General features: G+C 42.7%; 61 protein-coding genes and 1 other annotated feature (1 of these 62 running past the window's edge). Of the genes, 9 read left to right on the top strand and 52 right to left on the bottom strand.

Features of this window, described 5'->3' with window-relative positions; all coding sequences use genetic code 11:
- From rpsQ to rpsJ, 11 genes are all read right to left on the bottom strand, one after another.
- A protein-coding gene (gene rpsQ, locus M72_RS15220; protein ID WP_022046399.1) for a 30S ribosomal protein S17 crosses the window boundary here: on the bottom strand, positions 1-132 show its 5' portion. Its footprint begins 126 nt before the window's first position; only the first 132 of its 258 coding nucleotides appear in the window; it begins with the start codon at positions 130-132; its stop codon lies off the left edge, out of view.
- Between the two features lie 29 nt (positions 133-161).
- Entirely contained in the window at positions 162-371 is a 210-nt protein-coding gene (gene rpmC / locus M72_RS15215) for a 50S ribosomal protein L29 (protein WP_022046400.1), read from the bottom strand.
- The gene (gene rplP / locus M72_RS15210) at positions 361-798 is read right to left on the bottom strand and encodes a 50S ribosomal protein L16 (protein WP_022046401.1); all 438 of its coding nucleotides are present in this window, start codon (positions 796-798) and stop codon (positions 361-363) included. Before rplP ends, rpmC begins: the two co-directional genes overlap by 11 nt.
- Before the next feature lie 2 nt (positions 799-800).
- Complete coding sequence (rpsC, locus tag M72_RS15205; protein ID WP_055068826.1) at positions 801-1,457, bottom strand: 30S ribosomal protein S3; 657 nt, start codon at positions 1,455-1,457, stop codon at positions 801-803.
- Between the two features lie 9 nt (positions 1,458-1,466).
- Complete coding sequence (gene rplV / locus M72_RS15200) at positions 1,467-1,853, bottom strand: 50S ribosomal protein L22 (protein ID WP_055068825.1); 387 nt, start codon at positions 1,851-1,853, stop codon at positions 1,467-1,469.
- A 30-nt stretch (positions 1,854-1,883) separates the two neighbouring features.
- Positions 1,884-2,165, bottom strand: a complete 282-nt coding sequence (rpsS, locus tag M72_RS15195) for a 30S ribosomal protein S19 (RefSeq protein WP_012741331.1) — start codon at positions 2,163-2,165, stop codon at positions 1,884-1,886.
- Between the two features lie 16 nt (positions 2,166-2,181).
- Positions 2,182-3,024: a 50S ribosomal protein L2 gene (rplB, locus tag M72_RS15190; protein ID WP_055068824.1), complete on the bottom strand. Its 843-nt coding sequence runs from the start codon at positions 3,022-3,024 to the stop codon at positions 2,182-2,184.
- 125 nt (positions 3,025-3,149) lie between these two features.
- The gene (gene rplW, locus M72_RS15185; protein ID WP_055068823.1) at positions 3,150-3,449 is read right to left on the bottom strand and encodes a 50S ribosomal protein L23; all 300 of its coding nucleotides are present in this window, start codon (positions 3,447-3,449) and stop codon (positions 3,150-3,152) included.
- Positions 3,449-4,069, bottom strand: a complete 621-nt coding sequence (gene rplD, locus M72_RS15180) for a 50S ribosomal protein L4 (RefSeq protein WP_055068822.1) — start codon at positions 4,067-4,069, stop codon at positions 3,449-3,451. Before rplD ends, rplW begins: the two co-directional genes overlap by 1 nt.
- Positions 4,070-4,097: 28 nt before the next feature.
- Positions 4,098-4,781 (bottom strand): 50S ribosomal protein L3, encoded by a 684-nt coding sequence (gene rplC / locus M72_RS15175; RefSeq protein WP_022045827.1) that lies wholly within the window; start codon positions 4,779-4,781, stop codon positions 4,098-4,100.
- 145 nt (positions 4,782-4,926) lie between these two features.
- The gene (gene rpsJ / locus M72_RS15170; RefSeq protein ID WP_022045826.1) at positions 4,927-5,244 is read right to left on the bottom strand and encodes a 30S ribosomal protein S10; all 318 of its coding nucleotides are present in this window, start codon (positions 5,242-5,244) and stop codon (positions 4,927-4,929) included.
- 419 nt (positions 5,245-5,663) lie between these two features.
- Here rpsJ and M72_RS15165 point away from each other — a divergent pair, with 419 nt between their 5' ends.
- Complete coding sequence (locus M72_RS15165; RefSeq protein ID WP_055068821.1) at positions 5,664-6,554, top strand: class I SAM-dependent methyltransferase; 891 nt, start codon at positions 5,664-5,666, stop codon at positions 6,552-6,554.
- Here the strand turns inward: M72_RS15165 and M72_RS15160 are convergent.
- Positions 6,541-7,866, bottom strand: a complete 1,326-nt coding sequence (locus tag M72_RS15160) for an MATE family efflux transporter (protein WP_055068820.1) — start codon at positions 7,864-7,866, stop codon at positions 6,541-6,543. The two genes, M72_RS15165 and M72_RS15160, sit on opposite strands and share 14 nt — an antisense overlap.
- Positions 7,867-7,998: 132 nt before the next feature.
- On the opposite strand from M72_RS15160, the gene M72_RS15155 reads away from it, so the two are divergent.
- Positions 7,999-8,877: an AraC family transcriptional regulator gene (locus tag M72_RS15155; RefSeq protein ID WP_055068819.1), complete on the top strand. Its 879-nt coding sequence runs from the start codon at positions 7,999-8,001 to the stop codon at positions 8,875-8,877.
- Here M72_RS15155 and M72_RS15150 read toward each other — a convergent pair.
- Genes M72_RS15150 through trpS form a run of 6 tightly spaced genes read right to left on the bottom strand, consistent with a single transcriptional unit; the run spans position 8,874 to position 15,167 of the window.
- Complete coding sequence (locus M72_RS15150; RefSeq protein ID WP_055068818.1) at positions 8,874-9,815, bottom strand: magnesium transporter CorA family protein; 942 nt, start codon at positions 9,813-9,815, stop codon at positions 8,874-8,876. The two genes, M72_RS15155 and M72_RS15150, sit on opposite strands and share 4 nt — an antisense overlap.
- Before the next feature lie 51 nt (positions 9,816-9,866).
- Positions 9,867-10,964 carry a DHHW family protein gene (locus tag M72_RS15145; protein WP_055068817.1) on the bottom strand — a complete coding sequence of 366 codons (1,098 nt, stop codon included), beginning with the start codon at positions 10,962-10,964 and terminating at the stop codon, positions 9,867-9,869.
- 21 nt (positions 10,965-10,985) lie between these two features.
- The gene (locus M72_RS15140) at positions 10,986-12,149 is read right to left on the bottom strand and encodes a DHHW family protein (RefSeq protein ID WP_055068816.1); all 1,164 of its coding nucleotides are present in this window, start codon (positions 12,147-12,149) and stop codon (positions 10,986-10,988) included.
- Positions 12,150-12,162: 13 nt separating this feature from the next.
- Positions 12,163-13,596, bottom strand: a complete 1,434-nt coding sequence (locus M72_RS15135; protein WP_022045027.1) for an MBOAT family O-acyltransferase — start codon at positions 13,594-13,596, stop codon at positions 12,163-12,165.
- A gap of 1 nt (position 13,597) precedes the next feature.
- On the bottom strand, positions 13,598-14,059 hold the full coding sequence (locus M72_RS15130; protein ID WP_141652767.1) for a DUF4358 domain-containing protein: 462 nt from the start codon (positions 14,057-14,059) through the stop codon (positions 13,598-13,600).
- A gap of 19 nt (positions 14,060-14,078) precedes the next feature.
- A complete protein-coding gene (trpS, locus tag M72_RS15125; protein WP_022045029.1) occupies positions 14,079-15,167 on the bottom strand; it encodes a tryptophan--tRNA ligase in 1,089 nt (362 codons plus the stop codon).
- Between the two features lie 171 nt (positions 15,168-15,338).
- On the opposite strand from trpS, the gene M72_RS17260 reads away from it, so the two are divergent.
- A complete protein-coding gene (locus M72_RS17260) occupies positions 15,339-15,491 on the top strand; it encodes a hypothetical protein (protein WP_022045030.1) in 153 nt (50 codons plus the stop codon).
- A gap of 148 nt (positions 15,492-15,639) precedes the next feature.
- Positions 15,640-16,605 carry a biotin synthase BioB gene (gene bioB / locus M72_RS15115; protein WP_022045031.1) on the top strand — a complete coding sequence of 322 codons (966 nt, stop codon included), beginning with the start codon at positions 15,640-15,642 and terminating at the stop codon, positions 16,603-16,605.
- Positions 16,606-16,610: 5 nt separating this feature from the next.
- Here bioB and M72_RS15110 read toward each other — a convergent pair whose 3' ends face one another.
- From M72_RS15110 to M72_RS15080, 7 genes are all read right to left on the bottom strand, one after another.
- Positions 16,611-17,489 carry a YitT family protein gene (locus M72_RS15110; protein WP_055068814.1) on the bottom strand — a complete coding sequence of 293 codons (879 nt, stop codon included), beginning with the start codon at positions 17,487-17,489 and terminating at the stop codon, positions 16,611-16,613.
- Between the two features lie 63 nt (positions 17,490-17,552).
- Entirely contained in the window at positions 17,553-18,128 is a 576-nt protein-coding gene (locus tag M72_RS15105; protein WP_055068813.1) for a C40 family peptidase, read from the bottom strand.
- A gap of 81 nt (positions 18,129-18,209) precedes the next feature.
- A complete protein-coding gene (locus tag M72_RS15100; RefSeq protein ID WP_055068812.1) occupies positions 18,210-21,557 on the bottom strand; it encodes an SbcC/MukB-like Walker B domain-containing protein in 3,348 nt (1,115 codons plus the stop codon).
- A gap of 1 nt (position 21,558) precedes the next feature.
- Positions 21,559-22,233: a DUF4194 domain-containing protein gene (locus M72_RS15095; RefSeq protein ID WP_022045035.1), complete on the bottom strand. Its 675-nt coding sequence runs from the start codon at positions 22,231-22,233 to the stop codon at positions 21,559-21,561.
- Positions 22,234-23,652, bottom strand: coding sequence for a Wadjet anti-phage system protein JetA family protein (locus M72_RS15090; protein WP_055068811.1), 1,419 nt, complete (start codon positions 23,650-23,652; stop codon positions 22,234-22,236). It abuts the gene before it with no gap.
- 22 nt (positions 23,653-23,674) lie between these two features.
- Entirely contained in the window at positions 23,675-24,880 is a 1,206-nt protein-coding gene (locus M72_RS15085) for a Wadjet anti-phage system protein JetD domain-containing protein (protein WP_055068810.1), read from the bottom strand.
- A 301-nt stretch (positions 24,881-25,181) separates the two neighbouring features.
- A complete protein-coding gene (locus tag M72_RS15080) occupies positions 25,182-26,666 on the bottom strand; it encodes a flotillin family protein (RefSeq protein ID WP_261291850.1) in 1,485 nt (494 codons plus the stop codon).
- 225 nt (positions 26,667-26,891) lie between these two features.
- Between M72_RS15080 and M72_RS15075 the strand changes: the two genes are divergently transcribed.
- Together M72_RS15075 and M72_RS15070 are read left to right on the top strand one after the other, a co-directional pair.
- A complete protein-coding gene (locus tag M72_RS15075) occupies positions 26,892-27,320 on the top strand; it encodes an RNA polymerase sigma factor (RefSeq protein WP_242853342.1) in 429 nt (142 codons plus the stop codon).
- Complete coding sequence (locus tag M72_RS15070) at positions 27,310-28,290, top strand: zf-HC2 domain-containing protein (RefSeq protein ID WP_055068808.1); 981 nt, start codon at positions 27,310-27,312, stop codon at positions 28,288-28,290. The genes M72_RS15075 and M72_RS15070 overlap by 11 nt, the downstream gene beginning before the upstream one ends.
- 67 nt (positions 28,291-28,357) lie before the next feature.
- Here M72_RS15070 and M72_RS17405 read toward each other — a convergent pair whose 3' ends face one another.
- The 3 genes from M72_RS17405 to dcm form a co-directional block, all read right to left on the bottom strand.
- Positions 28,358-28,513, bottom strand: coding sequence for a hypothetical protein (locus M72_RS17405; protein ID WP_206541841.1), 156 nt, complete (start codon positions 28,511-28,513; stop codon positions 28,358-28,360).
- Positions 28,514-28,601: 88 nt separating this feature from the next.
- The gene (locus tag M72_RS15065) at positions 28,602-29,480 is read right to left on the bottom strand and encodes an Eco47II family restriction endonuclease (protein WP_009461554.1); all 879 of its coding nucleotides are present in this window, start codon (positions 29,478-29,480) and stop codon (positions 28,602-28,604) included.
- Entirely contained in the window at positions 29,481-30,713 is a 1,233-nt protein-coding gene (gene dcm, locus M72_RS15060) for a DNA cytosine methyltransferase (protein ID WP_055068807.1), read from the bottom strand.
- 181 nt (positions 30,714-30,894) lie between these two features.
- Here dcm and M72_RS15055 point away from each other — a divergent pair, with 181 nt between their 5' ends.
- Positions 30,895-31,353, top strand: coding sequence for a very short patch repair endonuclease (locus tag M72_RS15055; protein ID WP_022045044.1), 459 nt, complete (start codon positions 30,895-30,897; stop codon positions 31,351-31,353).
- 100 nt (positions 31,354-31,453) lie between these two features.
- Here M72_RS15055 and M72_RS15050 read toward each other — a convergent pair whose 3' ends face one another.
- From M72_RS15050 to rpmG, 14 genes are all read right to left on the bottom strand, one after another.
- Positions 31,454-31,675 (bottom strand): hypothetical protein, encoded by a 222-nt coding sequence (locus M72_RS15050; protein ID WP_055068806.1) that lies wholly within the window; start codon positions 31,673-31,675, stop codon positions 31,454-31,456.
- A 152-nt stretch (positions 31,676-31,827) separates the two neighbouring features.
- On the bottom strand, positions 31,828-33,015 hold the full coding sequence (tuf, locus tag M72_RS15045; RefSeq protein ID WP_055068805.1) for an elongation factor Tu: 1,188 nt from the start codon (positions 33,013-33,015) through the stop codon (positions 31,828-31,830).
- 117 nt (positions 33,016-33,132) lie between these two features.
- The gene (fusA, locus tag M72_RS15040) at positions 33,133-35,250 is read right to left on the bottom strand and encodes an elongation factor G (protein ID WP_055068804.1); all 2,118 of its coding nucleotides are present in this window, start codon (positions 35,248-35,250) and stop codon (positions 33,133-33,135) included.
- Between the two features lie 27 nt (positions 35,251-35,277).
- Positions 35,278-35,748 carry a 30S ribosomal protein S7 gene (rpsG, locus tag M72_RS15035; RefSeq protein WP_055068803.1) on the bottom strand — a complete coding sequence of 157 codons (471 nt, stop codon included), beginning with the start codon at positions 35,746-35,748 and terminating at the stop codon, positions 35,278-35,280.
- A 179-nt stretch (positions 35,749-35,927) separates the two neighbouring features.
- Positions 35,928-36,347 (bottom strand): 30S ribosomal protein S12, encoded by a 420-nt coding sequence (gene rpsL, locus M72_RS15030; protein WP_022046801.1) that lies wholly within the window; start codon positions 36,345-36,347, stop codon positions 35,928-35,930.
- A 173-nt stretch (positions 36,348-36,520) separates the two neighbouring features.
- Complete coding sequence (gene rpoC / locus M72_RS15025; protein ID WP_055068802.1) at positions 36,521-40,396, bottom strand: DNA-directed RNA polymerase subunit beta'; 3,876 nt, start codon at positions 40,394-40,396, stop codon at positions 36,521-36,523.
- Between the two features lie 19 nt (positions 40,397-40,415).
- Positions 40,416-44,354 (bottom strand): DNA-directed RNA polymerase subunit beta, encoded by a 3,939-nt coding sequence (rpoB, locus tag M72_RS15020; protein ID WP_055068801.1) that lies wholly within the window; start codon positions 44,352-44,354, stop codon positions 40,416-40,418.
- A 237-nt stretch (positions 44,355-44,591) separates the two neighbouring features.
- Entirely contained in the window at positions 44,592-44,966 is a 375-nt protein-coding gene (gene rplL / locus M72_RS15015) for a 50S ribosomal protein L7/L12 (protein ID WP_022044847.1), read from the bottom strand.
- A 35-nt stretch (positions 44,967-45,001) separates the two neighbouring features.
- Positions 45,002-45,541, bottom strand: coding sequence for a 50S ribosomal protein L10 (gene rplJ, locus M72_RS15010; RefSeq protein WP_022044848.1), 540 nt, complete (start codon positions 45,539-45,541; stop codon positions 45,002-45,004).
- Between the two features lie 39 nt (positions 45,542-45,580).
- Positions 45,581-45,733, bottom strand: a sequence feature (ribosomal protein L10 leader region).
- A 116-nt stretch (positions 45,734-45,849) separates the two neighbouring features.
- Positions 45,850-46,545, bottom strand: coding sequence for a 50S ribosomal protein L1 (gene rplA, locus M72_RS15005; protein ID WP_022044849.1), 696 nt, complete (start codon positions 46,543-46,545; stop codon positions 45,850-45,852).
- Positions 46,546-46,618: 73 nt separating this feature from the next.
- Entirely contained in the window at positions 46,619-47,044 is a 426-nt protein-coding gene (gene rplK, locus M72_RS15000) for a 50S ribosomal protein L11 (protein WP_055068800.1), read from the bottom strand.
- Positions 47,045-47,057: 13 nt separating this feature from the next.
- Complete coding sequence (gene nusG / locus M72_RS14995; RefSeq protein ID WP_022044851.1) at positions 47,058-47,576, bottom strand: transcription termination/antitermination protein NusG; 519 nt, start codon at positions 47,574-47,576, stop codon at positions 47,058-47,060.
- Between the two features lie 17 nt (positions 47,577-47,593).
- Positions 47,594-47,809 (bottom strand): preprotein translocase subunit SecE, encoded by a 216-nt coding sequence (gene secE / locus M72_RS14990; protein WP_022044852.1) that lies wholly within the window; start codon positions 47,807-47,809, stop codon positions 47,594-47,596.
- Positions 47,810-47,835: 26 nt separating this feature from the next.
- Positions 47,836-47,985 carry a 50S ribosomal protein L33 gene (gene rpmG, locus M72_RS14985; protein WP_055068799.1) on the bottom strand — a complete coding sequence of 50 codons (150 nt, stop codon included), beginning with the start codon at positions 47,983-47,985 and terminating at the stop codon, positions 47,836-47,838.
- Between the two features lie 337 nt (positions 47,986-48,322).
- On the opposite strand from rpmG, the gene fliD reads away from it, so the two are divergent.
- A complete protein-coding gene (gene fliD / locus M72_RS14980) occupies positions 48,323-49,621 on the top strand; it encodes a flagellar filament capping protein FliD (protein WP_055068798.1) in 1,299 nt (432 codons plus the stop codon).
- 62 nt (positions 49,622-49,683) lie between these two features.
- On the opposite strand, the gene glf is transcribed toward fliD, so the two are convergent.
- The gene (gene glf, locus M72_RS14975) at positions 49,684-50,802 is read right to left on the bottom strand and encodes a UDP-galactopyranose mutase (RefSeq protein ID WP_055068797.1); all 1,119 of its coding nucleotides are present in this window, start codon (positions 50,800-50,802) and stop codon (positions 49,684-49,686) included.
- A complete protein-coding gene (locus M72_RS14970; protein WP_176694798.1) occupies positions 50,799-51,302 on the bottom strand; it encodes a VanZ family protein in 504 nt (167 codons plus the stop codon). The genes glf and M72_RS14970 overlap by 4 nt, the downstream gene beginning before the upstream one ends.
- A 153-nt stretch (positions 51,303-51,455) precedes the next feature.
- Here M72_RS14970 and M72_RS14965 point away from each other — a divergent pair, with 153 nt between their 5' ends.
- Positions 51,456-52,502, top strand: a complete 1,047-nt coding sequence (locus M72_RS14965) for a glycosyltransferase family 2 protein (protein ID WP_055068795.1) — start codon at positions 51,456-51,458, stop codon at positions 52,500-52,502.
- Between the two features lie 59 nt (positions 52,503-52,561).
- Here M72_RS14965 and M72_RS14960 read toward each other — a convergent pair whose 3' ends face one another.
- From M72_RS14960 to M72_RS14925, 8 genes are all read right to left on the bottom strand, one after another.
- A complete protein-coding gene (locus M72_RS14960) occupies positions 52,562-52,819 on the bottom strand; it encodes a hypothetical protein (protein ID WP_055068794.1) in 258 nt (85 codons plus the stop codon).
- A gap of 1 nt (position 52,820) precedes the next feature.
- Positions 52,821-53,864, bottom strand: coding sequence for a M56 family metallopeptidase (locus M72_RS14955; RefSeq protein WP_206541840.1), 1,044 nt, complete (start codon positions 53,862-53,864; stop codon positions 52,821-52,823).
- A gap of 110 nt (positions 53,865-53,974) precedes the next feature.
- Positions 53,975-54,382 (bottom strand): BlaI/MecI/CopY family transcriptional regulator, encoded by a 408-nt coding sequence (locus M72_RS14950; RefSeq protein WP_022045724.1) that lies wholly within the window; start codon positions 54,380-54,382, stop codon positions 53,975-53,977.
- A gap of 359 nt (positions 54,383-54,741) precedes the next feature.
- Positions 54,742-55,560 (bottom strand): DUF6612 family protein, encoded by an 819-nt coding sequence (locus tag M72_RS14945; RefSeq protein ID WP_055068792.1) that lies wholly within the window; start codon positions 55,558-55,560, stop codon positions 54,742-54,744.
- Positions 55,561-55,623: 63 nt separating this feature from the next.
- Positions 55,624-55,884 (bottom strand): hypothetical protein, encoded by a 261-nt coding sequence (locus M72_RS14940; RefSeq protein ID WP_055068791.1) that lies wholly within the window; start codon positions 55,882-55,884, stop codon positions 55,624-55,626.
- Between the two features lie 55 nt (positions 55,885-55,939).
- Positions 55,940-56,377, bottom strand: a complete 438-nt coding sequence (locus tag M72_RS14935) for a DUF4869 domain-containing protein (protein ID WP_055068790.1) — start codon at positions 56,375-56,377, stop codon at positions 55,940-55,942.
- Positions 56,378-56,540: 163 nt separating this feature from the next.
- Complete coding sequence (locus M72_RS14930; RefSeq protein ID WP_206541839.1) at positions 56,541-56,888, bottom strand: hypothetical protein; 348 nt, start codon at positions 56,886-56,888, stop codon at positions 56,541-56,543.
- Between the two features lie 377 nt (positions 56,889-57,265).
- Positions 57,266-57,565 carry a nucleotidyltransferase family protein gene (locus M72_RS14925; RefSeq protein WP_055068789.1) on the bottom strand — a complete coding sequence of 100 codons (300 nt, stop codon included), beginning with the start codon at positions 57,563-57,565 and terminating at the stop codon, positions 57,266-57,268.
- Positions 57,566-57,671: the final 106 nt, after the last annotated feature.

Here is a 57,671-nt window from a genome sequence, read left to right as displayed (position 1 = left end):
ATAAGTCTTTTTAACGATCTTGTTGTACAGTGGATGTCTCTCGTTGTTCTTTACAGCTACAACGATTGTCTTATCCATCTTATCGCTTACAACAACACCTACACGTGTTTTTCTAAGATTTCTTTCTTCCACGACCGAAGTCTCCTTTCTGAGAATTGGATTTATTCAGCAACGCTAGCTTTCTCGGTGATAACAGTCTGAATTCTAGCAATATTCTTGCGAACTTCTTTAATTCTGGCTGTATTATCTAACTGATTGGTTGCATTCTGGAATCTCAAATTGAAAAGTTCCTTTTTTGCATCAACTAACTGTGACTGTAAATCTGCAACAGTAAGTGACTTTAATTCTTCTAAATATGCACTAGTTTTCATTTGACTCACCGCCTTCTAAATCTGCACGTGAAACTACTTTACATTTGCAAGGTAATTTATGTGTAGCAAGACGTAAAGCTTCTTTCGCTACGTCTTCCGGAACACCGGAGATTTCAAATAATACTCTACCTGGTTTAACTACAGCTACCCAATACTCAAGGGCACCCTTTCCTTTACCCATTCGAACACCCATAGGCTTATGAGTTACAGGCTTCTCTGGGAAGATCTTGATCCAGACTTTACCACCACGCTTGATATATCTTGTCATAGCAACACGGGCTGCCTCGATCTGATTTGCCTTAATCCAGCAAGGCTCTAATGATACGATACCATACTCACCGTATGTGATCTTGTTTCCTCTGGTTGCTTTACCAGCCATGGAACCACGGAACTGTTTACGATGTTTTACTCTCTTTGGCATTAACATAATTACTGAGCTCCTCCTTCCTTATTAGCCTTTGTAGGAAGCACTTCGCCACGGTAGATCCAAACCTTAACGCCTACTTTACCGTAAGTGGTATCTGCCTCTGCGAATCCATAATCGATATCTGCACGAAGTGTCTGAAGCGGAATCGTTCCTTCAGAGTAGAACTCTGTACGGGCCATATCAGCTCCACCAAGACGTCCTGAGCAGGAAGTCTTAATTCCCTTTGCACCGGTCTTCATTGCACGACCCATGCAGGACTTCATTGCTCTACGGAAAGAAACACGGTTCTCAAGCTGTAAAGCGATGTTCTCAGCTACTAACTGAGCGTCACGATCTGGTCTCTTTACTTCTTTGATATCTACAACTAACTTCTTATCTGTAAGTTTCTGAACTTCTGCCTTGATCTTTTCGATCTCAGCGCCGCCCTTACCAATTACAACACCTGGCTTAGCTGTGTAAATGATAACCTTCACACGATCTGATGCTCTTTCGATCTCAATCTTAGAAACACCAGCTGCGTATAATTTTTTCTTCAGAAATGTTCTGATATTGTAATCTTCTACTAAGTAATCAGCGAAATCTCCATCTGCATACCATTTAGAATCCCAATCTTTGATAACGCCGACTCTTAATCCATGAGGATTAACCTTCTGTCCCATGATTGCCTCCTATCTTTCATCGAGCACGATTGTAATGTGGCTCATTCTCTTTTCGATTCTATAAGCTCTACCCTGTGCACGAGGATGAATTCTCTTCATTGTTGGTCCCTTATTTGCGTAGCACTCTGCTACATAAAGGTTTTCTGCCTTCATTCCGTTATTGTTCTCAGCGTTAGCGATTGCTGACTTTAATAACTTCTCTACAACGCTTGAAGCGTATCTTGGGTTGTAGGATACGATTGCAAGTGCAGTCGCAACATCCTTACCACGAATTGCATCTAATACGAAGCAAGCCTTCTGTACTGACACTCTAGCATAAGATAACTTAGCTGAAGGTCTTGTGTCCTTTACTTCGTTTCTCTCTCTCTTGATCTGGGATCTATGTCCTTTTGCCATGGATGAAACCTCCTTCCACTAAATATTATTTTATCTCACGCCTGATTTCTTTTCGTCTTTTCCATGTCCTCTGTAAGTTCTTGTTGCAACGAACTCACCGAGCTTATGTCCAACCATGTCCTCTGTAACATATACCGGAACATGCTTTCTTCCGTCATGAACAGCGATTGTGTGTCCAACGAAAGATGGGAAAATAGTAGAACGACGGGACCAGGTCTTAATTACGGACTTGTCTCCGGAAGCGTTCATAGCATCTACTTTTTTGAGTAAGCTCTCATCAGCAAATGGTCCTTTTTTAAGTGAACGTGCCATTTCATAAACCTCCTAATTATTTGATAGCTCTACCGTCTCTTCTTCTTACGATAAGCTTGTTAGACTGCTTGTTCTTCTTTCTGGTCTTTAAACCAAGTGCAGGCTTGCCCCATGGAGTACATGGTCCTGGACGACCTACCGGAGCCTTACCTTCACCACCACCGTGTGGATGGTCATTAGGGTTCATAACAGAACCACGAACTGTTGGGCGGATACCCATGTGACGCTTACGTCCAGCCTTACCAATATTTACGAGGTTGTGGTCACCGTTTCCGATAACACCGATTGTTGCTCTACACTGAATTGGAACCATTCTCATCTCGCCTGAAGGAAGACGAAGTGTTGCATACTTTCCTTCCTTAGCCATCAGCTGTGCGCTGAGTCCGGCAGAACGTACTAACTGTCCGCCCTTACCTGGCAGTAACTCGATGTTATGGATCTGTGTACCAACCGGAATATTCTCAAGTGGTAAACAGTTTCCAACTCTTACCTCTGCTTCTGGTCCGTTCATAACCTTCATACCGTCGGTTAATCCTGCAGGAGCAAGGATATATGCTTTCTCACCATCTGCATAGCAGATCAGTGCGATATTTGCTGTTCTGTTCGGATCGTATTCAACACCGATTACGGTTGCCGGAATACCATCTTTTCTTCTCTTAAAGTCGATGATTCTGTATTTTCTTCTGTTTCCACCACCCTGGTGTCTAACTGTGATTTTACCCTGATTGTTACGACCAGCGTTCTTCTTTAAAGAAGTTGTAAGGGATTTCTCAGGAGTTGTCTTAGTGATCTCAGAGAAATCAGAACCAGTCATATTTCTTCTGGAAGGTGTATATGGGTTATATGTCTTAATTCCCATTGTTTTTCTCCTTTCGATGTTTTCATTATCGTGTCATCGCTGACACATAGTTCGTGGTGCATCTCTGATGCATCACCTACGCACTTGCTTGCGAAGCAACTCTTATGCAAGTGCTCCTTGTGGAATTATAATCCAGCGAAGATCTCGATATCCTTGCTGTCCTCTGTTAACTGAACGATTGCTTTCTTTGTCTTAGCAGTCTTTCCTGTTACCATTCCACGTCTTCTGTTCTTGCCTTCACAATTCATTGTGTTGACCTTGGCAACCTTTGTTCCCTCGAACATTCTCTCTACGGCTTCCTTGATCATAGTTTTATTTGCATCCGGATGAACAAGAAATGTATATTTCTTCTCAGCCATTGCATTCATACTCTTCTCAGTTACTACTGGTTTGAGGATTACATCATAATACTGTACGTTTGCCATTATGCATACACCTCCTCGATTGTTGCAAGAGCAGCCTTTGTAACAACTACCTTGTCATACTTTAATGCATCAAATACATTCAGCTCGTTTGTCTGAGCAGTCTTAACAGTTGGAATATTTGCTGCAGATGCGATCACGTTTGTGTCCATGTCGTTTAATACAACAAGTGCCTTCTCAACTTTCAGATTGTCCATAACCTGTACGAACTTCTTTGTCTTAATTTCATCTAATTTCAGCTCATCAACAACTACGAACTTGTTCTCTGCTACCTTAGAAGTCAGAACAGACTTTAATGCAGCTCTCTTCTCTTTCTTGTTGAGCTTGAATGAGTAATCTCTTGGTACCGGAGCGAATACAACTCCGCCGCCTGTCCACTGTGGAGAACGTGTAGATCCCTGTCTTGCATGACCGGTTCCCTTCTGTCTCCATGGTTTTCTTCCGCCACCGCGAACTTCAGAACGTGTCTTAGCCTTCTGTGTTCCCTGACGATTATTTGCAAGCTGCTGAAGCACAGCCATATGAACTAAATGCTCATTAATTTCTACGCCGAAAATGGAATCGTTTAATTCGATAGAATCAACTTCTTTACCTTCCATATTATAAACAGCTACTTTAGCCATCGTAAAGTTCCTCCTTTCTTACTTTGCACTATTTACCAGACTTTGTGGTCTCTTTTACTGTGATGAGAGCTTTCTTTGCTCCTGGGACAGCACCCTTGATCAGCAGTAAGTTGTTCTCTGCGTCAACTCTTACAACTTCAAGATTCTGAGTTGTAACTTTTACGCTACCCATGTGTCCAGGCATTCCTTTTCCCTTGAATACACGGCTCGGAGAAGAACATGCACCGTTAGAACCCTGATGACGATGGAACTTAGAACCATGAGCCATCGGTCCTCTGTGCTGACCTAATCTCTTAATAGCACCCTGGAAACCTTTACCTTTTGAAATAGCAGTAACATCAACCTTGTCACCTTCTGCGAAGATGTCAGCTTTGATTTCATCTGCTAACTTATACTCGTCTGCGTTCTCAAACTTGAACTCGCGAACGAATCTCTTACCAGATACACCAGCTTTAGCGAAGTGACCCATCTGAGCCTTGTTTACGCCATGTCTGTTGCGAATTTCTTTCTTTCCGTTGGCATCTTTGTTAACAGTCTTTTCTTTCTTGTCAACAAATCCAACCTGAACTGCACTGTATCCATCGTTGTCTACTGTCTTAATCTGAGTAACAACACAAGGACCAGCCTGTAATACAGTAACCGGCACTAATACGCCGTCTGCATTGAAGATCTGTGTCATTCCGACTTTTGTTGCTAAAATCGCTTTCTTCATTGTTTAACCTCCTGTTTTCTACAGCGGAACGCCTCTTGCCCACCTGCTGATCTGCAGTGGAGTAGCGGAACCGTTCATCCTAGAGCAGCCATATCTATATGAAATAACTAATCAGGACTTACGAAATAATTTGTCGAAACAGTTATTATTTCTGTTTCATTTTAATATCGATGTAAACACCTGCTGGCATCTCAAGACGTGATAAAGCATCAACAGTCTTCTGAGTTGGTGTAACGATATCAATCAGTCTCTTATGAGTTCTCTGCTCGAACTGTTCACGGGAATCTTTGTACTTGTGAGTAGCTCTAAGAATTGTAACTACTTCCTTCTTAGTAGGAAGAGGTACCGGTCCGCTCACCTGTGATCCGTTCTTCTTTACAGTCTCGATGATTTTCTTTGCTGATGAATCAACTAATTCGTGATCATAAGCCTTGAGAGTGATTCTCATTACTTGACTTGCCATAAAAAAAGTCGCCTCCTTTTCGCACTTTGTAAATAGTACGACAAGCGGTGACTGTACACTTCTCCGTGTGTGTCCTGCGGTACATCTTTGATGTATCGCCCCATTGTCAGGCGATTCGCATTTTTTCACACGTTGTTTCTATCTTTGATAGACCATATTGTTTGTACAGTGACTTGTCGTCAGTTTCCTAACTTGACATTCGCTCCACGGAAAACCTGCCACATAGGCAGCAACCTCACGTTTCACAGCTATCATGCCACAGCAATTGATATTATACATGGTCTTTTCCAAAAAAGCAAGAACTTTTTTTATTTTTTCTTTTACGTTTTTTCGCCCCAAAATTTAATGATTGATTATTTTTTCTATTTTTCATATAATGTTACTGTTTTATACAGATGGAAATCAGGAGGATATGATATATGTGGTTAGCAGATCAATGGAATGACTATGAAGTGATCGATTGTTCAAAAGGTGAAAAGCTCGAACGCTGGGGAGATTATCTTCTCGTCCGCCCAGATCCCCAGGTAATCTGGGATACTCCGAAAAAAGAAAAAGGATGGCGCAAAATGAACGGCCACTACCACCGCAGTTCCAAAGGAGGTGGAGAATGGGAATTTTTCCAGCTTCCAAAAGAATGGACCATTCAATATTCCCTGCCTATTAATAAGAAGTTAACGTTTCATTTAAAACCTTTCAGTTTTAAACATACTGGATTATTTCCGGAACAGGCTGCCAACTGGAACTGGTTTTCCCAGCTCATTGCAGACGCCGTTTCCAAAGGACGCCAGGTTAAGGTTCTTAATCTTTTCGCCTATACCGGTGGGGCAACACTTGCGGCCGCTGCGGCAGGTGCAAGCGTAACCCATGTAGATGCATCCAAAGGCATGGTCACCTGGGCAAAAGAAAATGCAATTTCTTCCGGTCTGAAAGATGCCCCGATCCGGTGGCTGGTCGATGACTGTGTCAAATTTGTAGAGCGGGAAATCCGTCGTGGGAACCATTATGATGCCATTATCATGGACCCGCCGTCTTACGGTCGCGGACCAAAAGGGGAAATCTGGAAAATAGAAGAGAGCGTTTATCCGCTCATCCAGCTCTGCAGCCAGATTTTAACGGACAATCCGCTCTTCTTCCTGATTAACTCATATACCACCGGTCTGCAGCCGGCAGTTCTTTCCTATATGATAAGCACGGTGCTTGGCACCGCCAATGGTACAGTCACCGCCAGCGAGATCGGTCTTCCGGTTTCCTCCAACGGACTGGTTCTTCCATGTGGTGCCAGTGGGCGCTACGAAGCTACCGGGATTTAACCAATCCCTTTTCTTTCCACTTTCCGCTCTTCCAGCGAAGGTACATGCCAACGGCACGGACGCATTCATCACCAGTCATACCGATGTATGCGCCCACGGCCAGAAGGCCCAGACGGATTCCAAACAGATACGTTCCCCCAACTGAACACAAAATCATAAAGCAGGCACCCATCACTACCGGGAATACGGCATCCCCACTTGTCTTTAATGCCTGTCCGTACACCAGATTGGTTACACGGCCTATCTCAAGTACGATGTCAATTGCCAGAAGTTTACCGACAAGCGACACCATCTGCGGATCTTTGGAAAACAGCTGCATAATCCAGCCGGAACAAAGCGTAAACACCGTCTCCAGAATAACTGCAACAATCACTCCGATCACCGCTGCTTTTTTCGTTCCACGGTCACACGCATCATACTCTTTCGCACCGATATGCCATCCCGTCATAATTGCATTTGCCTGTGCAAGTGCCGCACCTACACAATAGGAAAAATTTGTGATCTGCATTGTGTAGGAACGCGCTGTCACATTAAGCCCCTGTGCATCCATCTGATTCAGGAAACGGATCACCAGCGTCATGGAAACGTTATAGATCGCCGTCTCGCATGCGGACGGAAGCCCGATACGGATGATCTGTCCCATCACTGCCCGGTTGCTCTCTCTCTCCGGATGCTGTTTTGCTTTCACCAAAACAGCACCAAGCAGTACAACAATCACCAGATTGATGATGCGTGAGATCACCGTGGCGGTAGCAACACCCGCTACCCCTTTGTGCAGTACAAACAGGAAAAATGCATTCAGGCAAAAATTAATAACATTACCGATAATGGATGCATACAACGGTTCCTTCGAAAAACCAAATGCCCGAAGATAACTCGAGCAGATGGGAATCAGTGCATTTAAAATACAAAATCCGCCCACGATCTGCAGATAAGTTTTCGCCGGCTGCATCAGCGCATCTGCCACACCGACCCCAGAGAGAATGGTCCCTGCACCGAGTGATAAGAACAGAGACATTATTACGCCAAGCGCTGCATTAAATACCAGTCCAAGCTGTCTGGCCTGATATGCCACCCCCGGCCTGCCCGCCCCGATATTCTGCGTCATGACGGCCACCATTCCGGAGGAAATCACAGAAAACATAATAATAAAAATCCCTATATATGTATTCGCAGTTCCCACCGCCCCTACCGCCTGATCATTTACAGACGAAAGCATCAGGGTATCAACCATTCCCGAAAGCATATACAAAAGTGTTTCCAGACAAATGGGAATAAAAAGCTGCGTTAAATTTTTTCTCCTCTGTTCCATTTATGGTATCTCCTTTCTTTCGTATTCATTTTATGCCCTTTTTTCAAAAAATGCTTGCATTTTATCGCCTTATAATTGCATTATTTCTACTTTTCCATTATAATTTAGGAAACTGACAGAAGGAGGGACTTCATGTATCCGGAACTCAAGGAAAACCGTCCGCACGGCACAGACAATTACCCCTATACACAATATCACATGCACAATATTTTCCATGCTTTTCAGATTCCCGTACACTGGCACGATGAGCTTGAAGTTATTTACACGAAAAAAGGACCTTTAAACCTCCTGATTGACGGGAAAGAATATACTGCTGAGGACGGTTCGGTCTATTTTGTTGCTCCGGGGCAGCTTCATCTGATGGGATCGGCAGCCGGGGATGTCGACTACTACACCCTCCTGTTTCCTCTCGAATTTATTTCGTTTCAGTCGGATGATTCTTTGGAACGGGAACTTTTCTTTCCCCTGCGGAACCACACTCTCTCCTTTCCCTGTAAACTTCCAGAGGATCACGACACAGCAGCAAAGGCATCCGTTCTGCTTGATCAGATCATCAACGCCAACTCTGACCGTATTGCTGCGAACCAAAAAAACGGATACCAAAACCAGCTTGGCACCCGCATTCTTCTCCTGAAACTTGTGCTTCTTATGGCAGAACAGGATCTGTTTTATCCCAGCCATACCAAAAGCACCAGCAGTCTCCAGAAAGAGTTGTTATCTTATATTCAGCAAAATTACTGTTTTCGCATTTCTCTGCACGATCTCGCCGGACATTTCCATATGTCCGAAAAATATATCTCCCGGTATTTCCGGGAACATTTCCAGCTTACGCTCTCGCAGTATATCACGTACCTGCGGTTATCCCACGCAAAGCATCTGCTGGAAACCACAAGTCTCTCCATCACAGAGACAGCACTGCAGAGCGGCTTTCCAAACGTAAGCTATTTTATCCGGACATTTAAAAATACTTTTCATGTCCCACCGCTGCAATACCGCAATTCAATCCGCTAGAGGATACGCTTCTTTCGCAGAAGAAGCAGGATAATCACACAAATGATCACCATAATTCCGATGATAATAGCAAATCCGTGCGCAGTATTGGCAAACGGGACCCAGTGCTCGTTGACATTCATACCGTAAATTCCGGAAATAACCGTAGGAATCGCCATAACCAGCGTGATGACTGTCAGCGATTTCATGATGGAATTCATCCGATTATCGATGACCGATGACAGCAATTCCCTGGTACCGTTTATGATGTCACGGTAAATACTTGTCATCTCAATTGCCTGCTGGTTCTCTACGATTACATCCCCGAGCAGTTCCTTATCCTCCGGATACTGCTCCAGCCGCTTGTATCTTGTCAGCCGGTCAAGCACTACTCCGTTGGCACGAAGGGATGTCGCAAAGTAGACCAGTGTCGATTCCAGTTCATGCAGCGCAATCAGATCCACTTCCTCCGTATCATCCCCGACACGTTCCTCGATCTCCGTACGCATCTTGTCGATGATACGAAGATCACTCTGATAAAGCACCGCAATCCGGTACAGGATCTGATAGACAAAACGAAGCTTTTTTTTCGTGCTGAATTCCCGGACACGGTTATTCAAAAACGCCTGAAGAACCGGTGTATCCTCCGTACAGACTGTAACGATCTCACCCGATGTAATCAGAATACCAAGCGGTATGGTCGTATACGATTCTTTTTCATGACGGATCTCGATCGACGGGATATCGACCAGAATGAGAGTATAACCATCCTGTAGTTCGATACGGGAACTCTCCTCTTCATCGAGTGCGGCCAGCACATCTTCAACATCCATATCCAGAGCATCCGCGACCATCTGTCCCTCCGCGACACTGGGGTTTACCATCTGCACCCATACGCCATCCTGAATTGTCGGTTCTTCATGAATCTTTCGGTCATCTGTTCTGTAATATTTAACCACCGGATTCCCCTCCTTTCGTATCGTCTGTACGGAATTATTTACTGTAATGTATTATAGCACTCTGTATAACTTTCCTACCAGACTTTTATTGCGAATCATGGAAAGATTATTCAAAAACAGCACATCATTCACTTTCTTGTCCTGTGCAAGTTTACTGATACTTCCTGTCCAATAACGGTAATCCACGACATACACCGTCTGATAATGATCAACCAGAAATGGAATAAATGCATTTCCGAACGATTCTTTTACAACAATGCAGGAACTTCCATCCGACAGATCCTTGTTCTCAATTTCCGTGTATGGATTATCACTTGCAATAAACGTACTGTATTTCAGTCCCGCATTGTAATTCGAAACATCATAAATTACCGGCCAGTCATATTTTTTGCCATCCGATGCCGTCACATGGCATATGCTCTCAGCATTTGGGTAATATGCTGTCACAGTATCCGGATTCGCCTTCAGCTTTGCATCCGAAGTATCATTATAAAAAGATCCCAGAAATCCGTCAAAATCCTGTTTTTTACTATATGCATCCAGCGATTCCGGCGTAATCCCTTTTGCTTTACAGAATTCCGTATATGCGTAATAAGCACCAAGTGTCGTCCAATGATGATCCGTCCGAAAATATTCATACTCCGTCCGATGCTGCATAAGCACGTCATATACGTCCACGTTTTTTACATGTTTATCCATTTTTGCCTGGATCTTCTGCATGGCGTCATGCTGATCGGAAGACGAGATTTTGTCTTTCAGATTATCCGGAAATGTAATTCCCGAACTGAGGGGAATGACAAGATCATACACATCCGATTTTCCGGCCAGAGTATCCGCTACCTTATTTACACTTTTTGCATAATTGTCTGCTACTTTGTCCAGATATGTGTATAACTCATATGCTGTATCATCCACTGTCACAACGCTTTTGTAATCTTTTATTTTTCCATCCGAAGTGATGGACGGATATTTTGTTTCCTCTTCCACTTCCTGCGTGACATCCTGTGTGGAATCCTGTGTGCTTTTCTGTGTTGTGGTCTCTGTTTCTGTCTTATCTATTCCTTCTTCCTGCCTATTCCCGCAACCCGAAAACACCGTTACGGCAAGTATGGCAGCAAAGATTATTTTACTTACTCTCTTATAAACCATTTATCTTACCTCTTTTCCATTTTAAATTCTTCCGACCAGTTTATACAGATTCCGGTCTGAAATAAAATTTGTAATATTATAGAGAACGAGTACATCTGTAATCTTATGTTCTTTCATATATTCCTCTACATTTCCATTATAATACCGTAAGTCAATCATGGTAATCTGTCCATAGTTTTCTGTTGCAAACGGCACAAAGGTGTTTGCAAACGAATCCTTGATGACGAGCAGATTGCGATCCTGATGTCTGGCATGGTCTGATACAATCTGTACCGTTCCGTAATTATCTCCGAAAAAGTATTTATATTTATCCTTTTGACTCAGCTGCGCTGTATCGTAACAGCTGTCCGTCTGTTTCTTTTCATCAATTGTCAGACTGCAGTCACTTCCGTATGCCTTCTGCTTCGTATCTCCATACGTCCAGATACTGTCATATGCCGAATCCGCATCCAGTATTTTGGAATACAGGCTTCCACGGAATTTTTTGGTCGCAACCTGTTTTTTCAGATCAGCCAGCGGCGTGCTCTCCATCCCGGTACTGTCACACCATGTTTCATAGGCAAGGTAAGCGCCCTCACTCGTCCAGTGATGATCCGTTTTGTAATAGATATAATCCTCATTATGGGAAAGTAGTTTTTCCCTCACATCTGTCACACGACAGTCCTTCATCTGTTTTTCAATTTGGTCAATACACTTTGCCTGATCAAACAGCCGTGCATGTGCCGGAAGTTTATCGGCCATTACCAGCCCGGATGACGGGACAAGCAGAAAAGATATCCGGTCCTTTTCTACATTTTCAGAAGCTTTTGCGAAAAAATTCTGCACCGCTTTCACATTGCGGGCAATCTGTTTTTCATCCACATCTTCCGGTGTGATTTTTTCAAAATCATAGCCGTCTTTTCCCACATAAGCCCCTCCGATATCTGTGTCTTTGCAGGCTTTCTGAATTCCGGTTTTTACCGTGATCCATCCATCGCGGAAACAGATCTGATCCCTGAGATAATTTTCAAGACTATCCTGAAATTTTCCACTCAATATATTGTCAACCGTCAGTCTGGGCGGTTCTGCCAGATATCTGTTTTCATTCGGTGAGAACTCACGATCTTTCATCAGCAGGCTTTCACCGGATACCAGCGCAAGAAACGCAACAAAAATGACAATCATTGTCACTCTGATTTTTTTCAATGATCTATGCCTCCTAAAAACGGAAATATAAAAACGGATTGTAACTGTCCCCTACCAGAAACGCAAAGGACACCAGCAAAAACACAACCATGAGAACCGGCTTTGCTATAGTCCATCCCTTCGACGTTGCAATCGCATCGTAAACGGTAGCATCCTTTCCCTGCTTTAATCTGCGCATCCAGACACGGTAATCAATAGATGCCGCGATCAATGCCACCAGAAGTACCGCATTACTTCCAAGGAAATATAAGAAATCAGAATCCGCAACTGCCACATGTCCGATTCCAAACATTGTCTTTAAATATTCTCCCAGCTGGTGAATATCCGTCTGTGCAAAAATTGTCCATCCAATAACCACGAGAAACATGCTGTAGATATGCCCGATCCAATTTGGAAGTTTATCCAGCCATTTAAGCAGGAACAACTTTTCAATCATCAGAAGCACACCATAATACACACCCCAGAGTACAAAATTCCAGTTTGCCCCGTGCCACAGACCGGTCAGCATCCATACAACCATAATATTAAACAGCTGCCGTACCAGACCCTTACGGTTTCCCCCAAGCGGAATGTATACATACTCGCGGAACCAGGAACTCAGGGAAATATGCCAGCGTCTCCAGAATTCCGTAATTGTCTTTGACATATACGGGAAATTGAAGTTTTCCAGAAAATAAAATCCAAACATTCTGCCCAGTCCGATCGCCATATCCGAATACCCCGAAAAATCAAAATAAATCTGAAAACTGTATGCAATTGCACCAAGCCATGCCGTAGCCACCGACATGTGATTCAGCTGTGAAATGGAATTCCACAGACTTCCGATCTGATTTGCCAGAAGCACTTTCTTTGCCAGACCCACGGAAAAACGAAATGCTCCTTCGGAAAAATCTTCCAGCGTGACTTTTCTGTGCATGAGTTCTTTTTCCACCGTTTTATACTGCACAATCGGTCCTGCAATCAGCTGCGGAAACAGGGTTACATAGGTTGCAAATGTAAGGATGTTTTTCTGTGCTGCAACCTCCCCGCGATAAACATCAATCGTATAGGACATTGTCTGAAAGGTATAAAAAGAAATTCCAATCGGAAGTGCTATATGCAGCAGCGACAACCCTGCCCCTGTAATGGAATTGATACTCCCGATAACAAAATCCGTGTACTTAAAAAACCCGAGGATGGCAAGGTTTCCGCACAGATCAACGATCAGTGCGGCTTTTGCTTTCCCCGGACAGTTTTTGTTTTTAAAGTGCTCGATCAACCGCCCATTCGCATAATCAAATACAATTGAAAACAGCATGATTAATACATAGACCGGCTCTCCCCACGCATAAAAGACCAGACTGAAAACCAATAAAACAAGGTTTCTAAGCCTTGCCGGACAGAGATAGTACAGCAATAATACGATCGGTAAAAACGCAAGTAAAAATACAAAACTACTAAAAACCATTTTATTTAAACGCCTTTTCTATAATTTCTTTTGCCTGATCCGAATCCCCGGACACACACAGAACCACATACTGATTTTTCTGCTCCAGCACCGCATTTCCAATCCGTTTTGTCTCTTCCGGCACATAATCCTGGAAAGAATCCGCCTGATCATCAAGATATTTCTGGACATCTTCCATGGTTTCTTTTGCCTGATTTGAATCTTTTGCGGTAAAAACACCTACCTCTTCTGCCGTAGAACCGCTTCCGGCATACATAACAGAATCAACATCTTCCGGTAAATCTACAAGCATTGAAATTTCATCCGCTGTCAGTTCCTTTAATGTATCATCATATTTAATCTCTGTTGCAAGCGATTTTGCAAGAGCCTGCGCATCAATTGTCTTTGCTTCCCCACCGCACCCTGCAAATAAAAGTACTCCTGCTGTCAGTACTGCCAGCAGTCCTGTCTTTTTCATCATCATATTTTCCGATCCTTTCTTTTTATACACCCTGATATTTCTCACTCTGTACACGAATCAGTTCTTCATCATCAAAATAATTGATTTTCATCGCCTGTTTTACTTCAGAAAGTGTCTGTGCTGCAACTTCACGCGCTGCATCACTTCCTTTTTTCAGAATTTCATATACTGCCGGAATGTCTTTCTCAAATTCTGCCCTTCGCGCACGAATCGGAGCCAGCTCTTCCTGAATGACGTTGTTCAGGAATTTTTTGATTTTTACATCTCCAAGACCGCCTCTGGTATAGTGTTCCTTTAATTCATCCAGATTATGATATTCCGGGAGATATTCTTCAAAATGCTCCGGTTTGCTGAAGGCATCCAGATAGGTAAATACACAGTTTCCTTCCAGATGTCCCGGATCAGAGATCTGAATATGTGTCGGATCCGTGTACATACTCATAATCTTTTTTTTGACATCACTTTCCGTATCTGAAAGATAAATACAGTTCCCCAGGGATTTGCTCATCTTCTGTTTTCCATCAATTCCCGGCAGACGCATACATGCCTCATTCTCCGGAAGCAGCACATCCGGCTCCACCAGCACCTCATCATAAATGGAATTGAATTTACGGACAATCTCCCTTGTCTGCTCAATCATTGGAAGCTGATCTTCTCCCGCTGGTACAACCGTTGCCTTAAAAGCAGTAATATCTGCTGCCTGACTGATCGGATATGTAAAAAATCCGACCGGAATACTGGTCTCAAAATTGCGCATTTTAATTTCTGACTTAACAGTCGGATTCCGCTGCAGCCTGGAAACAGTTACCAGATTGGCATAGAAAAAAGTAAGCTCTGTCAATTCGGAAATCTGTGACTGGACAAACAATGTGGATTTTGCGGGATCCAGCCCCGCGGACAAATAATCCAATGCCACCTCAATGATATTCTGACGCACCTTCTCCGGATTATCAAAATTGTCGGTCAGCGCCTGTGCATCCGCAATCATAATAAAAATCTTATCAAACTCTCCCGAATTCTGTAATTCCACTCTTCTTCGCAGAGATCCTACATAGTGTCCCACATGCAGTCTTCCTGTCGGGCGATCTCCGGTTAATATAATTTTTGCCATCTCTATGCCTCCTGATTTTTCTCAGTTACTATATATTTTCGTGTTATTTTTCTAATTTCATTCATACACTGTCAACTGTAGCAAATCCACGTTGCAATGTCAACGGATGTTGTGTTAAAATAAGAATGAATTAAGATATTAAACTTCGTCAATTTAAGGAGGTTTGTTTTTATGAACGAGAAAATATATAAAGCAATGGGATCATCAGCCGTATCAAGCCTCGTGATCGGAATCTGTGTACTTGCCACAGGAATCGCCGCAGGGGTTCTTCTTATTATAAACGGGTCCCGCTTACTAAAGCATAAATCAAAAATTTTATTATAATACTTCAAATCCGGAGAATTTTTTCATTCTCCGGGTTTTTTACTCTTTATTGTCAACCCGTTCACTCATCATCGTTGACATTTCATTTTTTCCATGCTAAAGTGAATGCATATTGTTAATAATTACACACAAGGAAGGTATTTAGCAAATGCATACAACAAAAGAAAACGATCCGGTTCTCTCCCGTGAGGAGGCTCTTTCTATTTTAAACACTCCGGACGATCAGCTGGATGATCTGATCGCCCGTGCTGAAAAACTCCGGAGAAAATATAAAGGAAATCACGTCAGCATCCATATTCTGACCAATGCCCGCAGCGGCAACTGTTCCCAGGACTGCGCATACTGTGCACAATCCTGCCGTTCCACCGCAGATATTGAAAAATACAAATGGGTTTCCGATGAGAAACTGTACAAGGATAACGATTTTGTCAATGAACACCATTTAAGCCGCCACTGTATCGGCTTAAGCGGAATGAAATTTACAGATGAGGAAATTGAAGAACTTGCCGAACGCATCCGCGCCATGAAGAAAACCGGCACACATCTGTGCTGTTCCATTGGATTTTTAACGGAAAAACAGGCACGCATGCTCTACGATGCCGGTCTTGACCGTATCAACCACAACTTAAACAGCAGCCGCGCCTATTACAGCCATATCTGCTCCACCCACACCTTTGACCAGCGTGTTGAAAATATTCATATGCTGCAGAAGATTGGATTTGAAATCTGCAGTGGCGGAATCATCGGTATGGGCGAGAGCAAAGAAGATGTGGTAGATATGCTGATGGAACTGCGTGAGATCCAGCCGGAAGCACTGCCGATCAATTTTCTGCTTCCGATCAAGGGAACTCCGTTAGGCGATAAAGATATTTCCGGTCTGACCACAGAATACTGCATGAAAGTCCTCTGCCTTGCAAGACTGATGGTTCCACAGTCAGATATCCGCTGTGCCGCCGGCCGTGAGGTATATTTCAAAGGAGAAGAAAAAAAGCTTTTAAGTGTCGTCGATTCCATCTTCGCCTCCGGTTATCTGACCGCCGGTGGACAGGGCATCCAGGATACCATCAAAACCATCGAGGATGCCGGCTTTACTTATGAGATTGAATCTGCATAAAGCTTTTAATCATGCGGAATATCATGAAAACGCCCCGCAAGTTCTTCTGTCCGCACAACATTGATAAAAGCATGGGGATCAATCTGACGGATAAGCGGAAGCAGCTCCCTTTTTGCCTCGGAATTAATGACGGAATAAATCAGGGTCTTTTGCTTTTCCTCATAACACCCGATTCCCTGGAATAACGTTGCATCATGGTTGGTCCGTTCCCGGATGGCACGATAGATTTCATTGGATTTATCAGAAATAATAAACATCGTTTCCTTCTGGTAACGCTTGTACAGTGCCTGAATGATCTGCGTGCTGCAGAACTGGTAAATAATCGAGTACAACGCAATCGACCAGCCGAACAAAGCACCTGCAACTACAAGCATGAGCACATTTCCTGCCAGAATATAATTCCATGCATCAATACCCTTCTGCTGTGATAAAAAGATGCTGATAAAGTCGGTGCCACCCGTGGTGGTGCCGACATTTAAACACAGACTGATGGCAAATCCATTGATCAGTCCACCAAACACACTGATCAGCAGCACATCCTTTGTAAACACATACGCCGGAAGCATATCTGTAAAAATACTCGTCAGTACAATAACAATAATAGAATACAGAGTAAATTTTTTCCCGATAAATTTATATGCAATGTAAGTAGGAACCAGATTCAGTCCGATGTTAAACACCGAAAACGGTATACTGACATGGATAAAATCTAACCCGATCTGCTGCAGTAAAAGTGACAATCCGGAAAATCCTCCCGGAAACAGGCCTGCCGTTTTGGCAAAACAGCGCAGATTCCACGCATACAAAAGTGAAGCAAAAAACACAATAAACAGGCGGAATACCTGATAAAATTTCGGGTGTTTATATTCAAGTGACTGAAACATCCTTTTCTCCCTCTTTCTCATTTTTTTGCATTGTAACATATTCCGACAAAAAAAGACAGACCTTTACGGCCTGCCTACCATCTGCCCCATTGGGTAATATTTTTCATCTCCAGTTGCCCACTGAATTCCAAGTTCTGCCTTTCCATTCCCATCAAATCCATAGAATATATAACCAGTAATCATTTCTACATGATAGATTCCCTTATATCTTCCATTTTTCTGTCCGGTTTCAAACATCACATCTCCCGGATTCAATTTCATATTTTGTATATTTGCCTGACTCAGACCTCCGCTGACAAGTTTCTTATACTGTACGCACCATTTTCCCATATCCGCTGCAACCGGTGCATAATATGCCATTCCAAAATTTACACCATTCTTATGATAAGATTTCCATACCAGGGAACTGCAGTCGTAAAATTTTTCCTGCATACGCTTTGGCTGGCTGGTTTTATCAATTGTTACATTAGACAAATCCAGAACCATATCCGTTGGACTATCATCACTGTCGTACCAATCATCATTATCATAGGAATCAATATTATAACCATCTTCTGCTTTCACTTCTGCCACCGGTACGCAGATACAGGCACCTGCCATAAGTACTGCTGCAAGCAGACAATAAAACCTTTTTTTCATAAAACCATGCTCCTCTTTTGTATGTAATCTTCAATAAAATTATCGTACCACTACAGAGGTAATAAAATCAACTATCCAATTTTATCCTTCCATCATTTCCAGATACTGCCCCTTATCAATATGCATCATGGAAATCCGGTTTTTAAACCGACGGAATCCATATACACAGTCCACATTCCGGATCAGAGACTGCAAACGCTCATCCGGCACACAGACAATCAGCTGCAGATCCATCTTTCTGGCATATTTCAGACAGACTGCGCTTCGCTCCTGATCCATTTTGGAAAACGCCTCATCCAGCAGTACCAGCTTAATTTTGGAATCCCGCTTACTCTGCTGCATATACAGCATGGCAAATCCAGCAAGCAGTGCTACATACTTTGGATTTTGTCCCTCACCACCGGAATCCCTGCCCGCCATATCATCGACAAAGTTTTCCCGGATCACATTTCCATGTTCATCGGTTACCTGTTCAAACATGCTGAATGACAGATAATTCCTGTAGTCTGCGTACTGTTCCATTTCTTTGCGCTTCTGTGCCCGCAAATGCTCATCCTCATCTTTCGGCGGCATAAACTTGTCGGTCAGAAGTTTGATCTTCTGCTCATATTTCTGATAAAATGCATCTTCTCCGAAACTGATCTGACCGTCAATTCCGGCATTGTCCAGATTCTTGCTGTCGAGTTCCTCTGCCATAAGCATATCAAAGAACTGTCCGTTTTCATTTTTGGCCGGTTCAATTTTAATCTGGTACGTGCTGTCTGAGAAATTGGTTTCCCGCAGCAGGCGGTTGATCTCATATGCGTGCCGTTTGGCTGCTTTGATATCTCCGTGAATTGTTGCAATGACATTCTCCCGGAGACTCTTATAGATGGATGCACACTTTTTTTCAAATTCTTCTTCGTATGCCGGCTCAAAATCCGTCCTGTACCGTTCAAGCAGTTTTTCATATGCTTCATTGGATTTCTCAGCTCCGCTGAATTCACTGGCCGGATATGCAAGAATATATTTATTTCGCGCCATCTGCAGACGTTCTGCCTGTTCCTGCTCCTTATCTGCCAGATCTGCAATCTCTGCCTTCTTCCTGTTAATCACGGACTGCCCGGATTGCTTTTTTAACAATTCCCACACTTCCTGTTCGAGTTCTTCATTGGCAATATATCCCTGCAGCTTTTCCTCCAGCTGCTGTCTTCTGGACTCATTTTCTCCGGAAAGCTGCCCATACCGGCTGGTTAGCTTTGCCAGCTCTGTCTGCACTTCATCGATCTCAGTCTGGATGTCCCGCACCTGCTTCTTTAAAGCCTGTTCCTTCTCTTCGAGTTCTTTGTATGCCCCCTCCCGCAAAAAGCGGATCACTTCTTCGAGTTCTTTCTTGGTTTTATTTACCTTTGCAAGCTCAGCACCCGCCTTGGAGAGTTTCACGTAATGAGATGGCTCATCTTTCAGACACTCAAATTCTCTTGCAGCTTTTAATCTGCGCAGCAGATGATCCAATTCCGTCTCCTGTCTGCTTAAATCTTCCACATCGTTTTCATATTCTGTAAGCCGCGCCTTGGAAACACGGCGTCCAATACACGCTCTGGTCGTATAGTCTTTTTTCTTAAGATGCCGGAAAATAAAATTGCTGTACGAATAACAATCCGGTGTCACACCATCCCTTACCTGCTCCAGTTCCTCCACAGACCTGCATTTCATAATATGTCCCAGATACCGTTTCAGACATACATCCACATAAGCCTCTTGCGTTTTTACCGCTTCATACAATGACCCTTCCATACAATCCGGCTTACTGTCTGCAATCGCTTTGGAATTAATCAAATCAACATTTTCATATTGCTTCATATTGCGAAACAGGACTGCTGCCTCATGTGCATACTGCGGCTCTGTAATCAGAGAATGTTTCAGCCTTCCCATGCGACCTTCAATCGCATTCTTCCATTCTTCCTCCTGCACATCGAAAAGATCTGCAAAAATCTGTACTTTCACCGTTTGCCCATAGCGGTCACTTAATTGCTGGGATAGTGCACTTCTTGCTGACCGCAAATTCTCATCATATGGTTTGCGGTCATGTTTCATATCATCTACCAGCCGCTTTTTTTCTTTTAGCTGTTTTCCGATCTCACGTCTCTGATCTCTGTAATCCTCCACTTCATCCTCGATATTTTGCTTGGCCGATTCAATTTTCAGATGCAGATTCTGGCACAGTTCTTCTGTCACCCTTCCCTGGTTTAATTCAGCAATCATGTTGAGTACCGGATTGCTGATATAATCCGTGATCACATCGTCTTCTTCCCAGTTTTTCATTCCCTGAAGGATCTTTTGCCACTGTCTGGTATTATCTGCCAGCATCCTGCTGCGCTCATCTAATTCCTCGTACTGCTGCTGTTTTCCCCCTAAATCGCTGGCTTTTAAATCGGCACTGACCTGTATCAATTTCTGCTGTGCTTCCTCCCGCGAGGCAGAAAGTTCCTGCACTTTTTTCTTGCATTGTTCCTGTTTTTCTGCAAGATTCCTTTTGTCGTCTTCTGCTGCCTGAATCCTTGCCCGCAAATCTTCAATACCGATGCAGCGTATCATGGCTTCTGCCCGGACGATATCCGTCTGCAGACGCACCAGTTCCTTTCCTGATGCCTGAATTTCAGATAACAGCTCAATCCGCTTCCGCAGATCTTCTATTTTTTCTTTGATCTGGCGGTAAGAATCCAGCTGTTCACTAATCGTGGCAATGGTATTGGAAGTGTTCTTTGGAAACATATAATCACGAATAAACTGTCCCGTTCCATTGGTCATTTTCAGGGCAATTGCACTTTTTTCCATCGTGATAAAACGGTTCTGATCAATATACCCGAGAATCACATCATACAGAGTTCCCAGATATGCCTCTTTGGAACCATAAATGCGGTTGACTTCTCCCTTTCCGCGGTTGTCATCGGATTTTGTTCTGGCACTGACCAGCTTTTTGATCTCCTGATTGGAATAGCAGACGCCCTGTTCCGTCAGATATTCAGACTCCGGCATTTTCCCGGAGTGACTGAAATACACAAATTTTTTAATCTCAGAATCTGATTTTCTTACTTCAAACGCAATTCCAATACAGGTTATAATATGGGTTCCGGTATCTTCAATTTCCAGAGCAATTACGGAACAGAAATCACAGTCTTTACGATTGGCAGATCCGTCTTTTTGTTCTCCGCGCAGATAACTTAACACACTTCTGCGATTTTTTGCATCATCCGCTGCTTTATTCAGAAAACTCGGTGAGAAACTTCCATACAAAATGACCTGGATGGCATCCATCACTGTCGATTTTCCAGATCCGCTTTTTCCACTGAACAAATTCACATATTCATGAAACTCCAGTACCTTATGATCAATGCCTCCCCAGTTGTTAAGGCACATCCTTGTAAAAACTTTTTTTGCCTGACTCAATTTATTCACTCCTCATTTCGTCTTGTGTTTCCCACTGATCCTGCGTCTTTTCCGAATACTCTGCTTCCTTTTGTTCTTCCGTTTCCCCGGTTTCTCCTTTGAACATTTCAACCAGCTCATTGATATCTGCCGCTGAACAGAAAATATTAATGGTACTGTAAATATAAATCGGGGAATCGTCTTCGAGATTTCCAATGGCACTTGGCAGTTCGATCATCTGGTGTGTTTTCATCAGAATCAATGCCTCCTGCCACTCCTGAGCGGTCAGTCTGCGCGTAATCAGGTTTGTTTCCTTTCCATATCTTCGGATCTCCGCAAGACTGGTTGTCGTGGCATGTAGTCCTTCTCCCATAATTTTATCCCGATAAATCAATTTCATAAGGATCACCAGTTTCGTTGTTAAAAGTGTCATACGCTCCGTCAGCACGCCATCTCCTGTAATCCGGAAAATATGTTCCTGCGGATCATGAACCAGTTCACAGTCAAGCACCTGCAGATAATCTGCAATAAATTCCCGATTTCTCGCACATACCTGATAGTGAGGATTATCCTTCTGGATCAGAGTAACCGGATCACACTTTGTCTGCAAAATACAGGTCTGGCGAAACAGATCCTGTATGGTTTTTCTAATATTTTCCGCCTCACTCTGCGAGATATTTTCCATGTATTCTAACATTTATTTTTTCTCTCCTTTTTTTGCGTCAATCACCAGTTTTGAAAAAACAAATCCATATTCTCCTTTTAATTCTCCATCAATATGCACCGTTTCCTCCTGTTTCGTATCATCCGTTTCCTCCTGCCACAAAAACAGCAGTTTTTCCAGATCTTCTACGGACTGAATCGTCTGTTCATCCGTGACAAATCTGCCATCCACGATATTTTTCTGCCTGAATTCCTGCAACTGTTTTTTCGTATAAAGCGGCTTTGGTACAAAATCGGTCATCTGAGTCTCCTCGTTGTGCTTTTCCATCGCAATCGGGTGAAATCCTGCATCCTCCGCATTTTTCCGGTTGTAAAAACTTCTATCGGTTATATTCTTAAACTGTGTTCCCACTCTGATCCGGTCACGCATTTGTTCTAACACCTGTGGGCTGTTTGCATGATGATCCAACAAATTAATTAACTTTACAATATGATCTTCATCCGAAGAGCCTTCCTGCAGAATATAATGGATTCGTGCCAGTGCACGCTTGGCAAAGACAGTTTTCTGTTCGATCAGCTTGTTATATTTTTTTTCGATCAGATCAAATTCCCGCTCCACCTGATACACAAGCTGACTGGCACTTTCACAATATTCCAGACGATACTGGTTTCTTTTGCTGGTAACAGTTCCCTCCACAAGTCCGGTACGCTCTTTTACAAGCTGTTCCCTTTTTTGGTCATTTTCGCGAAGAATCTGGCTGATCAGTTCCTTAACTGCTTCCTTATAACGGTAAAAGCTGTCTGTTGTCGTAAGAATTGCATATTTTTTACTGTCACGGTTGTTAATTTCCTCTACCAGAACTTTCTGAATTCCAATAAAATTTTTTTTCTGCGACAATTCCTCAAAATAGGAACGCATTCCATCCTGCATATTGGAAAGAAGCTGCCCCAGCCGTCTGGACGTCTGGAGTGCGTTTTTTAAAATATCATTATTTTTTTCTGTATCCGAATGATACGTAAACAAAGCACTGTAAATCGAAAGGATACTTTCCCTCTCCCGGCTGTCATCTTCTGTCTGAAGCTTCTGAAACAATTCCGTAAACAGCTGGCTGTATTCCGGGAAAGAAATAATATACGTATTTAACTTTTCATCAAAATCGCTTTTTAACCATCCCCACCGAATCAGGGTATTCAATATGCCAGACGGCGAATCTTCCGGAAATAAGGTATCCGGCTCGTCCTCTTCTTCTATTTCCTCATCCTCCCAGATAATCCTTGCCTTTGCAATTGTATCTGCAATAATCACACGGCATTCCTCTATCGTCAATCCAAGTGCTGTATACACTTCATTATTTTCCTCATAAATTGCCACAAGAAACTGCATATATGCATCACGGTTTTTCGTGCGAAATAGTTTATAAAATTCCTTTGGAATTTTCTTTTTTAAAATCATGAATGAATTTCCTCTTTATTTTCTACAACAGCCGTTCCTGTTCTATCGTCAGACCTGACTTAAGTATTGCTTCCTTTAATGGTTCCAGTAGTCCTGCATTTTTCCTTATCAGCTTATTTCTGGTATCTTCCTTTAATAAAATACCTGCATCCTCCCTGACTGCTAATTCAAAATCCTCCTGACTCATTTTGTATGGAAGAAGTTTTGGGAATACCTGCGCCTTAATAAACTGGAAAATACAGATTCCTCCATAATCCAGATCTCCCCAATGATAAAATTCACATCCCTCAGAAACCAGATCACAAATCGTCTTCAAAAACCGAACTTCCTTTGGAGAGAAAAAACCATGACAAAATATATAAAGAGTATCTTTTCTATAAGACATGTCCTCATAGTTTGCTTTATTTTCAATTGTCATGATTCTTTTGCAACCTGACAGGGCATACGCCCTTGCATGTTCCATTGTCTGTGTATTTATAATCGTTCCATAAATCTGTGATGAAGAATCAATTACTTTTTCATCATTTATAATATACTGCAGTGTGCCTTTCCACTCAAGCGTCTGCGCATAAGAATGAATATTATGCGCATCCAGCAGTTCATCATCACTCATTTCCTCTATATAAAATGGGGATTTTTCTTTTAAAACAGACAGTATTCTATCCTCATAATTTTTTTGGAAACATTTGGAATTGTGAAGGACACGCGCACTGAACACCCGTTTCCAGACGTGTTCCTTTTGATGTGCAACTGCATCTATACATACAAAAAAGGTTTCATCTTCCAGTTCTTTCTGCTCTTTGCCTCTGTTCAACAGATCCAATAAATCATCATAGTAGGAGCACAACCATGCACAATCCTGTCCTTTTCTCCGCCATTTTTCCACACGGGCAATGAGACGAAGCTGCCTTTCCCTTGGATCTTCGATTTGTTCCCTTTCACACAATTCCGGAATAATCGCAACATCATAATCAATTTTCTTAATACTTGTTTTTACATCTTTCCAATCGGGCTTAAACTTCCCCATCTTTCCCGCATTTGTCTCATTTTCAAGGATAGTTGCCTGATCCAAAAGCTGTTTTCTTCCACCCACTATTTCCATAACATCCGCATCAATATACGGATGTTTCCATCCACTGAGCATCCCCGCCCTGTAATGATCGGTATTGGTTTTATCAATGATCCAACGGGCTAAAGTTTTATGTTCCTGCTCTTTTTTTCTGCCCACGTGGTCTCTCCTTTATTCCTATGATTTCATCTACAGGAAGTGCCGCGTAAAAAGCTGATGCATATCTGCCAAAAACGTAGACATAACACTTCCTGAACCTTTTACCTCTTCTTCCGTTGCTTCCTGCTGTAATGCTGCGATTGCTGTTTCAATTTTTTCATTTCTTTATCTTCATATATTTAGTATAACGAAAAATTTTCCGAATTGCACCTATTATTTAAACATTTCGCATGAATCATCACCGACAAAAAGAGAACAGTGCCCCGATTTATCATCTGACACTGTTCTCTTTCTTTTGGTTTTATCCCTGTTCTCCGGATTCCGGTACATCTGTACTTACCGGTTTTGTACTATTCTGCGGCTCCACTTTTGCCATCGTAACCTTTGTTCCGTCATCCTTTACTACAAAGTTCACGGAATCAAGTCCCGATACATTCACATTGCGGTTTACCTTCGCATCGTAAGACTCTGCGTTGATAATATCTGCCAGATCAATTCCGGTTGCTTCTTTCATGCTTTCAAAGACTTTTGCCATGACCACCGGCACATTTCCGGCAATCTGATCCACACCATTGCTGCCGCCTTCGCCACCTCCAATGATTGTGATCTTGTCAATCTGACCGAGCGGTTCTGCAACTTTTCCGGCAATATCCGGAAGTACCTTGATCATCATTTCCGCTACTGCAGCCTTATTATACTTCGCATATGCTTCTGCCTTCTTTTCCATGGCTTCTGCTTCCGCAATACCTTTTGCCTGGATCGCAGATGCCTCTGCCTCACCGACTGCCCGGATACCGGCTGCTTCCTGCTCTCTTGCAAAACGCATGGCTTCTGCCTGTGCCTTCTGCGCTTCCGCTTCCCGCTGTGCCTCAAACTGCTTTGCCTCTGCGTCCTTCTGACGCTGATAAAGTTCTGCTTCCGCGCGCTGCTGGGCTGCATATTTTTCTGCCTCGGCTTTCTTCTTTACTTCTGCCTCCAGCGACTGCTCCGTAACGGCAACCTGCTTCTGCTTTAACTCAATTTCACGCTCCTGCTTTGCAATATCTGCATTTGCCGTGGTAACTTCAATAGTCTTACGTTGTTCCTCTTTCTGGATTTCGTAAGCGGCATCTGCCATCGCCTTCTTTGTATCGGCTTCCATCTGAAGTTCTGATTTTTTGATTGCCAGTTCATTCTGTTTCTTCGCAATCTCTGTCTGCGCTTCCACTGCCGCATCATTGGATTCTTTATCCGCTGCTGCCTGTGCAACTTTAATATCTCTCTCACTCTCAGCTTTTGCGATGGCTGCAGATTTCTTAATCTTTACAATATTGTCGATACCGAGATTTTCAATGACATCATTTCCATCAACGAAATTCTGCACATTGAAACTGATGATATCCAGTCCCATCGCTGCCAGATCCGGCTCCGCATTTTCTTTGACAAGGTTGGCAAATTTCTGACGGTCGGAAACCATTTCCTCCAGCCGCATCTTACCAACAATCTCACGCACATTACCTTCAAGCACTTCACGTGCCACACTTGCTATGTACTCTGTATTTTTATTCAGAAAGTTCTCTGCTGCCAGACGCAGTTTCTCCGGATCATTACTGATCTTGACATTGACCGTGGCATCCACATTGATATTGATGTAATCCGCTGTCGGTACGGCGTTACTCGTCTTGACATCAATCGGAATCAGACGCAGATTCAGTTTATCCAGACGCTCAAAAAACGGAATCCTTATACTTGCCTTTCCAATGACAACTTTTGATTTCTTTTTCACACCGGAAATAATGTATGCCATAAATTGTCATATTATTTTCTTATGATGTTTTCCTTAACTTAACCTTAAAACATAGACACTTGAAATTCTTTCCTGTTAAATCCATGAAAAATATTATAAAATAATTTGGAAAAGTTTGTAACGAAACCATCTTTTCGCCGTCTAATCTGTGTAAAAAGGAGGTGACCGGTTCTGAATTATGAAAAATTGTACAATTCCTATTACCTGCAGGTTTACTCTTACGTGATGACAATCGTCAAAAATCAGTCCCTGGCGGAAGAAATCACACAAAATACGTTTTATAAAGCGCTGACTGCCCGACACGGCTATGAAGGGAAATCCCGTGAATTCACATGGCTGTGCAGCATAGCCAAAAACCTTGCAGTTGATGAATGCCGCAAAAATCAAAAATATGCCTGTTTCGATGCATCTGCTGCGGAAACATCCGATGATATTGCAAACCATATTGCGGATCAGGACTCTGCGCTGCAGATTCATCTCGTACTTCATGAACTTCAGGAACCTTATAAAGAAGTCTTTCAGCTAAGAGTTTTCGGAGAATTATCCTTTTCACAAATCGGAATAATCTTCGGGAAAACAGAAAACTGGGCGAGAGTTACTTATCACAGGGCAAGATTAAAAATTAAAGAAAGGATGGACCACCATGAATCATAATCCAAACGAATGTGACATTGTGCAGGATCTCCTGCCATTATATTACGACCATGCATGCAGTCCTGCCAGCTGTGAACTGGTCAGACAGCATCTTGCTGACTGCGCTGACTGCGAAAAAATTTACGAAGATTTAGCCAATCATACCATTGACAACGTAATTGAAACCGAATCCTGCGAAATTCTGGAACGGCATGCCAAAAAAGAACGGAACCTGGCATACAAAGCCGGTATAGTCATTGCCGCCCTGCTGCTTGTTCCGATCCTTATTACCTTTATTGTATCCATGGCCGGCGGCAGCGGACTCGGCGTATTCTCTGTCGTAACCGCTTCCATGATGCTTGTCGCAGCACTCACTGTTGTTCCGCTTATTTCTTCCCAGAAACGGCTGATGAAATGTATTTTATGTGGTGTCGGTGCCCTGCTGCTGATTTTATTTTTTGTAAATACCATGAATGGCGGAGGAGAATTTTTCTTCTGGTCCGTTCCGACTGTATTCGGACTTTCCGTTGTATTTTTCCCTCTGGTGATACGCGAAATGACATTACCGCCTGTATTATCCGATAAAAAAGCCCTTATTATCATGATCTGGGATACGCTTTGGCTCTACCTGACCATATTTACCGTATCTTACCGTTCCGGATTAGGCAGTCTGAAAACCGGATGCATTGTGGCAACAGTCCTGATGATCGGTGTATGGCTCTTTTTCCTCATAATTCGCTATCTCCCGGTCAATAGTTTTATCAAAGGCGGTCTGTGTACACTTCTTTGCAGTATATGGATTACCTTCTCCAATGATGTTTGCAGTTATCTTCTGTATGATACCAGACAGCTTACCATCCGCCATGCGAATTTTTCCACCTGGACGACAGATCTCAACGTAAATGCCAACATGTATGTCATCCTTCTTGTCGCCGGAATTCTCATCAGCGCTTTACTGATCGGAATCGGGATTGTAAAAAAGAAAAAATAATTCCAACAAAGTCCATCGGATGACCAGGCTGCGTTTGCCCGACCTGTAGACGGCAATATCGCAGCCTCTATTCCGAAAAGCTTCCATTGATTCTTATTGTATTTTCCATCCGGCGCTCTGCATCTGAAGATTTGTCATATGCCGGTAGATTCCGTTGGTGCTCATTAACTCCTCCGGTGTTCCTTCTTCCGCGACTTTTTTCTACAAATTCTTGTGTATTCATCCGAAATATTACTATTTGCCTTTTTTAAAAAATCAAATAAATCATGTGTCGAAGTGCTCATGTTCATTCCCCACCATTCTTTATATGCCTATTTTAACCGTTTCACATATTCATAAATCCGTTTCAGCATTCCGTCTTTATCTTCTCCTAATTCTCCACGGATTTTATCTCCAAATCCCATATACGTATTAAATCCAAGCATATATACAGCCATTGCCATAGACAGCTCGTCGTTTTCATCACCATATAATGATGCCACCTTTCTCAATTCATCAATAACCGTATCGTGTGGTACTTCAACACCGCCTTCTTCATTTACAACAGAATTGATTACCTCCGGCAATGCCATACACATCTTATAAAATGCATCTTCTTCACCAGTGAGAATTGCATAAAACTGATCCATGCTCACACGACGAATCAACCTATGCTGTACATTTTTCCCATCAACTTTTGTTGACCATTTTATATTCTGTGATTTCTTTGCAATTGCTTCAACCAACAGACACGCACAATCATCATCTTCCAAAATCTGTCCCTGCATCTTTATATATGTTTTTGCAGAAGATGCAGAATTCATAGTATTGTGTTTGTTTTTCATTTCCACATATATTGTATGTACAATATCTCCATCTGGCATTTGTATTCCATCGGGATTTCTGTAAATAACATCCCAGCCTGCCTGCGGGACTTCGCATCCTTTGAAATAAGAAAAAATATTCTGGTGAAAATATCCTATATCATTATTATTAGACTTATCTCTCTGCCGGAAAATTTCATTATTTACAATTTCTTCCCAGCTTGTACGATACACCGATTTATCAAAAATCAGCTTGATCGGATCAATCAGGTTACTATTGAACCGCTTCAAATCATACGATTCCAGTTTTTCTCCATATTTCATAATCGTTGCACGCACATGCTTCTTAAAATCTTCTTCTGATATAAAATCTAAATTCCATGCCATTTATTTTACCCCCTCTAATGATTTATGTATCTCCAACCCAATTTCATATGCTAAGTTGACAGGAACCGCATTTCCAACCTGTTTATACTGAGATTGAACACTTCCACAAAACTGCCATTCATCTGGAAATGTTTGACATCTTGCATTCTCACGTACTGTAAACGGTCTTGCTTCCAATGGATGGCATCTTTCTGTTTGCTTCTGAGACGGTGAAGTCAATACCGTCAATGATGGTTCATCCAGACTCATTCTCCTAAGAATTCCTGTTCTTCCGCCTTCCATATCCCAACAACTTTTCATATATGCTTTTGCAATCTCTGGATCGATATCTCTCCAATATCCTCCAGGTGGAACTAATTCAAATATTTTTCTTTTATTTTCCCCGTATGGCACTCCTGGTCCTTCTGGGCAATCCAATAAAACATCTCTCAAAACAGGCTTATAATCATGTTCTTTAGGAAATGAGAATGAAACTTTTCCCACTAAATCATTCCTAATTCCAACAGTAATTAGCCTCTCTCTTTTCTGCGGCACACCAAAATCCCACGCATTTAAAACTTTTTTCTGAATGGTATATCCCGCCTGTTCAAAAATATTGGTTATCGTTGCATATGTTCTTCCCTTATCATGAGTCAGCAATCCTCGCACATTTTCAAATAAAAACATCTTTGGCTGTAATTTCTGTAAAAAAGTTGCATAGTGATAAAAAAGTGTTCCTCTCGCATCTTCAAGTCCTAATCTTTTTCCAGCATAGGAAAAAGCCTGACACGGTGCCCCTCCCGATAATAAATCCAGGTCTCCTTTTTTTATGCCAAAATAATCTTCCAAATCTAAACAAGATATATTAGCTATATCATCATGAATAACTCTCCAGTTCGGCCTATTGGTTTTCAAAGATTCTGCTGCATCTTTATCAAACTCTATTAGTCCCAATGGTTCAAATCCAGCTTTTTCTATCCCTAAAGCCAAACCGCCAGCTCCAGCAAACAGTTCTATGGTTGTAAATGCATCACTATCGATTTGTATTGGTTCGTCTTTTTGTATCTCTACAACATCTTCTATCTTGCAATTTAATGTAAAACATATTTTTTCTATTGATTCAAATGAAACTGGCTCATTCTTTCCTAATCGAGCTAACACATTAAAACTTATTCCTGACGCTTCCTTCAATTCTGTGCGGTTCATTTTTTTATCTATCAGTAATTTCCATAATTTGTCATAACAAATCGCCATTAAAATTCCTCCAAATTCAAAAATAGTACAACTCATATTTTATCATATACCACAATTAGCAACAAGCAATTTTCTCACCATATCGTTAGATTTCCTCTTGCATGTTTCTTAACCCGTTTGCTATTTATCCTGTTTTTTGATAATATATTCTCAGCAGTTCAGGTAGAAAGAAGGTACCTATATGTCGCGTGATTCCGCTACTGTTTCAAACAATATGCGTAAGATCCACAGTAAAGATACTTCCATAGAGCTATTGCTCCGAAAAGCTCTATGGCACAAAGGTTATCGCTATCGTAAAAATTATAAGGCTCTCCCTGGTTCTCCTGACATTGTTCTTACCAAATATAAAATTGCTATTTTTTGCGATAGTGAATTTTTTCACGGAAAGGATTGGGAGATTCTCAAACTCCGGCTTGAAAATGGGAAAAATCCAGACTTTTGGATCAAAAAAATCGAACGAAACCGTAATCGTGATTATGAAAATGATAAAAAGCTTCTATTTCTAGGCTATACTGTCCTTCACTTCTGGGGACAAGACATTTCCAAACATACAGATGAATGTTTACAAACCATTGAAGAAGCCATTTGGGATACAAAATTTTCTGATACAGCCACTGACTATGATATATCCGAAGAATAGATCCAACTTATGCAAAGCCAAAGTTTCCTACAGAAATTAAAATGTCCGTTTTCTCCGTATTGATCCCGGTTGTCACACGAGCCACGGTGTAATCTTCCATTCATGCTTTCTTTACCTCTGCATAATTTCTAAATGTCGTTACTATTGTCTTTTCTTCTTCTAAATGCTCGATCAGTACAACCACTTCATTGCCCTGGTAGATAATCCAACTGCACACACTGCTCTGCAGCTTCTGTTTTATTCCGGTATGTAGTTTGGTGAATTGCTCGCGCTCACACCTTCTAATATCAATTTTACGTCCAATACCATAACATATCCGCATAACTCTTTCCAAAAAGTGGCATTCTGTCCCCACAAAAAGACAACCAACGGCATAAGAACCATAACAATGCCGGATGCTATCATGAAAGAGCTGCAATGGTACCAAAAAAGGGCTCCCAATAATGGGAACCCTTAATTTTAAGCAATTTATAATTACTCGATGATTGTAGCAACACGTCCTGATCCTACAGTACGTCCACCCTCACGGATAGCGAATGTAAGACCCTGCTCCATAGCTACTGGATGAATCAGCTCGATTGTCATCTCTACGTTATCACCAGGCATGCACATCTCTGTTCCTGCTGGAAGCTCGCAAACACCTGTTACGTCAGTTGTTCTGAAGTAGAACTGTGGACGATAGTTGTTGAAGAATGGAGTATGACGTCCACCTTCATCCTTTGTTAAAACGTAAACCTGAGCTGTGAACTTGTGATGGCAAGTTACAGTACCTGGCTTAGCAAGAACCTGTCCACGAACGATCTGGTCACGGTTTACACCACGAAGTAATGCACCGATGTTATCACCAGCCATAGCCTCGTCTAACTGCTTACGGAACATCTCGATACCAGTTACAACTGTCTTAAGAACATCTTCCTTAACACCAAGGATTTCAAGTTCGTCGTTCAGATGTAATGTACCACGCTCTACTCTACCAGTTGCAACAGTACCACGACCTGTGATTGTGAATACGTCCTCTACTGGCATAAGGAATGGCTTATCTGTATCACGCTCTGGATCTGGGATATAAGAATCAACAGTATCCATAAGCTCCATGATCTTGTCTCCCCACTCTCCGTTAGGATCTTCAAGAGCCTTTAAAGCAGAACCCTTGATGATTGGGCAATCATTGAAACCATACTCTTCAAGCTGCTCAGTAACTTCCATCTCTACCAACTCGATAAGTTCTGGATCGTCTACCATATCGCACTTGTTTAAGAAAACGATGATGTAAGGTACACCTACCTGACGAGAAAGGAGGATGTGCTCCTTTGTCTGAGCCATAACACCATCAGTAGCAGCAACAACGAGGATAGCACCATCCATCTGAGCTGCACCAGTGATCATGTTCTTTACGTAGTCAGCATGTCCAGGACAGTCAACGTGTGCGTAATGTCTCTTCTCTGTCTCATACTCAACGTGAGCTGTAGAAATTGTGATACCACGCTCTCTCTCTTCTGGAGCCTTATCAATGTTCTCGAAATCTGTTGCTTCGTTACCAGCAACACGAGCTGCTAATACCTTTGTAATAGCTGCTGTTAAAGTTGTTTTACCATGATCTACGTGACCGATGGTACCAATATTACAATGTGGTTTTGTTCTTTCAAATTTAGCCTTTGCCATTTTGAAATGTCCTCCTTCATTTTATGCCCGGTTTTGGGCTTGTTTTTATGGTTTTAGGTTGTCAAACCGACTAACTCGATTATAGCGAATAATCAGCTATATTTCAAGCTTTTTCTATTATTTTGCCTTATTAGACAGAAGCTTCTCCTGTACGTTCTTTGGAACTGGCTCATACTTCTCGAAGAACATAGAGTAGTTACCACGACCCTGTGTCTTAGAACGTAAGTCTGTTGAGTATCCGAACATCTCAGCAAGTGGTACATAAGCGTGTACAATCTTACCGCCGCCCAGATCATCCATACCTTCGATACGTCCACGACGGGAGTTAACGTCACCGATAACATCTCCCATGTACTCTTCCGGCATAGTAATCTCAACTTTCATGATAGGCTCAAGTAATACTGGAGCTGCCTTAGCCATAGCTTCCTTGAAACACATAGATCCGGCAATATGGAATGCCATCTCGGAAGAATCGACTTCATGGTAAGATCCGTCATATACGGTAGCATGGATACCTACAACAGGGAATCCGCCAAGGGAACCAGCCTTTGTAGCTTCCTCAATACCTTCACCGATTGCTGGGATGTATTCCTTCGGAATAGCACCACCGACAACCTCGGAATCGAACTTGAACAGTTCTTCTCCGTTGGCATCCATCGGCTCGAAACGTACCTTACAATGTCCGTACTGTCCACGACCACCGGACTGCTTAGCGTACTTGTATTCCTGATCAACAGCCTTTGTAAATGTCTCTTTGTATGCTACCTGAGGAGCACCTACGTTTGCTTCTACCTTGAACTCACGAAGCAGACGGTCAACGATGATCTCCAGATGTAACTCACCCATTCCGGCAATGATTGTCTGACCAGTTTCCTGATCTGTATGTGCACGGAATGTAGGATCTTCTTCAGCAAGTTTTGCTAATGCTTCACCTAACTTGCCCTGTCCAGCTTTTGTTTTAGGCTCAATTGCGAGCTCGATAACTGGCTCTGGGAATTCCATAGACTCAAGGATAACCGGATGCTGCTCATCACAGATGGTATCACCGGTAGTAGTGAACTTAAATCCAACTGCTGCTGCGATATCACCAGAGTAAACAATGTCTAACTCCTGTCTCTTGTTTGCATGCATCTGAAGAATACGTCCAACACGTTCCTTCTTATCCTTTGTTGCATTTAACACGTAAGAACCAGACTTACATGTTCCGGAATAAACACGGAAGTAAGCAAGTTTTCCTACGAATGGATCTGCCATAATCTTGAATGCAAGAGCTGCGAAAGGCTCATCATCAGATGAATGTCTCTCGATCTCGTTGCCATCCAGGTCAACACCCTTGATTGCAGGGATGTCTGTTGGAGCTGGCATATATTCGATAATAGCATCCAGTAACTTCTGAACACCCTTGTTTCTGTATGCAGAACCACAGCAAACAGGCACTGCCGTACACTCACATGTTCCTTTACGAAGAACCTTCTTCATATCATCAACGGATGGCTCTTCGCCCTCAAGGTACTGCATCATTAAATCGTCATCTAACTCACAGATCTTCTCAATGAGTTCTGTACGATACTCTGCTGCCTGATCAGCCATATCTCCAAGATCATCTGTAACAGTGATGTTATCACCCTTCTCATCGTTGTAGATATATGCTTTCATCTCGAACAGATCAATGATTCCCTTGAAATCATCTTCTTTACCGATTGGTAGCTGAAGAACGATTGCGTTCTTTCCTAATCTCTCACGGATCTGATCTACAGCACCGTAAAAGTTTGCACCTAAGATATCCATCTTATTGATGAATGCCATACGAGGTACATTGTAGGTATCAGCCTGACGCCATACATTCTCTGACTGAGGCTCAACACCACCCTTTGCACAGAAGACACCAACGGCGCCGTCCAATACACGGAGTGAACGCTCAACCTCTACTGTAAAGTCTACGTGTCCAGGAGTATCGATGATGTTGATACGATGCTCAAGAGCGCCCTTTTTCGGCTTTGTGAACTCTTCTTCTGTCCAGTGACATGTTGTAGCGGCTGAAGTAATTGTGATACCTCTTTCCTGCTCCTGCTCCATCCAGTCCATGGTAGCAGTACCTTCATGAGTATCACCGATTTTATAGTTAACACCAGTATAATACAGAATACGCTCTGTTAATGTTGTCTTACCAGCATCGATATGAGCCATAATTCCGATATTTCTGGTTCTCTCAAGTGGATATTCTCTTCCAGCCAAGGTTTTTTCCTCCTATTAGATTTCCAATTAGAATCTGTAATGTGCGAAGGCCTTGTTTGCCTCTGCCATCTTGTGCATATCTTCTTTTCTCTTAACTGCTGCACCAGTATTGTTTGCAGCATCCATGATCTCGTTTGCCAGTCTCTCTTCCTGAGTCTTCTCACCTCTAGCACGTGAGAAAGTTGTTAACCAACGAAGAGCTAATGCCTGACGACGATCCGGGCGAACCTCGATAGGTACCTGATAGGTAGCTCCACCGATACGTCTTGCCTTAACTTCAAGAGCTGGCATAACGTTGTTCATAGCCTCCTCGAATACCTCGATTGCTGGCTTTCCTGTCTTCTCTTCTACTTTAGTAAAAGCGCCGTATACGATCTTCTGTGCAACACCTTTCTTACCATCTAACATAATGTTGTTGATAAGCTTGGTAACCACTTTGTTGTTGTATAACGGATCTGCTAATACGTCTCTTTTCTGAGTATGTCCTTTACGTGGCACGTTACTTCCCTCCTTAATCATTTTTAATTAATTCAACGGTACTCACATGTGTCTCTCTAATGTGTTCGTGCGGGCTATATAATGAGTAGGTTATATCCGGTAGCGGATACAACAATAATCCCAACACTAAACCTATTTAGCTCTGTTTGTGACCCATTGTCTGCCAAATAATCTGTTTATTATTTAGCTGCCTTTGGTTTCTTAGCGCCGTACTTAGAACGGGCCTGCTTTCTGTTCGCAACACCAGCGGTATCTAATGTACCACGGATGATATGGTAACGTGTACCAGGTAAATCCTTAACACGACCACCACGGATCAGAACAACACTATGCTCCTGTAAGTTGTGTCCTTCACCTGGGATATAAGATGTTACTTCGATTCCGTTGGAAAGACGAACTCTGGCGATCTTACGAAGAGCTGAGTTAGGCTTCTTAGGAGTTGCTGTCTTAACAGCAGTACAAACACCTCTCTTCTGTGGAGAAGAAGTATTGATTGGCTTCTTCTGCAGAGAGTTAAAGCTTCTCTGAAGTGCAGGTGCTGTAGACTTCTTTACAGTAGTCTGACGTCCTTTTCTTACTAACTGGTTAAATGTTGGCATTATTTTCACCTCCTGTATTATTCTTCAAGCATGCATCATACCATAATGCACGCTAAAATATTATATAAATTTCTGTTGTGCTTGTCAACCCACTTTTAAAAAATACATGAAAAAGAGGGAGATTTGCTCTCCCTCTTTTGTATCTTCACAGATTCTATTATCTGTGCTGTAATTTATTCTTCCGATGAATCCTCATCAGTTCCGGAAACGGCTGACAGATCTGTTCCATCCGGAACGGTTACTGTCGGGATCATTTCCTCTTCTTCATCCATAGTGAAATCTTCCAGATCGTCAAATGAGAACTCTTCTTCTTCGTTCACATCACTGTCCAGTTTGATATTGCGGTATCTCTTCATACCGGTACCTGCCGGAATCAGCTTACCGATGATAACGTTCTCTTTCATACCGATCAACGGATCAATCTTACCCTTGATTGCTGCTTCCGTAAGAACCTTCGTGGTCTCCTGGAAGGATGCAGCTGACAGGAATGAATTTGTTGCAAGGGATGCTTTTGTGATACCAAGTAATACCTGGGAACCAACTGCCTGTTCCTTGCCTTCTTCCTCAAGCTTTTCGTTCAGTTCAAGAAAATCAAGAGAATCTACCATGCTGCCCGGAAGAAGATCGGAATCTCCATTCTCTTCTACGCGGATCTTCTGTAACATCTGTCGAACGATAACCTCAATATGCTTATCGTTGATTTCTACACCCTGCAGACGATATACACGCTGTACTTCACGAAGCATGTAATCCTGTACGGCACGCACACCTTTGATTTTTAAGATATCATGTGGATTTACAGAACCTTCGGTCAGTTCATCACCGGCTTCAAGTACGGCACCATCCATGATCTTAATACGTGATCCATAAGGAATCAGGTAAGTCTTTGTATCTCCGGATTCCGGATCTGTAACGATGACTTCACGCTTCTTCTTGGTATCCTTAATGGTAGCAACGCCGCCGAACTCTGTAATAATTGCAAGTCCCTTTGGCTTACGTGCCTCGAAAATTTCCTCTACACGAGGAAGACCCTGTGTAATATCGTTACCGGCTACACCACCGGTATGGAATGTTCTCATGGTAAGCTGTGTACCAGGCTCACCGATGGACTGTGCGGCGATAATACCGATCGCTTCACCAACCTGTACCGCCTGACCGGTTGCCATGTTGGCACCGTAACATTTCGCGCATACACCCATGTGGGAACGGCAGGTAAGAATGGTACGGATCTTCACACTTGTAATCGGATTTCCCTTTTCATCAACGCCTTTATTCACAACATCCGCCGCACGGCGAGGTGTAATCATATGGTTTGCTTTAACAATAACATTTCCGTCTTTGTCACAAATTGTCTCGCATGAGAAACGTCCGGTAATACGTTCTTCCAGACTTTCGATTTCCTCCTTGCCTTCCATAAATGCCTTAACGATCATTCCCGGAATCTCACGGTTTGTTCCTGCACAACAGTCAGACTCACGAACGATCATATGCTGGGATACATCAACCAGACGTCTGGTCAGGTATCCGGAATCGGCCGTACGAAGTGCGGTATCGGACAGACCTTTACGTGCTCCATGCGCTGACATGAAGTACTCCAGTACGTCCAGACCTTCACGGAAGTTTGACTTGATTGGCAGCTCGATGGTTCTACCGGTTGTATCGGCCATCAATCCACGCATACCGGCCAGCTGCTTGATCTGTTTATCAGAACCACGGGCTCCGGAATCGGCCATCATGAAGATGTTGTTGTACTTGTCAAGTCCGGTAAGAAGTGCTGTTGTCAGCTCATCATCCGTCTCTTTCCAGGTCTCTACAACTTCCTTATAACGCTCTTCTTCTGTGATAAGACCACGCTTATACTGACGTGTGATCCGGTCTACCGTATTCTGTGCCTGCTCGATCATCTGTGGCTTCTGTGGTGGCACTGTCATATCGGAAATTGATACGGTCATGGCAGCTCTTGTGGAATATCCATAACCCATTGCCTTGACATCATCCAGTACCTCGGCAGTCTTTGTCGCACCATGAATATTAATAACCTTCTCCAGAATCTGTTTGATCTGTTTCTTTCCAACATGGAAATCAATTTCCAGCTTCAAAGCATTCTCCGGGGTACTGCGGTCTACAAATCCCAGATCCTGCGGAATAATCTCATTGAAAATCAGAAGACCAAGTGTTGTCTTGATAAATCCGGATACTTCTGTTCCGTCAGCCATAGTTGCCTTACGGTATACATAAATATTCTGATGAAGTGTAATCTCTCCATTCTCATACGCAAGCAATGCCTGATTCATGCTTCCGTAATGATATCCGAACAGATCCATTGGCTTACATAATACCCGACGGTTATTGTCTGTTGTATCTTCAAACCAGATCAGATCATACAATCCGATCTCACTCTTTCCTGTCTTCGGGTCCGGTGTGGTTGCTTTCTTTAATTCCTCAATATCGTTATACACTTTATCGGAAACAGCAACTGCATCTTTTTTATCCTTATAATCTGCCAGTTTGTGCATAGTCAGATAGTATACTCCGAGGACCATATCCTGGGAAGGAACGGCTACCGGACCACCATCAGACGGCTTCAGCAGGTTGTTTGGTGATAACAGCATAAAACGGCATTCTGCCTGAGCTTCTACGGACAGAGGAAGATGCACAGCCATCTGGTCACCGTCGAAATCGGCGTTGAACGCGGTACATACCAGCGGATGAAGCTTAATTGCCTTACCTTCTACAAGGATTGGCTCGAACGCCTGAATACCAAGTCTGTGCAGTGTAGGGGCACGGTTTAACATAACCGGATGCTCTTTGATTACTTCTTCAAGCACATCCCATACCTCCGGCTGAAGTCTTTCTACCATTTTCTTGGCGCTCTTGATATTATGAGCAATTCCTTTAGCTGCCAATTCTTTCATAACAAACGGCTTAAACAGCTCGATTGCCATCTCTTTTGGCAGACCACACTGATAGATCTTAAGTTTTGGCTCTACACAGATAACGGAACGTCCGGAGTAGTCAACTCGCTTTCCTAACAGGTTCTGACGGAAACGTCCGCCCTTACCCTTTAACATATCAGACAGAGACTTCAGTGCTCTGTTTCCAGGACCGGTAACCGGACGTCCACGACGGCCATTATCGATCAGGGCATCAACCGCTTCCTGTAACATACGTTTCTCATTGCGCACGATAATATCCGGTGCACCGAGATCAAGCAGTCTTCTCAGACGGTTGTTACGGTTAATAATTCTACGATACAGATCATTCAGATCAGATGTTGCAAAACGACCACCATCCAGCTGAACCATCGGACGTAAATCCGGCGGAATAACCGGGATAACCGTCATGATCATCCACTCCGGCTTATTTCCGGACTCACGGAATGCTTCTACAACTTCCAGACGCTTGATAATACGTGCACGCTTCTGTCCCGTTGCATTCTCTAACTCTGCTTTCAGCTCTGCAGAATCTTTTTCCAGATCAATCGCAGCAAGCAGTTCATGGATGGCTTCTGCTCCCATGCCCACACGGAATGCACTTCCGTACTGCTCTCTTGCTTCCTGATATTCTGCCTCAGAAAGTACCTGCTTGTATGCAAGAGAAGTATCTCCTGCATCAAGCACAATATAAGAAGCGAAATAAAGCACACGCTCAAGTACACGCGGAGATAAATCAAGGATCAGACCCATACGGGATGGAATTCCCTTGAAATACCAGATATGGGAAACCGGAGCTGCCAGCTCAATATGTCCCATACGCTCTCTACGAACACTGGATTTTGTAATTTCTACACCACAGCGGTCGCAGACAACACCTTTATAACGAATCTTTTTATATTTACCACAATGACATTCCCAGTCTTTCTGCGGTCCAAAAATTTTCTCACAGAAAAGACCATCCTTCTCAGGCTTTAAGGTTCTGTAATTGATTGTCTCCGGCTTTTTTACTTCGCCATGAGACCACTCACGGATCTTCTCAGGTGATGCTAATCCAATCTGGATCGCATCAAACTGCATTGCCTGATTCATGTCCTTTTTATTTGTTTCTGGCATTTATGACACTCCTTCCCAATTACTCTTCATCATCAAGAACTTCTTCTGCGTCATCAAAGAGATCATCAGCATCGCCGAAATCTTCATCATCGTTATCATTTTCCGGTTCTACATTGACAAGCTCTTCATTCTCGGAATCGAACTCCTGCTTGGTAAATCCGTGTTTTTCAAACGACTCACTGTCTTCAAATGCATAATCTCTGTCATCTCTGTCATTTCCAATGATGGCATTGATATCGGTATTTCCGTACTCACTGGTTTCAATGAGTTCTACTTCATTTCTGTCTTCGTCAAGCACTTTGACATCCAGACCAAGAGACTGTAACTCTTTCAAAAGTACCTTGAAAGATTCCGGAACACCCGGCTCAGGGATATTCTCGCCTTTGATAATAGCCTCGTATGTCTTTACTCGTCCTACGACATCATCGGACTTAACAGTCAAGATCTCCTGCAGAGTATATGCAGCACCATAAGCTTCCAGTGCCCATACCTCCATCTCTCCGAATCGCTGACCACCGAACTGTGCTTTACCACCCAGCGGCTGCTGTGTAACTAAGGAGTAAGGACCTGTAGAACGTGCATGGATCTTATCATCAACCAGATGATGCAGTTTCAGATAATGCATGTGTCCGATTGTGACTTTTCCGTCGAAGTATTCTCCGGTACGTCCGTCACGCAGCTGAACCTTTCCGTCACGGGAAATCGGAACACCCTTCCACAGACTTCTGTGTGCACGATTCTCTGAAAGATAATCCATAACGTCCTCTCTCAGAGTATCTTTATACTTATCGTAGAAGTTTTCTTCTCCGTCTTCTGCTTCCTCTGCATCAAACGGCATGTTTACATAGTCATTTGCAAGTTCCAGTGTATCCTGGATATCAATCTCTTTTGCGCCATCGAATACCGGAGTCTCGATATTAAAACCAAGTGCCTTCGCAGCAAGGCTTAAGTGAATCTCCAGCACCTGTCCGATGTTCATTCGGGAAGGCACACCCAGAGGATTTAATACAATGTCAAGTGGACGGCCATTTGGAAGATATGGCATATCTTCTACAGGTAATACACGGGAAACGACACCCTTGTTACCATGACGTCCGGCCATCTTATCACCAACAGAAATCTTACGTTTCTGGGCAATGTAAATACGAACAGACTCATTTACACCAGGAGATAACTCATCGCCATCTTCTCTGGTAAATACTTTGGCATCTACAACAATACCATATGCACCGTGCGGCACTTTCAGGGAAGTGTCACGAACCTCACGCGCTTTTTCACCGAAGATTGCGCGAAGCAGTCTCTCTTCTGCGGTAAGCTCTGTCTCTCCCTTTGGTGTAACCTTTCCTACCAGAATGTCTCCGGCACGGACTTCGGCACCGACACGGATGATTCCGCGCTCGTCAAGGTCCTTTAATGCATCATCACCGACACCCGGTACATCTCTTGTGATCTCTTCCGGTCCGAGCTTTGTATCACGAGACTCTACTTCGTATTCCTCAATATGGACAGAAGTATATACATCATACTCTACCAGACGCTCACTCAAAAGAACGGCATCCTCGTAGTTATAACCTTCCCATGTCATGAAGCCGATCAGCGGGTTCTTTCCAAGTGCCAGTTCACCATTGGATGTAGATGGTCCATCAGCGATCACCTCACCCTTTGCTACTTTCTGTCCCTTGAACACGATTGGTCTCTGGTTGTAGCAGTTGGACTGGTTGCTTCGTGCAAACTTTGTCAGAATATATTCTCTGCGATTTCCGTCCTCCTCACGTACTACGATACGATTAGACTCAGAACTCTCCACGATACCTGCTTCTTTTGCAAGTACACAGACACCGGAATCGACCGCTGTCTTTGTCTCCATACCGGTTCCTACTACAGGTGCCTCGGTAGTAAGAAGCGGCACTGCCTGACGCTGCATGTTAGATCCCATCAGTGCTCGGTTTGCATCATCGTTCTGCAGGAACGGAATCAGTGCTGTAGCAACGGAGAACACCATCTTTGGAGATACGTCCATGTAATCGAATGCAGTCTTATCGTACTCCTGCGTTTCTTCACGGTAACGACCGGATACGGAATTACGAACAAAATGTCCATCCTCATCCAGTTTTTCGTTCGCCTGCGCTACATGGTAATTATCTTCCTCATCCGCAGTCATGTATACAACTTCGTCTGTAACACGAGGATTGTCTTTATCTGATTTATCAATCTTACGGTACGGAGCCTCAACAAATCCGTACTCGTTAATTCTTGCGTAGCATGCCAGAGAGTTGATCAGACCGATGTTTGGTCCTTCAGGCGTCTCAATCGGGCACATACGTCCATAATGGGAATAATGGACATCTCGTACTTCGAATCCGGCACGGTCTCTGGACAAACCGCCAGGTCCCAATGCAGAAAGACGTCTCTTATGTGTCAGCTCACCCAGTGGGTTGTTCTGATCCATAAACTGTGACAGCTGGGAAGATCCGAAGAACTCTTTTACCGCAGCCGTAACCGGTTTGATGTTGATCAGACTCTGTGGGGAAATTCCCTCAAGATCCTGAGTTGTCATACGCTCACGAACCACTCTTTCCAGACGGGAAAGACCGATACGATACTGGTTCTGTAACAATTCACCGACAGCACGGATACGACGGTTTCCTAAGTGGTCAATATCGTCATCTGTTCCGATGCCCCACTCCAGATGCATATTATAGTTGATGGATGCGAAGATATCCTCTTTTGTAATATGCTTTGGAATCAGGTCTGCAATATCTCTCTTAATTGCAGCGATACGCTCTTCCAATGTCTCGTTTTCTTCCATAATCTGCTGCAGAGCCGGATAATATACCAGTTCTGTAACACCAATAGCCTTCGGGTCCTCAATTTCAGGAATCCAGCTTCTGATATCTACCATCATAGAAGAAAGAACTTTTACGTTACGTGTCTCTGTCTGAATCCAGAGCGCCGGAACTGCAGCATTCTGAATCTGATCTGCCAGATCACGGTCAACAGTTGTGCCTGCCTCTGCAATTACTTCTCCGGTAGAAGGATCCAGTACATCCTCTGCCAGAACCTGTCCGTTGATACGGTTCTTTAAAGCAAGCTTCTTATTAAATTTGTAACGTCCTACTTTTGCCAGGTCATATCTTCTCGGATCGAAGAACATGGCAGTGATCAGACTCTCCGCACTTTCTACGGAAAGCGGCTCACCCGGACGGATCTTTTTATATAACTCTAATAAACCAGCCTCAAAACTTCCCTGTGGCTCACGCTCTGTGATCGCCGGGTCCTTCTGCAGGGATGCCAGAATCTTTGGCTCCTCGCCAAACATGTCAATGATCTGCTGGTTGGTACCTACACCAAGTGCACGAAGCAATACGGTAATCGGCACTTTACGGGTTCTATCTACTCTTACACTGAAAACGTCATTGGAGTCAGTCTCATACTCGAGCCATGCACCACGGTTCGGGATAACAGTACATGAATAAAGAGTTTTACCCACTTTATCATGAGCAATTCCGTAATAGATACCAGGGGAACGAACCAACTGGCTGACGATTACACGTTCTGCACCGTTGATAACGAACGTACCTGTCTCTGTCATAAGAGGAAGATCACCCATGAAAATTTCATGTTCGTTAATCTCATCTGTCTCTTTGTTATGAAGTCTAACCTTGACTTTCAAAGGTGCTGCATATGTCGCATCTCTCTCTTTGCATTCCGGGATTGTATATTTCACATCGTCTTCGCACAGTGTAAAATCGACGAAATCCAAGCTCAGATGACCACTGTAATCCGTGATCGGGGAGATATCTGCAAATGCTTCTTTTAAACCTTCATCCAGGAACCACTGATAAGAATTCTTCTGGACTTCGATCAGGTTTGGCATCTGCAAAACCTCTTTCTGTCTTGAGTAACTCATACGCAAGCCTTTTCCAGCCTTGACTGGACGTATTCTGTTTTTCTCCATTGACGTTTCACCTCTCGTTTTTATTTCAATCTAGTTTTTCCTAAAAAAGAGCATGGAAATGCCTAGTGCACCACAATAGTGCAACTTATACTATACAACAAAATCAAGGGAAATGCAAGAATTATTTTCGAGAACTTTTTCAGATAGAGAGAGGGGATACAGCTAAATAAAATAACCCAACAGAAATGCAAGCATCTCTGCCGGGTTATTATTGGTTTCTCGTCGCTTACGCACAGACTACTTTAATGTAACCTTTGCTCCTTCAGCCTCAAGTTTAGCCTTAGCGTCTTCAGCAGATGCCTTGTCAGCCTGCTCCTTGATTACCTTAGGTGCGCCATCAACAGCGTCCTTAGCTTCCTTCAGTCCAAGACCTGTGATCTCACGAACAACCTTGATAACCTTAACCTTGTTCGGTCCAACTTCTGTTAACTCTACGTCGAACTCAGTCTTCTCTTCAGCTGCTGCTGCGTCTCCGCCTGCTGCTGCTACTACAACGCCTGCTGCTGCAGATACGCCGAACTCTTCTTCACATGCCTTTACAAGGTCATTTAACTCTAATACGCTTAACTCTTTGATAGCATCGATAAACTCTGCTGTTGTTAACTTTGCCATGATTATTTCCTCCGTTATAATTTTATTTTTAATAATTATTCTGCTGCTGGTGCTTCCTCAGCCGGTGCTGCGTCTGCTGCTGCATCTGCTGCGCCACCCTTCTCTGCGATCTGATTAAGAACGCGAGCAAGATTTGTGATAGGTGACTGTAAGCTTCCAAGTAATTTGGAAAGAAGTACTTCTCTGCTTGGTACACTTGCGATCTGCTTCATTCCCTCTGCGTCATAGTATGTTCCTTCTACAACGCCGGCCTTGATCTCAAGGCTTGGAGCCTTCTTTGCGAACTCTGCCAGAACTCTGGCTGGAGCTGTAGCATCTTCTGTAGATACTGCAAATGCGTTAGGTCCTTCCAGGACATCCTTTAAGCTCTCGAACTCTGTTCCCTCGATTGCGCGGTTTACTAAAGTATTTTTGTATACTTTGTAAGTTACGCCAGCTTCTCTTAAATTTTTACGAAGCTGTGTATCCTCAGCAACTGTAAGTCCACGGTAGTCAACTACTACAAGTGACTGTGCGTCCTTAATTGTTTCAGAAATCTCCTGAACGATCGGCTGCTTTAATTCTACCTTTGCCACGATTCATTTACCTCCTTATTTTATTTCTTGCATATAGCGTGAGGTATAATAAAAACCCTCCGCCTTACAGCAGAGGGGTATCATTCTTTATGACGATTATCATCAAAAATTCCCTCGGTAGGTGGATTTCCCTTTACGCTGTCGCAATATGCGATAGCACCTTACTGTCTTCGGCAATATGCTTTGCTATTATAATATGTTCTTATGCGGATGTCAAGTGTTTTCCGCATTTTGCTTGTGTAAGTCTGATCATACATTTTATCATTTCATCAGGAACCGTTTCCGGTTCCCGACTTCTGATTTTTCTATTACTGAGCAATCTTTACAACGTTAAGCTTTACGCCAGGTCCCATTGTAGAAGTTAATACAGCACTCTTAATGTACTGACCCTTTAAGCTTGAAGGCTTAGCCTTGTTGATTGCGCCCATAAGAGACTGGAAGTTGTCGTTCAACTGCTCACTTGTAAATGAAGCTTTTCCAACTGGCACGTGGATAATATTTGTCTTGTCCAAACGATACTCAATCTTACCGGCTTTGATGTCATTAACAGCTTTGGTAACATCCATGGTAACTGTACCAGCTTTTGGGTTTGGCATTAAGCCCTTCGGTCCAAGGACACGTCCCAGACGTCCTACAACACCCATCATATCCGGTGTAGCAACTACAACATCGAAGTCTAACCATCCCTCGTTCTGGATCTTCGGAATTAATTCCTCTCCTCCAACGAAGTCAGCTCCTGCTGCCTGTGCCTCGTCTACCTTGGTTCCCTTTGCGAAAACCAATACCTTAACGGTCTTACCTGTTCCGTGTGGCAGTACAACCGCACCACGGATCTGCTGCTCTGCGTGGCGTCCATCACAGCCCGTTCTAAGATGAAGTTCGATTGTCTCATCAAATTTCGCTGTGGCATTCTTCTTTACGAGGTCGATTGCTTCAGCAACATCGTACTGAGCACTTCTATCGTATGCCTTTACAGCGTCCTGATATTTCTTTCCTCTTTTCATGAAATATAAACCTCCTGGTGGTAATATCGGGTGGGAAATCAATTACCCTCCCACATTTCTTCTTAAACTTAGATTAGTCTACTACTTCAACACCCATAGATCTTGCTGTACCAGCGATCATGCTCATGGCAGCTTCGATATTTGCAGCGTTTAAGTCAGGCATCTTCAGCTCAGCGATTTCCTGAACCTGTGCCTTTGTAATCTTTGCAACCTTTGTCTTGTTTGGTTCACCGGAACCAGACTTGATCTTGCAGGCTTTCTTGATCAGTACTGGTGCAGGAGGAGTTTTAGTAATAAAGCTAAAGCTTCTGTCTGCATATACTGTAATAACTACAGGGATAATTAAGTCGCCCTGATCGGCTGTCTTTGCATTAAACTGCTTTGTAAACTCAACGATGTTTACACCGTGCTGTCCAAGTGCCGGTCCGACTGGAGGAGCAGGTGTTGCCTTTCCAGCAGGAATCTGCAGCTTAATGTATCCTTCAACTTTCTTTGCCATTGGAATTGCCTCCTTAATTCATCTTCTTTACATCTGCGAAACTTACTTCTACCGGTGTTTCGCGACCGAACAGATCCACATTGATCGTAACCGTCTGTTTGTTATGGTTCATCGCTGTAATCACACCGCAGGTATCTTTCCAGACACCGCCGATAACAACGATCATGTCGCCTTCCGCGAAATCCACCACAACGTTTTCAGCTTTGATTCCGAGCGGTCTCATTTCAGCATCTGTGAGTGGCACCGGTTTGCTTCCCGGTCCAACGAACCCTGTCACACCGCGGGTATTGCGGACAACATACCATGTATCGTCATTCATAATCATATGAATCAGCACATAGCCCGGGAACATTTTCTTGGAAACCTGTTTTTTCACTCCGTTTTTAACTTCCGTCACTTCCTCAAGAGGAACACGAACCTCCAAAATCTGGTCTTCCAGATGTCTGTTCTCAATTGTCTTGTCAATATTCGCTTTGACTTTGTTCTCATAACCTGAATAGGTATGAACTACATACCAGTTCGCCTCTGCCATAAATCACTATGCCTCCGTTAAAATTTCAAACCAACAAGGAAATTCACACCGTGCTGAATTGCCCAATCCAGCAGTGCAATAATAAGACCGACTACAACGGATGTAACAATCACTGCAATGGTCTGTCTGACAACTGATTTCTGTTCCGGCCAGATGATCTTTTTGAACTCTGCCTTTACACCGTCAAACCAGCTTGTCTTTGGAGCCTTTTCAACGTTTTCTGTCTGTCCCATTTCATAACTCCTTTGCTCTGTACGGACTATTTGGTTTCCTTATGAACTGTATGAGTCTTGCAGAATCTACAGTACTTCTTGGTTTCCATTCTGTCCGGATGAGTCTTCTTGTCCTTTGTCATGTTGTAATTACGACGCTGACATTCTGTGCAGGCTAATGTAATCTTTGTACGCACAACTTCCACCTCCGTTATTAATTTTCGTGTTTTGTCCCGCCTAAAAAAAGGCATAAAAAAAAGACCTACTTCCAAGCTTTCATACTATATCATGATTTTCCATGTCCGTCAACATCTTTTACAATGGTTTTTATGGTTTTTTGCAGCTTTTACGCCAAATTGTGAATTTTTAGTAAAATTTTACCATATACAAGGGTATGGAAAATGCGGTATGATGCCGATATACTATTCAAGTAGAATCTTTTTGGGTGCAAAGGATATGCACCTCACAGGAGAACAGGTCTGTTACTGTCCTGCTCTCAATCCTCAATTCACGGAAGAAAGGAGGGGAATCTCAATGGCAAGGATTGATAATGCCTACGCTTATTATATCTCGACGTATGCCCAGAAAACGGTTTCACGTTATGATTCACACAAGAAAAGTGAACTGCGCAAAGTTTATAATAAAATTGTCAAAATAAATAAAGATTCGCCTCTTTATAAAATTCCGAATCTCACCGATGCGAAAAAATATGCCATAGACATCAAGGAAAACGCGCGCTCCATTCAGAACGTTGTGGCATCTCTTTCCGACCAGTACGGTTCATTTGAGGATTCTTTTAAGAAGAAAGTTGCCATGTCTTCCGATGACGAAAAAGTCAGTGTGACCTATATTGGCGACGGAAGTGAAGAAAGTAAAACCAATAACTTTGACATTGAAGTGCAGCGGCTTGCCACACCCCAGATCAATCAGGGACGTTTTTTAAAAGACAATACACTGTCGATGCGTCCCGGCGCATATTCTTTTGATCTGAATACGTCTGGTGCTGCATATGAATTTCAATATAATATCAATTCCGACGAAACCAATCTGGATGTGCTGGACAAGCTGGCCAGGCTTGTCAACTCCTCTAGTCTCGGAATTACCGCCGAAATACTGTCCGATGGAAACGGTTCGAGTGCGCTGAAACTGACTTCCATACAGACCGGTCTGGCAGATAACGAAACCGAACTTTTTTCCATTGCACCGGATGCCAGCACAGGTTCCACGGAAATCATGGATCAGCTGGGAATTGACCGCATCACTTCCCCTGCACAGAGTTCCGCCTTTACACTGAATGGCACAAGCCACTCTTCCCTGACCAACACATTTTCCATCAATCAGGTATTTGAACTGACCTTAAATCAGCCAACCGATAGTGAGAAAGTAAACATTGGATTTAAAACAGATGCGGATGCAATTGCGGACAATATCCAGTCTCTGGTGGATGCCTATAATTCCATACTTTCCACCGCAGCCGTGTATGCAGACACCAATGCCAGTGCCGGAAACAAACTTCAGACAGAGATTCTTTCCATATCCGGTTCAAGCCGGAGTTCTTTACAGGACATCGGTCTGGTCACAAACGAGAACGGCTCCATCTCTATTGATAAAGAAGCGCTCCGTGAAGCAGTTGTTCCGGAACGTGATCAGAATACATTTGAAACTTTATCCCAATTTCGGGATTCCATCGGAAAAGAAGCGGAAAATATCTCCATCAATCCGATGAACTATGTCAACAAGATAGTCGTGGCCTATAAAAATCCCGGTCACAACTTTGCAACCCCATACATCACATCCATCTATTCCGGAATGATGCTGGACAAATATGTATAACAAAAAGAGCATTCCAGCTGTAACCATACAGCGAATGCTCTTTTTTGTATCTTTCTAGAAGCCTATCCCAGTTCTTTTTCGCACATTTCCAGTGCAGAAGCGATCACAGCGTCCATATCATAATACTTATACTCTCCGAGTCTTCCCCCGAAAATTACATTTTTTTCCTTTTCCGCAAGTTCTTTATATTTCTGATAAAGAGCTCCGTTCTTTTCATCGTTTACCGGATAGTACGGTTCATCCCCCGGTTTCCACTCCGAACTGTACTCCCTCGAAATTACAGTCTTCGGTAAATCATGTCCCTCATCATCCTTGCCGAATTCAAACCATTTGTGTTCAATGATACGTGTCCACGGCGTCTGGGCATCCGTATAATTGACTGCTGCATTTCCCTGGAAATTCGGAGTATCCAGAAGTTCTGTTTCAAACCGCACGGAACGATATTCCAACGCGCCGAGCGAATAATCAAAATACGCATCTATCGCTCCTGTATATACCGTTTTCTCAGCCAGAGCCTTCAGTTCCTCTTTCTGCTCCAGATAATCAATCCCAAGCCGGACTTCGATTCCCTCCAGCAGATGCTCAACCATCTTTGTGTAACCGCCCATCGGAATTCCCTGATACAGCGCATTAAAATAATTGTTATCAAACGTCAGGCGCACCGGAAGGCGCTTGATAATAAAAGCAGGCAGATCCGTACACTTACGCCCCCACTGTTTCTGTGTATATCCTTTGATCAGTTTCTCGTAAATATCGGTTCCCACAAGACTGATCGCCTGTTCCTCGAGATTTTTCGGTTCTGTAATGCCTGCGGCTTTTTTCTGCTCCTCAATTTTCGCCGCTGCTTCCTCCGGTGTCACCACACCCCACATCTTATTAAAGGTGTACATATTAAACGGAAGCGAGTATAGTTCCCCTTTGTAATTTGCTACCGGTGAATTCGTAAAGCGGTTAAATTCCGCAAATTTTGTAATGTAATCCCACACCTTTTTATTGTTGGTATGGAAAATATGTGCACCATACTTGTGCACATGGATTCCCTCAATGTCCTCCGTATAAACATTTCCGGCAATATTCGGACGTTTATCGACAACCAGAACCCTTTTCCCCCTTGTTGCTGCCTCGTGAGCAAATACGGAGCCATATAATCCCGCTCCTACCACCAGATAATCATACTTCATTTCTTTCTCCTTTGTTTTATTATCAGTTCAATCAGCCATAACAAAATGCAACCACATAAAACACCTATGGTGTTGGTCAACATATCATCTACTTCACAATACCCGCGTTTCGTCACGTACTGGCTCAGTTCCGTCAGAACCGAACAGACACCTCCGAGCACAACACATTTCCACATCGGCCGCAGCCGGTGAAAACAAAGCGGTGCCAGAATTCCGAAAGGCACTGTCATAAGAATATTTTCAATAAAAAATGCATGGGTAACCACGCTGTATCCCCACGTGGAAAACAGATCCAGATTCATGCACCCGTTTCTGGAACCGGGTTCTCTGGAAAAAAAAGTAATCTGTATCACCACAAGTATATAAATCGCAAAAAGTATACGAAAAAACCGGACAGATGCTTTTTTTCCATCCTTTTTTTCAGAAAGTACAATTGTTACAACCAGCCCAAGTACCACAATAACCAGTGCCCATGGCACATATTGAAGTGGTTGCCGCATATCTGCCAAAATTTGTTTTATAATTTCACACCACATAAATTTTATTATAGCCATGGTTCAAAAAAGATACAAGTATATTTCTTTATTTCTATGTAAAACTGTTGCAGGATAGTGTAATATAAAAGAAAAACCTCGGAAGGACCATCTGTTATTATGATCACAATAAGTTTATGTATGATTGTCAAAAATGAAGAACCGGTTCTGGCAAGATGCCTGGATTCCGTTGCTTCCATGATGGACGAAATCATCATCGTTGATACCGGCTCCACAGATCGCACCAAAGAAATCGCCGCACAATACACCAGCCGGATCTATGATTTTACCTGGTGTGATGATTTCTCCGCCGCAAGAAATTATGCGTTTTCGCTTGCAACCATGGATTACATCTACTGTCCGGATGCGGACGAATACCTTGATCTGGAAAATCAAAGACGTTTTCTCCGGTTAAAAGGTGCTCTTCTTCCGGAAATTGAAATTGTTCAGATGAACTATATCACCCCACCGGATTTCAACACCGTGCAGAACTGTAAGAAAGAACCACGGCCAAAACTTTTTAAACGCCTGCGCACGTTTTCATGGGTTGATCCGGTTCACGAAACGATCCGCACCGATCCCGTTATCTATGACAGTGATATTGATATTCTGCACCGCCCACATGTCATGCATGCCAAACGGGATTTTGCCATGTTTGAAAAAGCATTTCGTGAAAATCGTGTCCTCTCGGAAAAAATCACGCGCATGTATGCAAGAGAGCTTTATAAATGTGGGGATGAGGAAGATTTTCTACGCGCTACGGATTATTTTTCGTTACACTATGAAGCACACGCTGATGCAGAATCCGCGTGTATTCTGGCACACGCTGCCCGTATCCAAAATTCTGTGGATGATTTCTTTTCGATCTGTCTGAAAGATATGTGCAGTTCTTCCTGCTCCGAAATCTGTTATGAGCTCGGACAATACTACCGGGAACGGCAGAATCCCCAGGAAGCTTCTCTGTGGTTTTATAATGCTGCATTTGAGACACAGCCTGTTCTGGATATTGAAATTTCAGGGAAAAAAGCATTGCTTCAACTGGCGGAATGTTACCGCACGCTGGCAGAAAATGAACTCTGTGATCCATGCTCTGCCGGGGATCTTCTCTCCCGTGCTTCGGAATATGAACAACAGGCACAGGCGTGGGAACTGCCGGAAGAATTATAATTTGCGAAAGAATCATTTATAAAAAAATGCCGGTGCAGCTGCACCGGCAAAAATTTTGATTAGTTTAAATCAATCCAATCTTTATCTACCCAATATCCTCTGGTCTGATTCCATCTTCGATATTGTAATTTAGTTTTTTTGTAAAGCCGAAATTTTGTAACAATCTCATCCGCACACGGTGCAATCCCTATATCATCATTCTGAATAGTCTGTACCTGCGACTCCGATTCAACTTCTGCAGCACTCACACTCACAGCAGGCGCAACAACAAATAATGATGCACAAACCGTTGCTACAATTAAAAGTTTCTTTTTCATGTTATCTTCCTCCTTTTCGAATATTAAACTCATTTTTCTCCAAAAGTTTCACTGTTTTCTTATCGATAGGAAAATTTCCTTCTTCACAATGAAGATAATACTCCCCATTCTTCTCATACATATATGCATTCTTCTGGTTTATTTCCAAACTATCGCCCTTCAAACCATAGGTACTCTCTGGCACCTCATATCTAGACTGAAGTATTATTGAATAAGAAAGCACCAACAGTGCAACCGCAATCACCGGAACAAGAATTCTTCCAATACGCGAACTGCTTTGCTTTCCCTCCGCGACCAGACGAAATCGTTCGATCAGATGATCCGAATGATCTTCAAACAACGGCATGGCTCCTGCAGGTTTTCGAAATTCTTTTTCCTGCACACTTGCCTTATACTCTTTTAATATCACCGTCAGATAGTTACCCCGCTCTGCCGATTTGAGTTTCTTTGTAACCGTCTGGTCACAACGGATCTCAATACTCTGATACATATCTCCTTTTAAAATATACACAAACGGGTTCCACCAGAACACGATACACAGAATGTTGATCAGCTGTATCGTCAGTATATCCTTATTATCCAAATGTGTATATTCATGTAGAATAATATAATGCAATTCTTCACGCGAATATTTTTTGTCCGGAATCAATATCCGTTTCTCAAAAATCCCAATACAACACGGTACTTCTACCGCTGCTGTCTGTACGATCTTAATGTTCCGCTTTTCTTTATCCGTACAAATTTCATCTAAAATATTATTTAATTCTGTATCTTCCGTTTTTTCCATCTCTGAAAAATACGACACAACTCTGTGATACTGTATCAGATACCGCGTCAAAAGAACTGCCATGACCACTCCCCATGCCACCACAAATATATGATAGACATAGATTTCGTGCCCTGCCACACAGGTTATTTCACACCCGAATATCTGATACAGGAAATTATACAGGCTGCCTCCGGATACCACTTTCGTCCATGGCAATTCCACCGGGACGGCAAGCCTGATCAGACAAAACAAATATAAAATGATGATTCCTGTCATACTGGATAAATTCAGCAGAACCGATCGTTTTCTGAGAATGTAGCACAATACAATAAAAATGCTACACCAAACGAACGTCATCCAAACCGAAAATATCGTTATTTGCATTCTTATTCCTCATCATTTTTCAGAGTATCAATAATCTCCTCTAACTTTGCAATAACCTCTGCATTTTTTTCTTTTGCCTGCTTATCTTTTGCTCCGATCAGAGCAGCTGTAATGTTCGCAATAGAACTGCTGTCAATTCCACGCTTAATCAATACAGATGCATAATAATCGTCTTTTGACATAGACGGAGCGAGTTTACGTGCATAAGTCTTGACGGTTTTCTCAAGTCCTACAACTTCCAGATAGCCATCCGTTGTCAGAGACTGAACGGTCTTAAACAATGTAACATTGTTCCATCCGTCTTCTGCCAGGCGCTCTGCCATCTCGTTGGCAGTCAGCGGCTCATTGACCTTCCACAGAAAATTCATTAATTCTTCCTGTCTTACTGTTAAATAATCTTTGTTCTTCATGTTTCTTCCTCCGTAGTTTTATAATTTTATATGTAGTAACTATCATTCTCTGACATTACATATATCACCAACTCTGCCTTATGTGTCTTTTCTACACTAGACAGCCTACTTTATCCTATCATATTTGAATTATAATTTCAATTGCTTCTGACAAGAAATATGCCATTTTAGATAAAAAAAGAATAGCCGTTTTCGCAAACAGCTATTCTCTCTTCTCAGAAACATTTATTTTTGATAGGTGTATGTTCTAACCGAATACTTACCGTGCAGATGTAGCGTCTTTCGGAACCTTTGCCGTATATACTATTTTATTTGTATCCGTAGTAACTGTTGTTGTCATCTTTGAAAATGTGGTATCTTTATCTGCATTCCTTCGGTATGGTAAATGTTGCAGCCTTATTAAAATTTTTATAGGTTACCGTTACTTTTGCCTGCGAATAAACAAGTTTCAGATCCTGTCCCAGCTTCTGATACAGCGCCGACATATACCCGTTCATAAACGCTTTCATATCCGCCGTGGTTCTGACTGGACGGCAGGTTTTTTTATCGATCCAACAGGTCACTTTGATTGCCGGCAACGTATTGTAATCCACAGCAGCTGCCGCATTGATCTCTTTGCTCATTCCCATCTGGTCCAAAAATTTCACCACATCGGAGCCCTTTACCTGCGCCGAAATCTGAACGGTATTGATCCGGTTGACTTTTATTTTCTTTTTCACAATTTTTGCATCCGAATACATGGAAATATCCATACCTTTGATCTGATTGGTATAGTTTAAAATCCCTGTTTTCTGATATCCGGAACCATTGGAAGAAATGTACTCCCACAGCAATCCATCCGCATCTTTTGTCAGATAGGCAACCGCCTGGTTCTTAGAACTCATTCCTGCAAGTACTGTGGTTGTATCTGTTACGCTTTTTACCTTCAGAGGACTGTTGTATACGCTTTGCTTTACCACCGTCTTATTTTGAATGATCTGCCCTTCCATTGTCATCTTCTGATCGGTTGTCTGCGTAAAATCATATGATTTTAAGTTTCGCACCGCTATATCCATCTTTTCCAGATACTGCTGTGCAGACAGCGTCGCCGCACTTACAGGTGTAACAGCTGCAAATGTGCTGAGTATGGCAGACAGTACCAAAATGACCACAATTTGTTGTTTTTTTAATGCTTTCATCGTTTTCGTTCTCCTTTCTTTATGTGTCGGGCCTAGACGCTGGTTTTATCTCATTCTCTTTTCCTATACCATGCACCTGTCAAAATTAATATTACTGTCCAGTAAAAACTTTGATAATATTTTCATCGCTCTGGCATAAAGATACTGTTTGTTTAATTTTTTCTTGTGATATTCCAGTTCTGTCCCCTTCGTATGTTCTTCCAGTACATGCGTAAAATACCTTTCCCAGCTCAGGTATTTTGTGCTCTCTGTATAGTCACTTGGATTTTCCAGTTCCGCTGTCTCCACGTATAATGGTAATATTGCGTGATAATACAAAGTCATATCTGATCGTATTATCTCCAATTTGAACTCTGTGTTTTCCTATCATATGATCTGATCACCTCACAAAATGAATAGAATTACGATACAACTCTTTGGAATCGTGACAAACAGCCCCGGTATTTTGTATCTTAAGTTCAAATGGTTCCGGAAAATCCATAAAATAATTCAAATTGATCAAAGTATTCTGGTTTTCCGCAATTTTAAGAAGCCATTCGGCACAATTTTCACCGCATGCAGTACAATCTATTAACAACTCCGGCTTTTTATAAACAAGGATAAGTGCCTTTACCCCACCAGACAATTTCGATGTCGGAATAATTCCAAGAACAGGACTTTCAATTGCATGGGATGACAATACCTCCGACTTGTCTACCGCCCGGATCATCTCCTTAACAAAAGGGTCCTCAAACCATTTTTGAGAATAGGTATGATTAAAATAGGTGTCTGGGTCATTGATTGCCCCATCAACCTCTCCATAAACGATTGTTAACATAATTATCTCCTGATTTATCCTATACGATTTCACGAATGAAATGTTATTGGTTTTATTGATTAATAAAAATCCGTTATACTTTGCATATAGTATAACGGATTAATATTAAAAATACAATTTTGTTTTAAACAGTGATACGAATCCCTGCCATGAAGATCATCTTCTATTTATCGAGGCTCTCATATATCTTCTCTGCATCATAGTCCGGTGCTGCTTTTTCTACCGCTTCATATATCGGGCGCAGCGTATCCACGCTTTCTTCCAAGTCTTCTGCCACGGCCTCCATCGTATAGCCTTTTTGTACTTTTTTTACTGTAATCTTTATTATTTTAAGTATCTCTCCTCTTGAAATGCCGCGTTTTTCTCCTCTTTTTTCTCCTCTTTTTTCTCCTCTCTTTTCCGCCTTTTTCTCTCTTTCTTCAGCAACTTCCTGTGCATACTTTTCTACTGCCTCACACATAAGTTTTCTCCCACCTTTCGTCTCCTTGAAATGTTTCACTCCATCTGCCAATGCCTTATTTTCTATCTTTTCCGCTTTGCTTTGATGAGAATGATCTGCAGCATTGCATCATTTTCCTCTGCACTGTCATTATCCGCATGGCAAAGGAGTTAAAGGCCACTCTTGTCAGCCTTGGAGTTTAACATTATTTTATAATTCTTTTTCTGTATTTTAACTCATTTTAAGTTATAATACAGAATTCAAGTTAAGATTTGCTACGAATCACTTTTTCTTTACCATGCAACGTTTTTTAAAAAACGAAATACCGTAGCAAAGAATCTGATCGTAATCATCCTCATACTGTACCTTCTAACACAAAATCTGCCTGAGAATCCGCCACGGTGCTTTTCTTCAGATTCGCTAAACTATGACAAAAAGAATGATATCGATTAATAAATTTGTTTTCCATACTTCTTAATATCCTCCAGCAAATACTTATTTTCTATTTCATCATAATAAAAGAAATCAATCTTCCTAAGTGTATCAATTTTCTCCACAGCTTCTTCTAACGCCTCATGATCCACTTCTCCGTAAACAACAAAATCAACATCGCTACGACTTGTTGCGGTTCCAGTCGCAAAAGATCCAAATAAATCCAGGCGTACTACATGAAGGCTACGACAAATCTGTGTAACACGCTTAATAATTTCACTTATCTTCATCATATTGAAATCAAATTCCTGGACCATATACACTCTCTCCAAACACAAAATGGGGCTGTAAAATAAGTCCCTAATATAAGAAACGCCAATTCCGGCAAATGTCGGTTTTGGCGTTTCTTTGTATTAACTTTTC

Origin of the sequence: Roseburia faecis (genome assembly GCF_001406815.1) — a bacterium.
Taxonomy (GTDB): Bacteria; Bacillota; Clostridia; order Lachnospirales; family Lachnospiraceae; genus Roseburia; species Roseburia faecis.
The sequence above is the reverse complement of the archived record's forward strand: the minus strand, read 5'-3'. Positions and strand labels throughout refer to the sequence as shown.

Coding starts and splice junctions, on each gene's coding strand:
- rpmC (WP_022046400.1), bottom strand. CDS start 371: ATGAAAACTAGTGCATATTTAGAAGAATTAAAGTCACTTACTGTTGCA.
- rplP (WP_022046401.1), bottom strand. CDS start 798: ATGTTAATGCCAAAGAGAGTAAAACATCGTAAACAGTTCCGTGGTTCC.
- rpsC (WP_055068826.1), bottom strand. CDS start 1,457: ATGGGACAGAAGGTTAATCCTCATGGATTAAGAGTCGGCGTTATCAAA.
- rplV (WP_055068825.1), bottom strand. CDS start 1,853: ATGGCAAAAGGACATAGATCCCAGATCAAGAGAGAGAGAAACGAAGTA.
- rpsS (WP_012741331.1), bottom strand. CDS start 2,165: ATGGCACGTTCACTTAAAAAAGGACCATTTGCTGATGAGAGCTTACTC.
- rplB (WP_055068824.1), bottom strand. CDS start 3,024: ATGGGAATTAAGACATATAACCCATATACACCTTCCAGAAGAAATATG.
- rplW (WP_055068823.1), bottom strand. CDS start 3,449: ATGGCAAACGTACAGTATTATGATGTAATCCTCAAACCAGTAGTAACT.
- rplD (WP_055068822.1), bottom strand. CDS start 4,069: ATGGCTAAAGTAGCTGTTTATAATATGGAAGGTAAAGAAGTTGATTCT.
- rplC (WP_022045827.1), bottom strand. CDS start 4,781: ATGAAGAAAGCGATTTTAGCAACAAAAGTCGGAATGACACAGATCTTC.
- rpsJ (WP_022045826.1), bottom strand. CDS start 5,244: ATGGCAAGTCAAGTAATGAGAATCACTCTCAAGGCTTATGATCACGAA.
- M72_RS15165 (WP_055068821.1), top strand. CDS start 5,664: ATGTGGTTAGCAGATCAATGGAATGACTATGAAGTGATCGATTGTTCA.
- M72_RS15160 (WP_055068820.1), bottom strand. CDS start 7,866: ATGGAACAGAGGAGAAAAAATTTAACGCAGCTTTTTATTCCCATTTGT.
- M72_RS15155 (WP_055068819.1), top strand. CDS start 7,999: ATGTATCCGGAACTCAAGGAAAACCGTCCGCACGGCACAGACAATTAC.
- M72_RS15145 (WP_055068817.1), bottom strand. CDS start 10,964: ATGGTTTATAAGAGAGTAAGTAAAATAATCTTTGCTGCCATACTTGCC.
- M72_RS15135 (WP_022045027.1), bottom strand. CDS start 13,596: ATGGTTTTTAGTAGTTTTGTATTTTTACTTGCGTTTTTACCGATCGTA.
- M72_RS15130 (WP_141652767.1), bottom strand. CDS start 14,059: ATGATGATGAAAAAGACAGGACTGCTGGCAGTACTGACAGCAGGAGTA.
- trpS (WP_022045029.1), bottom strand. CDS start 15,167: ATGGCAAAAATTATATTAACCGGAGATCGCCCGACAGGAAGACTGCAT.
- M72_RS17260 (WP_022045030.1), top strand. CDS start 15,339: ATGAACGAGAAAATATATAAAGCAATGGGATCATCAGCCGTATCAAGC.
- bioB (WP_022045031.1), top strand. CDS start 15,640: ATGCATACAACAAAAGAAAACGATCCGGTTCTCTCCCGTGAGGAGGCT.
- M72_RS15110 (WP_055068814.1), bottom strand. CDS start 17,489: ATGTTTCAGTCACTTGAATATAAACACCCGAAATTTTATCAGGTATTC.
- M72_RS15105 (WP_055068813.1), bottom strand. CDS start 18,128: ATGAAAAAAAGGTTTTATTGTCTGCTTGCAGCAGTACTTATGGCAGGT.
- M72_RS15095 (WP_022045035.1), bottom strand. CDS start 22,233: ATGTTAGAATACATGGAAAATATCTCGCAGAGTGAGGCGGAAAATATT.
- M72_RS15090 (WP_055068811.1), bottom strand. CDS start 23,652: ATGATTTTAAAAAAGAAAATTCCAAAGGAATTTTATAAACTATTTCGC.
- M72_RS15080 (WP_261291850.1), bottom strand. CDS start 26,666: ATGGCATACATTATTTCCGGTGTGAAAAAGAAATCAAAAGTTGTCATT.
- M72_RS15075 (WP_242853342.1), top strand. CDS start 26,892: ATGACAATCGTCAAAAATCAGTCCCTGGCGGAAGAAATCACACAAAAT.
- M72_RS15070 (WP_055068808.1), top strand. CDS start 27,310: ATGAATCATAATCCAAACGAATGTGACATTGTGCAGGATCTCCTGCCA.
- M72_RS17405 (WP_206541841.1), bottom strand. CDS start 28,513: ATGAATACACAAGAATTTGTAGAAAAAAGTCGCGGAAGAAGGAACACC.
- M72_RS15065 (WP_009461554.1), bottom strand. CDS start 29,480: ATGGCATGGAATTTAGATTTTATATCAGAAGAAGATTTTAAGAAGCAT.
- dcm (WP_055068807.1), bottom strand. CDS start 30,713: ATGGCGATTTGTTATGACAAATTATGGAAATTACTGATAGATAAAAAA.
- M72_RS15055 (WP_022045044.1), top strand. CDS start 30,895: ATGTCGCGTGATTCCGCTACTGTTTCAAACAATATGCGTAAGATCCAC.
- M72_RS15050 (WP_055068806.1), bottom strand. CDS start 31,675: ATGCGGATATGTTATGGTATTGGACGTAAAATTGATATTAGAAGGTGT.
- tuf (WP_055068805.1), bottom strand. CDS start 33,015: ATGGCAAAGGCTAAATTTGAAAGAACAAAACCACATTGTAATATTGGT.
- rpsL (WP_022046801.1), bottom strand. CDS start 36,347: ATGCCAACATTTAACCAGTTAGTAAGAAAAGGACGTCAGACTACTGTA.
- rpoC (WP_055068802.1), bottom strand. CDS start 40,396: ATGCCAGAAACAAATAAAAAGGACATGAATCAGGCAATGCAGTTTGAT.
- rpoB (WP_055068801.1), bottom strand. CDS start 44,354: ATGGAGAAAAACAGAATACGTCCAGTCAAGGCTGGAAAAGGCTTGCGT.
- rplL (WP_022044847.1), bottom strand. CDS start 44,966: ATGGCAAAGTTAACAACAGCAGAGTTTATCGATGCTATCAAAGAGTTA.
- rplA (WP_022044849.1), bottom strand. CDS start 46,545: ATGAAAAGAGGAAAGAAATATCAGGACGCTGTAAAGGCATACGATAGA.
- rplK (WP_055068800.1), bottom strand. CDS start 47,044: ATGGCAAAGAAAGTTGAAGGATACATTAAGCTGCAGATTCCTGCTGGA.
- nusG (WP_022044851.1), bottom strand. CDS start 47,576: ATGGCAGAGGCGAACTGGTATGTAGTTCATACCTATTCAGGTTATGAG.
- secE (WP_022044852.1), bottom strand. CDS start 47,809: ATGGGACAGACAGAAAACGTTGAAAAGGCTCCAAAGACAAGCTGGTTT.
- fliD (WP_055068798.1), top strand. CDS start 48,323: ATGGCAAGGATTGATAATGCCTACGCTTATTATATCTCGACGTATGCC.
- glf (WP_055068797.1), bottom strand. CDS start 50,802: ATGAAGTATGATTATCTGGTGGTAGGAGCGGGATTATATGGCTCCGTA.
- M72_RS14970 (WP_176694798.1), bottom strand. CDS start 51,302: ATGCGGCAACCACTTCAATATGTGCCATGGGCACTGGTTATTGTGGTA.
- M72_RS14965 (WP_055068795.1), top strand. CDS start 51,456: ATGATCACAATAAGTTTATGTATGATTGTCAAAAATGAAGAACCGGTT.
- M72_RS14960 (WP_055068794.1), bottom strand. CDS start 52,819: ATGAAAAAGAAACTTTTAATTGTAGCAACGGTTTGTGCATCATTATTT.
- M72_RS14955 (WP_206541840.1), bottom strand. CDS start 53,864: ATGACAGGAATCATCATTTTATATTTGTTTTGTCTGATCAGGCTTGCC.
- M72_RS14950 (WP_022045724.1), bottom strand. CDS start 54,382: ATGAAGAACAAAGATTATTTAACAGTAAGACAGGAAGAATTAATGAAT.
- M72_RS14945 (WP_055068792.1), bottom strand. CDS start 55,560: ATGAAAGCATTAAAAAAACAACAAATTGTGGTCATTTTGGTACTGTCT.
- M72_RS14940 (WP_055068791.1), bottom strand. CDS start 55,884: ATGACTTTGTATTATCACGCAATATTACCATTATACGTGGAGACAGCG.
- M72_RS14935 (WP_055068790.1), bottom strand. CDS start 56,377: ATGTTAACAATCGTTTATGGAGAGGTTGATGGGGCAATCAATGACCCA.
- M72_RS14925 (WP_055068789.1), bottom strand. CDS start 57,565: ATGGTCCAGGAATTTGATTTCAATATGATGAAGATAAGTGAAATTATT.